This window comes from Peiella sedimenti (genome assembly GCF_030504955.1).
GTDB lineage: Bacteria > Pseudomonadota > Alphaproteobacteria > Caulobacterales > Caulobacteraceae > Brevundimonas > Brevundimonas sedimenti.
Genome location: NZ_JAUKTR010000004.1, coordinates 107,710 through 162,886, shown reverse-complemented (window position 1 = coordinate 162,886; position 55,177 = coordinate 107,710). Strand labels below are relative to the sequence as shown.

The 55,177-nt window shown below is 64.3% G+C and carries 57 protein-coding genes, 1 tRNA gene and 1 pseudogene (2 of these 59 running past the window's edge); 21 read left to right on the top strand and 38 right to left on the bottom strand.

All coding sequences use genetic code 11. The features are described 5' to 3' along the window. On the top strand, positions 1 to 581 hold the 3' portion of the coding sequence (locus Q0812_RS10550) for a ribose-phosphate pyrophosphokinase (protein WP_302110296.1). It extends 355 nt beyond the left edge of the window; the window shows 581 of its 936 coding nt (coding positions 356–936); the start codon falls outside the window, past its left edge; the stop codon is at positions 579 to 581. Between the two features lie 60 nt (positions 582 to 641). Here Q0812_RS10550 and Q0812_RS10545 read toward each other — a convergent pair whose 3' ends face one another. After that, complete coding sequence (locus Q0812_RS10545) at positions 642 to 1,412, bottom strand: helix-turn-helix transcriptional regulator (RefSeq protein WP_302110295.1); 771 nt, start codon at positions 1,410 to 1,412, stop codon at positions 642 to 644. 173 nt (positions 1,413 to 1,585) lie between these two features. Between Q0812_RS10545 and Q0812_RS10540 the strand changes: the two genes are divergently transcribed. Together Q0812_RS10540 and Q0812_RS10535 are read left to right on the top strand one after the other, a co-directional pair. Continuing rightward, positions 1,586 to 4,156 carry an alpha/beta hydrolase family protein gene (locus tag Q0812_RS10540; protein ID WP_302110294.1) on the top strand — a complete coding sequence of 857 codons (2,571 nt, stop codon included), beginning with the start codon at positions 1,586 to 1,588 and terminating at the stop codon, positions 4,154 to 4,156. A gap of 380 nt (positions 4,157 to 4,536) precedes the next feature. Next, positions 4,537 to 5,466, top strand: coding sequence for a hypothetical protein (locus tag Q0812_RS10535; RefSeq protein ID WP_302110293.1), 930 nt, complete (start codon positions 4,537 to 4,539; stop codon positions 5,464 to 5,466). A gap of 56 nt (positions 5,467 to 5,522) precedes the next feature. Here the strand turns inward: Q0812_RS10535 and queF are convergent, their stop codons facing one another. Beyond that, positions 5,523 to 5,984, bottom strand: coding sequence for a preQ(1) synthase (gene queF, locus Q0812_RS10530; RefSeq protein WP_302110292.1), 462 nt, complete (start codon positions 5,982 to 5,984; stop codon positions 5,523 to 5,525). A 76-nt stretch (positions 5,985 to 6,060) separates the two neighbouring features. Between queF and Q0812_RS10525 the strand changes: the two genes are divergently transcribed. Further along, positions 6,061 to 6,987, top strand: a complete 927-nt coding sequence (locus Q0812_RS10525; protein ID WP_302110291.1) for an NAD(P)H-dependent flavin oxidoreductase — start codon at positions 6,061 to 6,063, stop codon at positions 6,985 to 6,987. 100 nt (positions 6,988 to 7,087) lie between these two features. Continuing rightward, on the top strand, positions 7,088 to 7,822 hold the full coding sequence (locus Q0812_RS10520) for a TorF family putative porin (RefSeq protein ID WP_425281564.1): 735 nt from the start codon (positions 7,088 to 7,090) through the stop codon (positions 7,820 to 7,822). Here Q0812_RS10520 and mnmH read toward each other — a convergent pair. Next, complete coding sequence (gene mnmH, locus Q0812_RS10515) at positions 7,813 to 8,868, bottom strand: tRNA 2-selenouridine(34) synthase MnmH (RefSeq protein WP_302110289.1); 1,056 nt, start codon at positions 8,866 to 8,868, stop codon at positions 7,813 to 7,815. The genes Q0812_RS10520 and mnmH overlap by 10 nt on opposite strands. A gap of 36 nt (positions 8,869 to 8,904) precedes the next feature. Between mnmH and selD the strand changes: the two genes are divergently transcribed. After that, a complete protein-coding gene (gene selD, locus Q0812_RS10510) occupies positions 8,905 to 9,942 on the top strand; it encodes a selenide, water dikinase SelD (RefSeq protein WP_302110288.1) in 1,038 nt (345 codons plus the stop codon). Between the two features lie 174 nt (positions 9,943 to 10,116). Here selD and Q0812_RS10505 read toward each other — a convergent pair whose 3' ends face one another. The 4 genes from Q0812_RS10505 to Q0812_RS10490 form a co-directional block, all read right to left on the bottom strand. Next, the gene (locus Q0812_RS10505; protein WP_302110287.1) at positions 10,117 to 11,277 is read right to left on the bottom strand and encodes a cystathionine gamma-synthase; all 1,161 of its coding nucleotides are present in this window, start codon (positions 11,275 to 11,277) and stop codon (positions 10,117 to 10,119) included. A gap of 1 nt (position 11,278) precedes the next feature. Next, complete coding sequence (locus Q0812_RS10500) at positions 11,279 to 12,685, bottom strand: pyridoxal-phosphate dependent enzyme (protein ID WP_302110286.1); 1,407 nt, start codon at positions 12,683 to 12,685, stop codon at positions 11,279 to 11,281. 64 nt (positions 12,686 to 12,749) lie between these two features. Continuing rightward, positions 12,750 to 14,201 (bottom strand): pyruvate kinase, encoded by a 1,452-nt coding sequence (pyk, locus tag Q0812_RS10495; protein WP_302110285.1) that lies wholly within the window; start codon positions 14,199 to 14,201, stop codon positions 12,750 to 12,752. Between the two features lie 82 nt (positions 14,202 to 14,283). After that, positions 14,284 to 14,368, bottom strand: a tRNA-Leu gene (locus tag Q0812_RS10490). A 105-nt stretch (positions 14,369 to 14,473) separates the two neighbouring features. On the opposite strand from Q0812_RS10490, the gene Q0812_RS10485 reads away from it, so the two are divergent. Further along, a complete protein-coding gene (locus Q0812_RS10485; RefSeq protein ID WP_302110284.1) occupies positions 14,474 to 15,799 on the top strand; it encodes a dicarboxylate/amino acid:cation symporter in 1,326 nt (441 codons plus the stop codon). A gap of 24 nt (positions 15,800 to 15,823) precedes the next feature. Here Q0812_RS10485 and Q0812_RS10480 read toward each other — a convergent pair whose 3' ends face one another. After that, entirely contained in the window at positions 15,824 to 17,227 is a 1,404-nt protein-coding gene (locus Q0812_RS10480) for a M20/M25/M40 family metallo-hydrolase (RefSeq protein WP_302110283.1), read from the bottom strand. Positions 17,228 to 17,548: 321 nt separating this feature from the next. On the opposite strand from Q0812_RS10480, the gene Q0812_RS10475 reads away from it, so the two are divergent. Continuing rightward, positions 17,549 to 19,012: a DEAD/DEAH box helicase gene (locus Q0812_RS10475; RefSeq protein WP_302110282.1), complete on the top strand. Its 1,464-nt coding sequence runs from the start codon at positions 17,549 to 17,551 to the stop codon at positions 19,010 to 19,012. Between the two features lie 265 nt (positions 19,013 to 19,277). Here the strand turns inward: Q0812_RS10475 and Q0812_RS10470 are convergent, their stop codons facing one another. Next, positions 19,278 to 20,033 (bottom strand): competence/damage-inducible protein A, encoded by a 756-nt coding sequence (locus tag Q0812_RS10470; RefSeq protein WP_302110281.1) that lies wholly within the window; start codon positions 20,031 to 20,033, stop codon positions 19,278 to 19,280. 23 nt (positions 20,034 to 20,056) lie between these two features. Here Q0812_RS10470 and sfsA point away from each other — a divergent pair, with 23 nt between their 5' ends. From sfsA to Q0812_RS10450, 4 genes are all read left to right on the top strand, one after another. Continuing rightward, the gene (gene sfsA, locus Q0812_RS10465) at positions 20,057 to 20,767 is read left to right on the top strand and encodes a DNA/RNA nuclease SfsA (RefSeq protein WP_302110280.1); all 711 of its coding nucleotides are present in this window, start codon (positions 20,057 to 20,059) and stop codon (positions 20,765 to 20,767) included. Continuing rightward, positions 20,767 to 21,585 carry a type I methionyl aminopeptidase gene (gene map / locus Q0812_RS10460; protein WP_302110279.1) on the top strand — a complete coding sequence of 273 codons (819 nt, stop codon included), beginning with the start codon at positions 20,767 to 20,769 and terminating at the stop codon, positions 21,583 to 21,585. Before sfsA ends, map begins: the two co-directional genes overlap by 1 nt. 86 nt (positions 21,586 to 21,671) lie before the next feature. Then, positions 21,672 to 22,736 carry a winged helix-turn-helix domain-containing protein gene (locus Q0812_RS10455; RefSeq protein WP_302110278.1) on the top strand — a complete coding sequence of 355 codons (1,065 nt, stop codon included), beginning with the start codon at positions 21,672 to 21,674 and terminating at the stop codon, positions 22,734 to 22,736. A 92-nt stretch (positions 22,737 to 22,828) separates the two neighbouring features. Then, positions 22,829 to 23,794, top strand: coding sequence for an IS1595 family transposase (locus tag Q0812_RS10450; RefSeq protein WP_302110277.1), 966 nt, complete (start codon positions 22,829 to 22,831; stop codon positions 23,792 to 23,794). Positions 23,795 to 23,918: 124 nt separating this feature from the next. Here Q0812_RS10450 and Q0812_RS10445 read toward each other — a convergent pair whose 3' ends face one another. Further along, positions 23,919 to 24,656, bottom strand: a complete 738-nt coding sequence (locus Q0812_RS10445; RefSeq protein WP_302110276.1) for a DUF3800 domain-containing protein — start codon at positions 24,654 to 24,656, stop codon at positions 23,919 to 23,921. Positions 24,657 to 24,985: 329 nt separating this feature from the next. After that, on the bottom strand, positions 24,986 to 25,606 hold the full coding sequence (locus tag Q0812_RS10440) for an OB-fold protein (protein ID WP_302110275.1): 621 nt from the start codon (positions 25,604 to 25,606) through the stop codon (positions 24,986 to 24,988). A gap of 141 nt (positions 25,607 to 25,747) precedes the next feature. On the opposite strand from Q0812_RS10440, the pseudogene Q0812_RS10435 reads away from it, so the two are divergent. The 5 genes and pseudogenes from Q0812_RS10435 to Q0812_RS10415 form a co-directional block, all read left to right on the top strand. Continuing rightward, positions 25,748 to 26,227, top strand: a pseudogene (locus tag Q0812_RS10435) (JAB domain-containing protein); the annotation flags it as partial. A gap of 90 nt (positions 26,228 to 26,317) precedes the next feature. Then, positions 26,318 to 27,070 carry a hypothetical protein gene (locus Q0812_RS10430; RefSeq protein WP_302110274.1) on the top strand — a complete coding sequence of 251 codons (753 nt, stop codon included), beginning with the start codon at positions 26,318 to 26,320 and terminating at the stop codon, positions 27,068 to 27,070. Positions 27,071 to 27,088: 18 nt separating this feature from the next. Then, complete coding sequence (locus Q0812_RS10425) at positions 27,089 to 27,304, top strand: hypothetical protein (RefSeq protein ID WP_302110273.1); 216 nt, start codon at positions 27,089 to 27,091, stop codon at positions 27,302 to 27,304. 32 nt (positions 27,305 to 27,336) lie between these two features. Further along, complete coding sequence (locus tag Q0812_RS10420) at positions 27,337 to 27,969, top strand: SOS response-associated peptidase (RefSeq protein WP_302110272.1); 633 nt, start codon at positions 27,337 to 27,339, stop codon at positions 27,967 to 27,969. 15 nt (positions 27,970 to 27,984) lie between these two features. Then, entirely contained in the window at positions 27,985 to 28,740 is a 756-nt protein-coding gene (locus Q0812_RS10415; RefSeq protein ID WP_302110271.1) for a hypothetical protein, read from the top strand. 4 nt (positions 28,741 to 28,744) lie between these two features. Here Q0812_RS10415 and Q0812_RS10410 read toward each other — a convergent pair whose 3' ends face one another. Together Q0812_RS10410 and Q0812_RS10405 are read right to left on the bottom strand one after the other, a co-directional pair. Continuing rightward, positions 28,745 to 29,143: a hypothetical protein gene (locus Q0812_RS10410; protein ID WP_302110270.1), complete on the bottom strand. Its 399-nt coding sequence runs from the start codon at positions 29,141 to 29,143 to the stop codon at positions 28,745 to 28,747. Then, entirely contained in the window at positions 29,143 to 29,589 is a 447-nt protein-coding gene (locus Q0812_RS10405; protein ID WP_302110269.1) for a Ros/MucR family transcriptional regulator, read from the bottom strand. The genes Q0812_RS10410 and Q0812_RS10405 overlap by 1 nt, the downstream gene beginning before the upstream one ends. 41 nt (positions 29,590 to 29,630) lie before the next feature. Between Q0812_RS10405 and Q0812_RS10400 the strand changes: the two genes are divergently transcribed. Next, positions 29,631 to 30,020: a hypothetical protein gene (locus Q0812_RS10400; protein WP_302110268.1), complete on the top strand. Its 390-nt coding sequence runs from the start codon at positions 29,631 to 29,633 to the stop codon at positions 30,018 to 30,020. A 14-nt stretch (positions 30,021 to 30,034) separates the two neighbouring features. Here Q0812_RS10400 and Q0812_RS10395 read toward each other — a convergent pair whose 3' ends face one another. Genes Q0812_RS10395 through Q0812_RS10360 form a run of 8 tightly spaced genes read right to left on the bottom strand, consistent with a single transcriptional unit; the run spans position 30,035 to position 40,606 of the window. After that, positions 30,035 to 30,202: a hypothetical protein gene (locus Q0812_RS10395; protein ID WP_302110267.1), complete on the bottom strand. Its 168-nt coding sequence runs from the start codon at positions 30,200 to 30,202 to the stop codon at positions 30,035 to 30,037. 47 nt (positions 30,203 to 30,249) lie between these two features. Further along, the gene (locus tag Q0812_RS10390; protein ID WP_302110266.1) at positions 30,250 to 30,588 is read right to left on the bottom strand and encodes a hypothetical protein; all 339 of its coding nucleotides are present in this window, start codon (positions 30,586 to 30,588) and stop codon (positions 30,250 to 30,252) included. 14 nt (positions 30,589 to 30,602) lie between these two features. Continuing rightward, positions 30,603 to 31,031, bottom strand: coding sequence for a phage tail assembly chaperone (locus tag Q0812_RS10385; RefSeq protein ID WP_302110265.1), 429 nt, complete (start codon positions 31,029 to 31,031; stop codon positions 30,603 to 30,605). Further along, on the bottom strand, positions 31,028 to 35,950 hold the full coding sequence (locus Q0812_RS10380; protein WP_302110264.1) for a phage tail protein: 4,923 nt from the start codon (positions 35,948 to 35,950) through the stop codon (positions 31,028 to 31,030). The genes Q0812_RS10385 and Q0812_RS10380 overlap by 4 nt, the downstream gene beginning before the upstream one ends. After that, on the bottom strand, positions 35,951 to 36,367 hold the full coding sequence (locus Q0812_RS10375) for a DUF6950 family protein (RefSeq protein WP_302110263.1): 417 nt from the start codon (positions 36,365 to 36,367) through the stop codon (positions 35,951 to 35,953). It lies immediately after the preceding gene. Positions 36,368 to 36,411: 44 nt separating this feature from the next. Continuing rightward, positions 36,412 to 37,155 carry a hypothetical protein gene (locus Q0812_RS10370; protein ID WP_302110262.1) on the bottom strand — a complete coding sequence of 248 codons (744 nt, stop codon included), beginning with the start codon at positions 37,153 to 37,155 and terminating at the stop codon, positions 36,412 to 36,414. After that, positions 37,155 to 37,748 (bottom strand): hypothetical protein, encoded by a 594-nt coding sequence (locus tag Q0812_RS10365; protein WP_302110261.1) that lies wholly within the window; start codon positions 37,746 to 37,748, stop codon positions 37,155 to 37,157. The genes Q0812_RS10370 and Q0812_RS10365 overlap by 1 nt, the downstream gene beginning before the upstream one ends. Before the next feature lie 29 nt (positions 37,749 to 37,777). Continuing rightward, positions 37,778 to 40,606, bottom strand: a complete 2,829-nt coding sequence (locus tag Q0812_RS10360; RefSeq protein ID WP_302110260.1) for a tape measure protein — start codon at positions 40,604 to 40,606, stop codon at positions 37,778 to 37,780. Between the two features lie 48 nt (positions 40,607 to 40,654). Between Q0812_RS10360 and Q0812_RS10355 the strand changes: the two genes are divergently transcribed. Beyond that, positions 40,655 to 40,828, top strand: coding sequence for a hypothetical protein (locus Q0812_RS10355; protein WP_302110259.1), 174 nt, complete (start codon positions 40,655 to 40,657; stop codon positions 40,826 to 40,828). Between the two features lie 161 nt (positions 40,829 to 40,989). On the opposite strand, the gene Q0812_RS10350 is transcribed toward Q0812_RS10355, so the two are convergent. From Q0812_RS10350 to Q0812_RS10330, 5 genes are read right to left on the bottom strand one after another with little or no spacing between them, the layout of a single operon-like run. Further along, positions 40,990 to 41,457, bottom strand: a complete 468-nt coding sequence (locus Q0812_RS10350; RefSeq protein ID WP_302110258.1) for a gene transfer agent family protein — start codon at positions 41,455 to 41,457, stop codon at positions 40,990 to 40,992. After that, positions 41,457 to 41,906 (bottom strand): phage tail tube protein, encoded by a 450-nt coding sequence (locus tag Q0812_RS10345; RefSeq protein WP_302110257.1) that lies wholly within the window; start codon positions 41,904 to 41,906, stop codon positions 41,457 to 41,459. Before Q0812_RS10345 ends, Q0812_RS10350 begins: the two co-directional genes overlap by 1 nt. 58 nt (positions 41,907 to 41,964) lie before the next feature. Further along, positions 41,965 to 42,357 (bottom strand): DUF3168 domain-containing protein, encoded by a 393-nt coding sequence (locus Q0812_RS10340; protein WP_302110256.1) that lies wholly within the window; start codon positions 42,355 to 42,357, stop codon positions 41,965 to 41,967. Continuing rightward, on the bottom strand, positions 42,354 to 42,752 hold the full coding sequence (locus Q0812_RS10335) for an HK97-gp10 family putative phage morphogenesis protein (RefSeq protein ID WP_302110255.1): 399 nt from the start codon (positions 42,750 to 42,752) through the stop codon (positions 42,354 to 42,356). The genes Q0812_RS10340 and Q0812_RS10335 overlap by 4 nt, the downstream gene beginning before the upstream one ends. Next, positions 42,752 to 43,108 carry a head-tail adaptor protein gene (locus Q0812_RS10330; RefSeq protein ID WP_302110254.1) on the bottom strand — a complete coding sequence of 119 codons (357 nt, stop codon included), beginning with the start codon at positions 43,106 to 43,108 and terminating at the stop codon, positions 42,752 to 42,754. The genes Q0812_RS10335 and Q0812_RS10330 overlap by 1 nt, the downstream gene beginning before the upstream one ends. 18 nt (positions 43,109 to 43,126) lie before the next feature. Here Q0812_RS10330 and Q0812_RS10325 point away from each other — a divergent pair, with 18 nt between their 5' ends. Further along, positions 43,127 to 43,888, top strand: a complete 762-nt coding sequence (locus Q0812_RS10325; protein ID WP_302110253.1) for a hypothetical protein — start codon at positions 43,127 to 43,129, stop codon at positions 43,886 to 43,888. Here Q0812_RS10325 and Q0812_RS10320 read toward each other — a convergent pair. The 12 genes from Q0812_RS10320 to Q0812_RS10265 form a co-directional block, all read right to left on the bottom strand. After that, positions 43,851 to 44,429: a head-tail connector protein gene (locus Q0812_RS10320; protein WP_302110252.1), complete on the bottom strand. Its 579-nt coding sequence runs from the start codon at positions 44,427 to 44,429 to the stop codon at positions 43,851 to 43,853. The genes Q0812_RS10325 and Q0812_RS10320 overlap by 38 nt on opposite strands. Before the next feature lie 510 nt (positions 44,430 to 44,939). Continuing rightward, the gene (locus tag Q0812_RS10315) at positions 44,940 to 45,143 is read right to left on the bottom strand and encodes a hypothetical protein (protein WP_302110251.1); all 204 of its coding nucleotides are present in this window, start codon (positions 45,141 to 45,143) and stop codon (positions 44,940 to 44,942) included. Next, positions 45,143 to 46,333 carry a phage major capsid protein gene (locus tag Q0812_RS10310; RefSeq protein ID WP_302110250.1) on the bottom strand — a complete coding sequence of 397 codons (1,191 nt, stop codon included), beginning with the start codon at positions 46,331 to 46,333 and terminating at the stop codon, positions 45,143 to 45,145. Before Q0812_RS10310 ends, Q0812_RS10315 begins: the two co-directional genes overlap by 1 nt. A gap of 61 nt (positions 46,334 to 46,394) precedes the next feature. Further along, a complete protein-coding gene (locus tag Q0812_RS10305) occupies positions 46,395 to 47,030 on the bottom strand; it encodes an HK97 family phage prohead protease (RefSeq protein WP_302110249.1) in 636 nt (211 codons plus the stop codon). Positions 47,031 to 47,034: 4 nt separating this feature from the next. Further along, the gene (locus Q0812_RS10300; protein ID WP_302110248.1) at positions 47,035 to 47,205 is read right to left on the bottom strand and encodes an HNH endonuclease; all 171 of its coding nucleotides are present in this window, start codon (positions 47,203 to 47,205) and stop codon (positions 47,035 to 47,037) included. Positions 47,206 to 47,602: 397 nt separating this feature from the next. Beyond that, a complete protein-coding gene (locus Q0812_RS10295; protein WP_302110247.1) occupies positions 47,603 to 48,892 on the bottom strand; it encodes a phage portal protein in 1,290 nt (429 codons plus the stop codon). Positions 48,893 to 49,605: 713 nt separating this feature from the next. Beyond that, a complete protein-coding gene (locus Q0812_RS10290; RefSeq protein ID WP_302110246.1) occupies positions 49,606 to 51,183 on the bottom strand; it encodes a terminase large subunit in 1,578 nt (525 codons plus the stop codon). A 3-nt stretch (positions 51,184 to 51,186) separates the two neighbouring features. Continuing rightward, positions 51,187 to 51,639 (bottom strand): phage terminase small subunit P27 family, encoded by a 453-nt coding sequence (locus Q0812_RS10285; RefSeq protein ID WP_302110245.1) that lies wholly within the window; start codon positions 51,637 to 51,639, stop codon positions 51,187 to 51,189. Positions 51,640 to 51,768: 129 nt separating this feature from the next. Continuing rightward, the gene (locus Q0812_RS10280; protein ID WP_302110244.1) at positions 51,769 to 52,017 is read right to left on the bottom strand and encodes a hypothetical protein; all 249 of its coding nucleotides are present in this window, start codon (positions 52,015 to 52,017) and stop codon (positions 51,769 to 51,771) included. Further along, positions 52,011 to 53,042, bottom strand: a complete 1,032-nt coding sequence (locus Q0812_RS10275; RefSeq protein WP_302110243.1) for a DNA-methyltransferase — start codon at positions 53,040 to 53,042, stop codon at positions 52,011 to 52,013. Before Q0812_RS10275 ends, Q0812_RS10280 begins: the two co-directional genes overlap by 7 nt. A gap of 921 nt (positions 53,043 to 53,963) precedes the next feature. Next, positions 53,964 to 54,095, bottom strand: coding sequence for a hypothetical protein (locus tag Q0812_RS10270; RefSeq protein WP_302110242.1), 132 nt, complete (start codon positions 54,093 to 54,095; stop codon positions 53,964 to 53,966). 322 nt (positions 54,096 to 54,417) lie between these two features. Then, on the bottom strand, positions 54,418 to 54,582 hold the full coding sequence (locus Q0812_RS10265; RefSeq protein ID WP_302110241.1) for a hypothetical protein: 165 nt from the start codon (positions 54,580 to 54,582) through the stop codon (positions 54,418 to 54,420). Between the two features lie 46 nt (positions 54,583 to 54,628). Between Q0812_RS10265 and Q0812_RS10260 the strand changes: the two genes are divergently transcribed. Next, positions 54,629 to 55,177, top strand: partial view of a hypothetical protein gene (locus Q0812_RS10260; protein WP_302110240.1) — the 5' portion only. It continues 159 nt past the right edge of the window; 549 of the gene's 708 nt are visible here — the first part of the coding sequence; it begins with the start codon at positions 54,629 to 54,631; its stop codon lies beyond the right edge, outside the window.

The window sequence follows — 55,177 nt, the reverse complement described above, 5'->3', positions numbered from 1 at the left end:
ATCGGGTCCTGACCATGGATCTGCACGCCGGCCAGATTCAGGGCTTCTTCGACATCCCCACGGACAATCTGGTCGCCCTGCCCGTGCTCGCGGCCGACGTGCAGCGCCACTACAAGCAGACCGGCGACCTGGTCATCGTCTCACCCGACGTGGGTGGGGTGGTGCGGGCCCGGGCGCTGGCCAAGCGGCTCAACGCCGATCTGGCCATCGTCGACAAGCGCCGCCCTCGCGCCGGGGAAAGCGAGGTCATGAACATCATCGGCGAGGTGGACGGACGCCGCTGCATCCTCTTTGACGACATCGTGGATTCGGCCGGCACCCTCGTGAACGCCGCCAAGGCGCTCAAGGAACGGGGCGCCACCCAGGTGTCGGCCTATGTCAGCCACGGCGTGCTCTCCGGCCCGGCTGTGGATCGCGTCACCAAGTCCGAACTCAAGGAGCTGGTGGTCACCGATTCCATCGGACCCCGGCACGAGGTGGCGGCCTGCGACCGGATCCGCGTCGTTCCCATCGCCCCCCTGATCGGCGAGGCCATTCGGCGCATCGCCAACGAGGAATCGGTCTCCAAACTGTTCGACTGACGGCCGATCCCGTAATCCCTGTCGGCTTTAGCGCCTCCAGCCTAAGGCGTGCGAGGAACGCTATTTTCCGTGGCTTTCCGCACCAAAGCGGTTCAAGCGACGGATCACAGAAGGTGTGGCGCCGGCGTAAGCCTTCAATTCTCGGATCATGTGGCTTTGGTCAGAATAGCCTAGATCAGCCGCCAATTCCGCCAGCGGAACTTCTGATTCCTTCAGCAGTCGAACAGCGCGCAAAGCGCGTGTCGTCGCCCGATAATCGACTGGGCGCCAACCTGTGTAACGCCTGAAGGCGCGCGAGAAATGCTCCCGGCTCATGCGAGCCGACCGGGCCAGGACGGCGATGCTCCGCGACGACTGCCCGTCGGCGATTAGGCGTCGCGCATCCTCGACCCATAATGGAACCGGTCCCATTTCCTCCGCGTGAACGATCCCGTGGATTCCCGCCAATGCCTCACGAACGATAAGACTTGCCTCGGCCTTGCCGCCGCTGGTCATGGCCAGATTGGCGGCCGCGCAGATTCGATCATGGATATTCGGTTCAGCGATGAAATGACTGTCGCCCCGATCCGGTCCTGGACCGAATACGCCCATCATCCATGCGGCCGGCAGACTCAGTATGGCGCAGGTCATACCGCTGGACGCCACGGCGATCTCATGTGAGGCGCCCGGCCTGGACAAGCGAAGCGCGCCAACCGGTAGTGAAAAAATACGCTTGCCTACCGCCTCTTCGAAGGCGCCCGCGGTGATGGCGACAAGGTGCCACCCAGCATGGGCGTGGCCCCGCATGTGCAGCGCACCGTCCACCGAAGCTGTCTCGACGCTGAAATGCACGCTCAGTTCCTCACCAACTCTAGCCTATGCGAGGCGGCAAACAGGACCAGTGACAAATTATTCACTGGTCTGGAGCGCGAAGCCGACGGGTCACATTTCTCCAAGATAACATCTGCGGTTCCTGATTTAGGGCGGGTTGGCTGGGCTCCTGTGCGGCCCTAGGGATCGGAACAATGACAGTACGGATTGCGGCCTTCGCATTGGCGGCTACGATTTTGGGCGTCACAGATAGTCGCGCGCAGGACCACGGCTCGACGACATCAGTGGGGGTGACATCAGTCGATGAAGCGGCGGCATTCCACGCGCAATACTTCTCCCGCCCCAGAACCTATACGCTCACGAACGGGCAAACGCTTATCATTGGGCCGTTCCAGGGTGTTGAAGGCAGTGGAGAATCTCTCGTCGTATTCGATACCGCTTCAGGGCGGATGATTGGGGTAGGCAGCCCTTCGCTGGATACCCTTGCAGGACAATCGGACACCTTTGTTCTCAAGGCGCACGGCGCCCAAATCGAGTGGACACCCCGTGGTCGCCCTCCAGTGACAGGAGCGCAGGATCCGGAGCTTGCATACGAAGACATTCGGTTTGGAGCGAACGGCATTTCCGGTCGACTGACCGCGCTGCCAGGAGATGATCGGCGTCCCGTGGTGGTCTTGTCGCCCGGCAGCGGCCCGGCGAGCATCAATTTTACCTATTTCCCTGCCTTGGCCGCTCATCTGGCGCGCAACGGCTTTCGCGTCCTTACCTATGACAAGCCAGGGGCCGGGCCCGCGGGCGCGCCGTACCGCGACCGCGTGGTCTCCGAACTCGCTGAGGATATCAATGCGGCGGTCGCAGCCCTTCGAATGCGGTCCGATGTCGATGCAGCCAACATAGGCGTTGTGGGCATTAGTCAGGCGGGATGGAGCGCGCCGCTCGCCGCAGTTGATGGCGGAGGCATAGCGTTCATGGCGTTGGTCTCAGCTCCCCCCGTCAGCAGCTGGGAGCAAGAGTTCGATTCACTGACCCATGACCTCGCCGGATTCGACCTCACCGACGCCCAGCGACAAGAGGCCCGGCGCGCGATGCAGTTGATGTTCGAGGCGGCGCGCGCAGGAAGGGTGACGGAGGCGTTGTCCCAAGCGGTGTCCCGCATTCGAGATGAAGCGTGGTTTCCGCGGACCAGCATTAGCGATCAGCCCCAGGACATCGCCGCCTGGTCGAGGGGCTATTTCGATCCGAAGATGACGATCGAGCGGCTGAATCTGCCTGTTTTTTTGGCCTTTGGCGGGTCGGATAGGATCACGCCTTACGCGCCCTATATCCCAGTGTGGCGTGAGCGCCTGGCGGTCGCGGGAGCGAACGATGTCACGATCAAAGTGTACCCTGGATATGGTCACGGCCTTGTGAATCCCGTTGGTCCCGACCGGCTGGTGGCGCCGCAGTTTCTTTCGGCCCTGACAACTTGGCTGCGCGGCAGGGCGGGGATCGAGGCGGTCCACGAGGGCGTCTCGGATGCCGGGGCGTTGAGCCAAGCCGACGCCATGATGAGGGTGCAAGACCTGGTCGGGAACTACATCGTCGGCGGTAAAACCGTGGCCTTGATGTCCGTCCCGCGCGGCCTGCTCATCCAGGATCTGGCCAGCGGTCGTATTGGGTTTCTTCAGCCGGATGCGGAATCCTCAACCCGCTTTCGCCTCGTCTCGCCCGATGGCTGGGCGGTGGCCTCCCCCCAAACCGTAAGCTTCAGGCTCACTGAGGATGGACCTTCACTGATCCTGGCCGAGGGCAATCGTCAGCCTCAGACAGCCGTCAGATCGGCGGCCATAGAGGAGGCCGTCTCTTACATCACCGGCGACGGCCTTGAGCAGCACGGCATCCTCTTCAGGCCGCCGGGGCCGGGACCGCATCCCGTCGTAGTCTTCCAGGGCGGGGCCGGACCCAGCACGCGTGAAAATTTCCGGGCCTGGGCGCACATGTTCGCCGCAAATGGAATCGCTGCATTGGGTGTAGACAAGCGGGGCTATGGCCTCTCGCCAGGCGACGGCCCCTCGGCCACCTTGGCCATAAACGCTGCGGACGCCTCCGCCGCGGTCGATTATCTAGCGAGCAGGGACGACATTCGCAGTGATCGCATCGGCCTGATCGGATCAAGCCGGGGCGGCTGGACTGCAGCCATGGCAGCCGGCGTCAATCCAAAGATAGCATTCCTAGTGATGTCCTCAAGCGGACCGACATCTCCTAGAGTACAGGAACGTTACGCACGGATTCTTCGTGTGGAAAGTGCTGGACATCCCGCCGAGACGGTTGATCTGGCGGACCGCATTTTGAGCGACTATTTCGCTTATCTGGCATCCGGACGGACTGAATCAGCGGCTCGTGTTTCCGAGAATTGGCGTCTATACGGTCAAGAACCTTGGTACGGCCTGCTGCGGCTTCCACCTGCCGACCCTACTACCGGAACCCTGTCGAGCGGACTTCAGGTCTTCTCTGACGATCTCCGTTTTGACGCCCGATCCGCATTTGACATTCTGAATATACCCGTCTTGTTTTTGTTGGGCGAGATGGACGAAGCGTTCCCCAACTCGGAGAATGTCCGCTTAATTGAGGACATGGCCCAAAATCATCAAAACTGGACCATTAGACTTTTCGATGGTGGGAACCACAACCTGATGCTCGAAGCTCCTCCAGGAGACGTCCAGCGAACGGCGCCAGGCTATTATGATGCAATGGTCGATTGGGTAGTTCAGCAGACCAGAGACTGACATAATATGCGTCGAGCGCGGGCCCCCTCGCGAAACGGCCAGAACTTCGGCTTTCCTATCCGACGCATCGCCAACGAGGAATCGGTCTCCAAACTGTTCGACTGAACCCAACGGGCGAAGCCGGTCACACCCGATCGAAGCGCCCCCACGGCGCGGAACTTGCGGCCCCGCTCGCCCGCGCCTGGATGGCGCCGGGCGCAGCCCCTGCGCGGTTTACCGCCGTGGATCGCACCCATTCCGCCGATTTGCCGTCATTTCGCCGCAAACTGATTAGGGCCGACCGCGCCGCTGATGGACTCGACCATCGCGCATGACACGATGGCGTCATGAGCGGTGTGCGTGGCCGGGGCGCCACGAACGAGACAGCAGGAAGACCTTATATGAGACTTTCGACCTCCATGATCCCGCTGGCGCTAGCGGCGCTTGGCGCGGTGGGACCGTCCATGGCCCAGAGCGGCCTTCCGACCTATGCCGAACAAGGGCTTCGGTGGGTGCGCGAGCCTTCCTTGCGCGAGATGCAACGGCTCTATGGCGTGAACGCTCGCTGGGATCTTCCCCGGGTCACGGTTGAAGTGTCCTGCACGCCGACGGCCAACGGCCGCCTGAACTGCTCCGTCCTGAATGCGGACGATCTTGACCGCCGCTGGGTCCGCGCTGGCGAACAGCTGATGGAAAGCGCCACGGTCGCCTCGGTGGACGGCGGATCGCCAGAGGGCCGAACGTTCGGTTTCACCCTGCGTTGGGGCAACACCACGGCGCGGCATCTGCCGGACCGGTTCCATCCCCTGGACCAGAACCTGCGCTGGGTGCGGCGCCCCGAGATGGGTCAGCACTGGGATATGCGCGGCCAACGCCCGGATCAGATCTACACCGCCAACTTCTCCTGCATCGCGCGGGTATCGGGCACGCTGAACTGCCAGATGACCGGGCTGGGCGGGGGAGCGCCGCGCGCCTTCGGTCAGGCGGCCGGTCAGGCCATGGCCCAGGCTCGGGTCGAGCGCGCGGATGGCGGCTCGCCGGAGGGCATGCGCCTGAACTGGACCGTGGCCATCCAGCGCCAGAGCAGCTGCGGCGGCGGCGCCACAAGCGGTTATGGCCGCTTCGCGTCCGGCGACGACCAGAACAGGGGCAACGTCTATACCAACGGGGGGGACGGGGGCAGCTTCGCTGGCCCCACCCAACAAGCCGTGGGCAAGTCCGGTCAGCTGCCCGGCTACATTGTCGGCGGTGACCCCGTCTGCCAGCCGGTGATGCTGACGGTGAATACGGCGCAGGGGGCGGGTCCGTCGACCGAGGCCTCGTCACGCTGATCTGCTGCTGAGGCAGGGAAGAAGGCCCGGAGGTTCGCCTCCGGGCCCGTCTGCATTCAGCCGCGCCCACGATAGGGCGGCACGCCCTGGTCGGGCAGCCACAGGCCCTCTGGCGGCGCGCCCGTCTGCCAGAAGACGTCGATGGGAATGCCGCCGCGCGGATACCAGTAGCCGCCGATGCGCAGCCAGCGCGGGTCCAACAGGTCCGCCAGCCGCTTGCCCACATGGACGGTGCAATCCTCGTGGAAGGCGCCGTGGTTGCGGAAGCTGGTCAGGAACAGCTTCAGACTCTTCGACTCTACCAGCCAGTCGCCGGGCGCGTAATCGATCACCAGGTGGGCGAAGTCGGGCTGGCCCGTCACCGGGCACAGGCTGGTGAACTCGGGCGCGGTAAAGCGCGCCAGATAGAGCGTGTCCGGATGCGGGTTGGGCACGCGCTCCAGCACCGCCTTGTCCGGGCTGTCGAAGCCCCGGACGGCGCCGCCGAGCTGGGTCAGGCCTGAGGTGTCGGTCGTCATGGCCGACGCTCTAGCACGCTAGCCACGTCCGCCAAGCCTCGCTATCGGTTTCCAATCGGAACGGAGAGGACGGACCATGGCCATTCCCCCCAGCCTGCAGACGAACCTGGCCCTGCCGGTGATCGCGGCGCCCATGTTCCTGGTCTCGGGGCCGGACCTGGTGGTGGAGACCTGCAACGCGGGCATGATCGGGACCTTCCCGTCGCTCAACCAGCGCACCACCGAGGGCTATCGGGACTGGCTGCAGGAGATCAAAGGGCGGCAGAGCCCCCAGGCGGCAGCCTTCGGCGTCAACCACATCGTCCATCCGACCAACCCGCGCCTGATCGCCGACCTGACCGTGTCGGTGGAGGAGAAGGTCCCTCTGATCATCACCTCGCTGGGCGCGGTGCGCGACGTGGTGGACGCCGTTCACGGCTATGGCGGGGTGGTCTTCCACGACATCGCCAACATCCGCCATGCTCGCAAGGCGGCCGAGGCGGGCGTCGACGGCCTGATCCTGGTGGCCAACGGCGCGGGCGGCCACGCGGGCGTGATCAATCCCTTCGCCCTGGTGGGCGAGGTCAGACGCTTCTTCGAGGGGACGATCATCCTGTCCGGCTGCCTGTCCACGGGCTCTGACGTGGCCGCAGCGCTGATGATGGGCGCCGACTTCGCCTATATGGGCACGCGCTTCATCGCCACGCGCGAAAGCTTGGCCGACCCGGCCTACAAGCAGATGGTCGTGGATGCGGGCGCGTCTGACATCACCTACACGCCCGCCGTCTCGGGCATTCCCGCCAACTTCATGACGCCGTCCCTGATCGCCAACGGCATCGATCCCAAGACCCTGCCGGAGCACAAGCTGGACATGGGCGAGGAGGCCAAGGCCTGGAAGACCGTCTGGTCCGCCGGCCAGGGCGCGGGCAACGTCCAAGATATCCCGGGCGTGGCGGATCTTTGCGCGCGGCTGAAGGCCGAGTTCGCGGAAGCGCGGCAGAAGTTTCAGGAACGCGTCGCCTAACTGTCACCTTATCGGTCGTGAAATGTCATGAGGCTGTAGCGGTGGTTTCACGGACTCCGGGTTTAAGCGCCGCCGTCACTACACTGCTTGAACCCACAGGATGACGACCTTGGCCAGACCGATCGCCCTCGCCGCCGCAGCGGCCTTGCTCTTTACCGCCCTCCCCGCCGTTGCGCAGGAATCGCCGGCTGTCGGCGAGGTTCCGGGGGCTTTCGGTGGCGGCTCCTGGTCGTTCCAGGCCGGCGCCTTCTCCGACTACCGCTCCAAGGGCGCGTCCAAGACGGGCGGCGATCCCTACGCCTATGGCGCGGTCGAGTGGGCTTCAGCTTCTGATGTCTTCTACGCCGGCGCCGAGGTGTCGAACATCGAGAGCTCCACGGGCGCGGACACGGAGATCGAGTTGGCCGTGGGCTATCGCCCGGAGGCCTTCGGCTACAACTGGGACTTCAACGCCGCCCACAAGTCCTATCTGGGCGCGCGCCCGGGCCAGGAGGATCAGGCCTGGGAGTTCACCTCGGACGTGTCGCGCTCCATCGGCCCGGCGTCCGGCCGCCTGCGCTTCCAGTACTCGCCCGACAGCGCCGGCTCCACGCGCAGCTGGACCTGGGTCGAGGCCCGCGCCGGGTGGAAGTTCACGCCCGACTTCCGCACCACCGCCGCCATCGGCCGCCGCGAGCAGGTGAACGGCGTCGACTATACGGCCTGGAACATCGGCGCGACCTATCGGGTCAATGACAACCTGGATTTCGACGTGCGCTGGTACGACACCAGCGAGGACGGCCGTTCGCCCACCTATGACAGCCAGCTGGTGGCGGGCTTCAACGTCTACTTCTGATCGGCGAGGAGGGCGGCGATTTCGTCCGCCGCCCGCTCGCGCTCGGCCTCGCCGAGATCAGCCAAGGGGATAACCGACAGGGGCGCGGCGGGTCCGCGCCCCTGTTTCGCATAGGCCGGGTCGTAGTGGCGCTCGATCAGGTCGGCGGCCAGCGCCGTCCAATCGCCGGCGTCGGCCATCTCGCCCCAGGTCTTGCGGAGGGCGCGGCCGCCCTGGACCGGCAGGCGGGCCAGCACCGCGTTGAGCGCGGCGCGGTCACGGGTCCACTCGCCATACGCTTCGGCGGAATAGGCGGCGCGGGCCGCAAGCGGGACCGACAGCTCGATGCGCGGCGCGCCTGTCATGGCGGCCCACAGGGCGGGCGGGATCATGCGCTCGCCCACCTTGCTGGACTCGGCCTCCAGGACGAGTGGACGGGCGGGATCGACGGCGGCGAGGGCCATATGCAACCGGCTTTCGAAGAGCTTCTGGCTGGGCTGGGCCGCGCCGGGCAGGCCGCCGAAGAGGGAGCCGCGATGCTCGGCCAGCCCCTCCAGGTCCAGGGTCTGCACGCCGCGCACCGCCAGCCTGTTCAGAATGTCGGTCTTGGCCGAGCCCGTGCCGCCGTCCAGCAGGATGACCCGCCAGCGCGGCTCACCCTCATAGAGCGCCTCGACGATGCCGCGCCGCCAGGTTCGATAGCCGCCTTGGAGCAGGGTCACCGGCCAGCCCACCTGATCCAGCACCGTGGCCATGGCGTGGGACCGCTGACCGCCGCGCCAGCAATAGACCAGCGGCCGAAAGCCGCCGGGCCGGTCGGCCAGTGCGGTCTCCAGGTGCCTGGCGATGTTGCGCGCCACCAGGGCGGCGCCGATCCGGCGGGCCAGGAACTTGGACTGCTGGACGTAGATGGTCCCCACCTCGGCCCGCTCCGCGTCGGACAGGACCGGCAGGTTCATCGCGCCCGGCACATGATCCTCGGCGAACTCTGACGGGCTGCGCACGTCGATCACGGCGTCGAAGCCGTCGAGGTCTGCGGGCGCGAGGCGGTCCACGGTGCGGATCATCGCCCTTTGCTATAGAGCGCCGGAGTGGAGGCCAACATGCGCGACGACGAACCCAGACTGACCAGCCTGGCCCACGGGGGCGGGTGCGGCTGCAAGATCGCGCCGGGCCTGCTGACCGACATCCTGAAGGGCATGCCCCAGGCGGCGGCCTTCCCGGATTTGCTGGTGGGGCGCGAGACCTCTGACGACGCGGCGGTGTGGCGGCTGAACGAGACCCAGGCGCTGGTGGCGACCACGGACTTCTTCATGCCAGTGGTGGACGATCCGCGCGACTTCGGGCGCATCGCCGCGACCAATGCGCTCTCGGACATCTATGCGATGGGCGGGCGGCCCATCTTCGCCCTGGCTATCGTCGGCATGCCCATAGGCAAGCTGAGCCCGGAGACCATCGGCGCCATCCTGGCGGGCGGGGCGGAGGTCTGCGCGACCGCCGGCGTTCCGGTGGCCGGGGGGCATTCGATCGACAGCTTCGAGCCGATCTACGGCCTCGTGGCGCTGGGACTGGCGCATCCGGATCGGGTGCTGACCAACCGGGGCGCGAAGCCGGGCGACGTGCTGATCCTGACCAAGGCGCTGGGTGTGGGGGTGTTGTCGGCGGCCTTCAAGCGGGGTCAGCTAGAGGAGGCGGGGTATCAGGCGCTGATCGGCTCCACCACGCGGCTGAACACGGTGGGCGCCGATCTGGTCGAGCAGGCGGGCGTCCACGCCATGACCGATGTGACCGGCTTTGGCCTGCTGGGCCACGCGCTGGAGATGGCGCGCGGGTCGGGTGTCCGGATGGAGATCGATGCGCAGGCCGCGCCGGTCCTGCCGGGCGTCGAAGCCATGATCGCGGCCGGGATCCGCACCGGCGCCTCTGACCGCAACTGGGCCAGCTATGGCGCGGAGGTTTCGGGCTGTGACGATCCGGCCTTGCGCACCCTGCTGACCGATCCCCAGACCAGCGGCGGGCTGCTGGTCTCCCTGGCGGCCGACCGGGCCGAGGCGGCGCTGGCGATGATCCGCAGCTCAGGCTTCGACCACGCGGCGGTGGTGGGCCGGGTGTTGGAGGGTCGAGGGGTCAGGGTGCTCTAGGCTGCCTACCTCAACGCTCGCTCATCCCCGCGACCCGAAGGGCGGCGCGCAGCGGCCAAAGCGGGGATCCAGTTCTGTCCAGAGGACTCCACACGCCACGGGATTCTGCCAAAGGCTGCGCCAAGCTGGAAAGGTCTGGGCCCCCGCTTTCGCGGGGGTGAGCGGACGAAATATCTAGGCCAGCGCCTGATCCAGGTCCGCGATCAGGTCGTCCAGATCCTCCACCCCCACGGACAGGCGGATCAGGTTGTCGGTGACGCCGCCCTTCTCGCGGACCTCTTTCGGCACCGAGGCGTGGGTCATGATGGCCGGGTGGTTGACCAGGCTTTCGACGCCGCCCAGCGACTCCGCCAGGGTGAAGACCTGCACCCGCTCCAGAACTTGTCTCGTCCGCGCGAGGTCGCCGTCGATGCGCACCGAGATCATACCGCCGAAGGCCCGCATCTGCCGCTTGGCCAGCTCGTGCTGCGGATGGCTTTCCAGGCCCGGATGGAAGACCTCGGCCACGCCCTTGCGGCCCTCCAGCCAGCGCGCGATGGCCAGGGCGTTTTCGCAGTGGGCCTTCATGCGCACGCCCAGCGTCTTGAGCCCCCGGTTGGCCAGGAAGGCGTCGAACGGGCTCATGATCCCGCCGATGGAGTTCTGCAGAAACTTCAGCTGGGCGGCCAGATCCGCGTTCCCCGTCACCAGCGCGCCGCCGATGATGTCGGAATGGCCGTTCAGATATTTCGTCACCGAGTGCATGACGATGTCGGCGCCCAGGTCCAGAGGCGTCTGGCACCAGGGCGTGGCGAAGGTGTTGTCGGCCACGAACAGCAGGCCGTGCTCTTTGGCGATTGTGGACAAGGCTCGCAGGTCCGCCAGCTTCATCAGCGGATTGGTTGGGGTCTCAACCCAAAGCATCCTCGTCTTGGGCGTGATCGCCGCGCGCACCGCGTCCAGGTCGGTCAGGTCCACATAGGCGAAATCAAGTCCCATAGACCGGCGCCGCACGCGCTCGAACAGTCGATAAGTCCCGCCATACAGATCGTCGCCCGTGATGATGTGGCTGCCGGCATCCAGCAGCTCCAGCGCCGTGGCCGTCGCCGCCATGCCCGAGCCGAACCCGAAGCCGTGGGTGCCGCCCTCCAGATCGGCCAGGCACGCCTCGAAGGCCTCGCGCGTCGGGTTCTTGCCGCGCGCGTATTCATAGCCTTTGTTCACGCCCGGGCTTTCCTGGGCGTAGGTGGAGGTGGCGTAGATCGGAACCATCACCGCGCCCGTGGTCGGATCGGGGCGCTGGCCGGCGTGGATAGCGCGGGTCGAGAAACCCTGGCGGTTCTTCAGGTCGGCCATGTCAGCGGTTCAGGCTCAGGTGGTTGATCAGGTCGGTCCGCGTGATCAGGCCGACGAACTTTTCGCCGTCCAGCACGATGGCCACGCGGTCGCGGTCAAACAGGGGGATCAGGGCGTCCAGCGCCTCGTTCACCTGAACCGTGTCCAGGTCGCGGGTCATCACCTCGCCCACCGTACGCTTGAAGCGGGCGTCGCGGGGGATGTCGTCGGTGTCCAGGGTGTGGACGATGTCGCTCTCGTCCAGGATGCCCACCAGACGGCCCTCGCGCATGACGGGCAGCTGGCTGACATCGGCCGAGCGCATGCGCTTGAAGGCGGTGTCCAGCGTGTCGTCCGGGCCGATGACGATGACGTCGCCGTTCTCGTACTTGCGGGTGATCAGGTCGGACAGGTCGCCGTGGATTTCGCGGGCCTTCAGGCCCTGATCCGCCAGCCAGGCGTCGTTATAGACCTTGGACAGGTACTTGGCGCCCGTGTCGCAGACCAGGGTGACGCAGGTCTTGGCTTCGGTCTGCTCGCGGCACCAGCGCAGGGCCGCCGCGATCAGGGTGCCCGAGGACGACCCCGCCAGGATGCCTTCCTTCAGCAGCAGCTCGCGCACCGTGGCGATGGCCTCGGCGTCAGGGATCGAATAGGCCTTGTCGATCAGGTCCATGTGCGCCGTGTCGGGCACGAAGTTCTGGCCGATCCCCTCGACCGTGTAGCTGCCCTCGGGGCCCGGCACGCCCTCGTTGACGATGCCGGCCAGGGTCGAACCCACGGGATCCGCCAGGATGATCTCGGCCTTGGAGCCTTGCGCCTTCAGGAACTGGGCGACGCCGGTGATGGTGCCGCCTGAGCCGATGCCGGCCACGAAGGCGTCCACATGGCCGCCTGTCTGGGCCCAGATCTCGGGCGCCGTGGTGTGGTAGTGGGCGGCCGAGTTGGCGTCGTTGGCGAACTGATTGACGTAGTAGCCCCCCGGAATTCCCTGAGCCAGACGCTCCGCCATGTCGGTGTAGTACTCGGGGTGGCCGTGCGGCACGTCCGACCGGGTCAGGCGCACATCGGCGCCCATGGCGCGCAGGTGCTGGATCTTCTCCTTGGACATCTTGTCCGGGATCACCAGCAGGACCTTGTAGCCCTTGGCCTGACCGACCAGCGTCAAGGCCAGGCCGGTGTTGCCCGCCGTCGCCTCGACGATGGTGCCGCCGGGCTTCAGCCACCCTTCCTTCTCGGCGGCCTCGATCATCGACAGAGCGATGCGGTCCTTGATGGAGCCGCCCGGGTTCTGGCTCTCCAGCTTGAGAAACAGCCGGCAGGGCCCGGTGTCGAACCGCGTCACCTCCACCATCGGCGTGTTGCCGATCAGGTCGAGCAGGCTCGTCGCCGGACGCGTCAACGGAGGCTTGGCGGGCAGGTCGGCCATGGCGGATGATCTCTCATGCGGGGCGAAAAAGGCGGGCGGAAAGTGGTCCGCTCCCCTGCCGAGGTCAACCCGCCTTGGCGGCTCTGCGCGGCCGGCCGCCCAATGGCGCATGGGCCAGCCGCAAAAGGTTCGCGGCCCCCGGCGCGCCGAAGGGCGTCCCCGCCAGAATCAGGATGCGCTGTCCAGGCTTGGCGAAGCCGGCCTCGACCGCCTGCTCCACGGCCAGGTCGGTGACGTCTTCCAGCGTCTCGGGCTGGGCGGCCAGGCGGGGCTCCAGCCCCCAGACCAGCGACAGGCGCCGGGCGGTTTCCGGCTTGGGCGTCAGGGCGATGACGGGCTGAAGCGGCCGCTCGCGCGCCATGCGGCGCGCCGTCCCGCCCAGGGTCGTGAACACGGCGATGCAGGCGGTGGAGCTGGCGTCGGCGGCCTTGCGCGCGGCGGCCACCAGGGCGTCGGCGTCGGCGTCGTCCATGCCTGCGTGCTCGGCGTCCATCAGGCTGGGCCAGACAGGATCGGCCTCGACCCGCTCCATGATCCGGTTCATCACCGAGACCGCCTCTAGCGGATACTGGCCCGAGGCGGTCTCGGCCGACAGCATCACGGCGTCCGCGCCCTCATAGACGGCGTTGGCGACATCCGACGCCTCGGCGCGGGTCGGCGTCGGCTGGGTGGTCATGCTCTCAAGCATCTGGGTGGCGACGATGGCCGGCACGCCCCGGTTCCGCGCCGCACGCAGGATCTGCTTCTGGGCCACCGGAACTTCTTCGGGCGCGCACTCCACGCCCAGATCGCCACGCGCCACCATGACCCCGTCGCAGTAGTTGAGGATCGCCTCCAGGTCCTGGAGCGCCGAGGGCTTCTCGATCTTGGCCAGGCACGCGGCGCGGCCGGCCACCAGCTTCCTCAGCTCGGCCATGTCCTCCGCCCGTTGCACGAAGGACAGCGCCACCCAGTCGACGCCGATGCGCAGGGCGAACTGAAGGTCGCGGTGATCCTTCTCGGTCAGCGCCGACAGGGGAATGACGGCGTCCGGCACGGCCACGCCCTTGCGGTCGGATAGCGCCTTGCCCGCAACCACCTCGACCAGGGCGTTGTCCTTGGCGGCTTCGACGACCTTCAGGCGGACGCGGCCGTCGTCGATCAGCAGCGCCATCCCCGGCCGGAGCGCCGCGAAAATCTCCGGATGCGGCATCGACACGCGATCCGGCCCGCCGGGCGTCGGGTCGAGGTCAAAGACCATGCGATGGCCGGGCGTCACCTCGATCTTGCCGTCGGCGAAGGTCCCCAGGCGCAACTTGGGGCCCTGCAGGTCCGCCAGAACGCCCAGCGGCCGTTGCAGAGCAAGCTCGGCGCCGCGTACGGCCTTCAGCGCGGCGGCGTGATCCTCGTGGCTGCCATGACTGAAGTTCAGGCGAAAGACATCGGCCCCCGCCTTGGCCAGGGCCTTGACCATGCCCGGCTCGCGGCTGGCCGGTCCGAGCGTGGCGACGATGCGCGCGCGACGGGCGCGGTTCATGGGCGGCCTGTGCGGCTAGGGGTGATCACACGGGGGAGACTGGACGATTCCTGAGGCTGGCGTAAGGCGGACCTTGGCCGCCTGGTGCGGACGGTGGGACTCGAACCCACACTCCCAGGGGGAAGCGGATTTTAAGTCCGCTGCGTCTACCATTCCGCCACGTCCGCGCCGTCGCCAGCGTTAGCCGCATCCGGCGGGCGCGTGAAGCCGCCCCTCGCCACGGGCGGCATCCGTGCTACCCATGGGTCTCGTTGAGTCCGGGAGGGGAGCCCATGGCCGGCATTCTGAAGGCGCCGCTGCACATCAAGATGATGATCGGTTTCGCGGTCGGCTTGCTGGCCGGCCTGGCCGTCAACCTCGGCGTCGGCGCCGACGCCGCCTGGGTCGAGTGGTTGACCAGCAACGTCACCGGCCCAATCGGTCAGCTGTTCCTCAAGCTGCTGTTCATGCTGGTCATTCCGCTGCTGTTCTCGGCCCTGGCCGTGGGCGTGGCCGAGATGAAGGACCTGCCCAGCCTGGGCCGCGTCGGCTGGAAGACCCTCGCCTACACCGTGATCGTATCGACCATCGCGGTCATCATCGGCCTCGTTCTGGTCAATGTGTTCCAGCCGGGCCGGGGCGTGGACCCTGCCGTGGCGCAGAGCCTCCTGGCCCAGGGCCGCGAGGGCGCCGGCGAGATCATCGCCCGGGCCCCGCCCTCGGTCGGGGGCCCCTCCTTCTTCCTCGACATCGTACCGTCCAACGTCATCACCGCGGCGGCCGAGAACGCCATCCTGCCGGTGATGTTCTTCTCGCTCATCTTCGGCATCGGTCTGGTCCTGACCCGTCACGAGAGCGCGGGGCGGCTGAAGGAGGCGTTGGAGGGTCTGTTCCACGTCTCCATGACTCTGATCGACCTGGTCATCAGGGCCGCGCCCATCGCCATCGCCTGCCTGATGTTCAACCTGGCGGCCCTGTTCGGCTGGGACCTGCTGACGCGGCTGGCGGCCTTCGTCGGCGTCGTGCTGCTGGCCCTGGGCCTGCACATGTTCGTGGTCTATTCCGCCTCGGTGAAGGTGCTGGGCGGCATGAGCCCCATCGCCTTCTTCCGCGCCGTGCGAGCGCCCATGCTGGTCGCCTTCTCGACCGCCTCGTCCAACGCCACCCTGCCCACGGCCCTTCTGGCCGCCGAGAGCAACCTCCAGCTGCCGCGCCGCGTCTCGCGCTTCGTCCTGACGATCGGCGCCACCGCCAACCAGAACGGCACGGCCCTGTTCGAGGGCGTCACAGTCCTGTTCCTGGCTCAGTTCTTCGGCATTGAGCTCAACCTGATGCAGCAGATCACCGTGATGCTGGTCTGTATCCTGGGCGGCATCGGCACGGCGGGCGTGCCGGCCGGGTCGCTGCCGGTGGTGGCGCTGATCCTCGGCATGGTGGGGGTCCCGGTCGAGGGGATCGGGCTGATCCTCGGTGTCGACCGTCTGCTCGACATGTGCCGCACCACGGTCAACGTGACGGGCGACCTGGCCGCCGCCGTCGTGGTGGGCCGGGGCGAACCCATGGGCCCGGAGGACGCCGAACCCATGGAGCCGCTGATCGATCCTCCCCTGAGGGCCTGAGCCTGAGGACCTGAGCCTGAAGGCCTAACTGGCCGGCCGCAGCGACACCTCGCTGTCGGCCATCAGCCACAGCACCGCAGCCCAGGCGGCGACGTTCTGGTCCAGATCCTCGGGCTCGATCCGGTCGATGACGTCGTCCACCGTGTGGTGCGTGTCGAAATAGTCCGAGCCGTCCTGGTTCAGGCGGAAGGTCGGCACCCCAGCCGTAGCCATGGGAATGATGTCCGGCCCGCCGCCCTGGTTGGGCGCCGGCGAGACGTTCACGCCGATGGGCGTCAGCACCCGGCGCGCGGCGGCCAGGAAGGTCTGATCCGAGAATCCCGCCGGCAGGGCCAGGCTGTAGATCGGCCGCGCTCCGAAGTCGCTCTCGCTGGCCGCCACGTGCCGGTCGAAAGTCTCGCGGTGCCGCGTGACGTAGTCCCGCCCACCGGCCAGGCCCGTGCCGCCCGGCTGGCTGACCTCCTCGGCGCCGAACCAGACGACGCGGATGGTGCGACGCGGCCGCTCAGGCAGATCGGCGATTAGGCGCGCCGCGCGCGTAACGATGGCGATGCCCGCCGCATCGTCGATGGCGCCGGTCCCCAGGTCCCAGCTGTCCATGTGTGCGCCGATGACGATCACCTCCTCCGGCGCCTCGCGTCCCCGCACCTCGGCGATGACGTTCTGCGACCGCCCCTCCAGCACGCGGCCGGCGCCGGAATGCAGACGCAGCCTCAGCGGCCGGTTCGACAGGGCCGCGATGCGGGCCAGTTGCTCAGCGTCAGGCGGCGACAGGGCGAAGGACGGGATCGGCTCGTCCAGCCACCGTGTGGCGCCCGTATGCGCGAACCGGTGATCGTGCGTGCCCAGCGATCGCAGCAGGAAGCCGACGGCGCCACGCCGCGCCGCCTCTTCCGGGCCCTGCCCGCGAATGGTTGAGGTGACGCCATAGCCGGAGCCGTCCTGCATGCGCACCGTCTCCTGCAGCACCACCGCGATCTTGCCCCGCAGCGCGCCCTCCGGCGCGTCCAGCATCTGCTGATAGGTCTCGAAGATGACCGCCTCGGCCTCGACACCGCCCTCGGCGGTCGCGCCGGAACCGCCCAACGCAACCACGGACAGCGGCTGCGCGTGGTCGCCGACGATCTCAGCCCGGTCGATCCCGCGCGTCCAGACCGCTAGCGGGAAGGTCTCCTGACGTACGTTCTGGAAGCCCTCGCGCCGCAGATAGGCCTCGCCCCAGGCGGCGGCCCTCTGCTCGGCCTCGGTGCCGGCCAGGCGCGGCCCGAAACGGGTGGTGATCTCCTCCACCACTGCGTAGGCGCCCGAGCCTTGCATCGCCCGGTCGCGCAGCTGTTCCGCCGTGCGGATGGCCTCGGCGTCCTGGGCGGCCGCCGCGCCGGCGGAAAGCACGGCGGCGATCACGGCGAGAGAAGCGAAACGGCGCATGGCGGACTCCTTGGTGGCGGGTGACCCTCGCGGTGTCGGCCGGCCATTTCAAGCCCCGCCTTGACCTTGACGCAATCAGCCCCCACCTTTGCCGCATCGCACAAGGCGATGTCCGGCGCGCTCCAGCGCGTGTGGCCTCCAGACCAACGGGGGCTTGTCTGTCGAAGCGGCCGGGTCACCACAGATTATTTCGCTGCCCATGACACGCGGGGCGGCGCCACCCGCTCCCCATGACGCCCAGACGGGCGGGGAGCCGACGGCGCTGAACCCTTGCCGGTGAATCCGGCCGCGCGCCGTCGTTCATGCGAAAGACGCTTTGACGTGACTGACTTCCAATCCATGGGCCTCAACCCGGCCCTGCTTCAGGCCCTCAAGTCCTCGGGCTATGAGAAGCCCACCCCTATCCAGGCCCAGGCCATTCCGCACCTGCTGAAGGGCAAGGACCTGCTGGGCATCGCCCAGACGGGCACCGGCAAGACGGCGGCCTTCGCCCTGCCGATCCTGCACAGGCTGGCCGAAAACCGCGTTGCGCCGATGCCGCGCACCACGCGCTGCCTGGTGCTGTCGCCGACGCGCGAGCTGGCCACCCAGATCGCCGAGAGCTTCAAGACCTACGGCGCCCATCTGGGCTTCCGCGTCGCCACCGTCTTCGGCGGGGTGAAGTACGGACCCCAGGAGCGCGCCCTGCAGCAGGGTCTCGACGTCCTGGTGGCCGCGCCCGGCCGTCTGCTGGACCACATGCAGCAGAAGACCATCGACCTGTCGGCCACCGAGATCTTCGTGCTCGACGAGGCCGACCAGATGCTGGACCTGGGCTTCATCAAGCCCATCCGCCAGGTGGTCGCCAAGCTGCCCTTCAAGCGGCAGAACCTGTTCTTCTCGGCCACCATGCCGGGCGAGATCGGCAAGCTGGCCGGGGAGCTGCTGAAGGACCCCGCAAAGGTCCAGGTGACCCCCCAGGCCACCACGGTCGAGCGCATCAAGCAGTCCGTGGTCTGGGTCGAACAGGGCCGCAAGCGCGCCCTGCTGACCGAGCTGTTCTCGGACCCCAAGTTCACCCGCGTCCTGGTCTTCACCAAGACCAAGCACGGCGCCGACAAGGTGGCCGCCTACCTCGAGACCGGCGGGGTCGAGGCCGGGGCCATCCACGGCAACAAGAGCCAGCCGCAGCGCGAGCGCACGCTCGCCGCCTTCAAGGCCGGCAAGCTGAAGGTGCTGGTGGCCACTGACATCGCCGCGCGCGGCATCGACATCGACGGCGTCACCCATGTGGTGAACTACGAGCTGCCCTTCGTGCCCGAGGCCTACGTCCACCGCATCGGCCGCACGGCCCGCGCGGGCGCGGACGGCACGGCCATCAGCTTCGTCGCCGGCGACGAGATGAAGCTGCTCAAGGACATCGAGAAGGTCACGCGCCAGAAGATCCCGGCCATCGACCGCCGCAACGACAGGCAACTGGGCGCGCTCGACGCCTCAATCCTGGCCGCCGGCGTGGCCAAGAAACCGACGATGCCCGAGTCCGACGAGCGGCCCCGCAGTGAAGGTCCGCGCAACCGCCGCCGAGGCCACCGCCCGCCCGAGGGCGGCCAGCCGCACCGTCCCCGCAAGGGCGAGGGCCGCGAACGCGCTCATCGCGAAGCGCAGCCCAAGCCCAATTACGATCCCATGGCTGTCGAGCGCTCCGGGACGCCTGAGCCCAAGCCGGTCGATCAGCTTAAGCGCCGGCCGCGCCGCCGCCGCCCGTCGAACGGCGGCAAGGGTTGGGGCCAGAGGGCCGCCAACTAGTCCTCCCGCCGCCCAATCCCCTCTTGCGTCGGGGCTTAAAGCTCTTCATTTCCCGAGGCATGAGGGCCAGGCGGCGGGCCCTTATCCCCGCCGTGGCCGGCGGACCTAGGCTGGTCGGATGGATCTGGATTCGTCCTCGCCCCCCGCCACCTGCCGGCCGCTCCGCTTGCCGGCCGCGAACTGGCGCGATTTGGCGCGGTTTGGCACGGTTTGGCCCCCCTTTTTTGGGCTGGCGCCCTGCCAGAGCCGGGCGCGGGATCGAGGCTCAGCCCTCAAGAACCGCCTCGATCCCCAGAGCCTTCAGTCCCGCCAGCAAATTGGTGGCGGCCTCCTGCAAGGCCGCTTCATCCCGGCCTCGGACCACCAGATTGGTCCCAACCTCGCCCACGCTTCCGTGACCGAAGGGATAGCTGCCGAAGCTGAGGTCGCGCCTGGCCTGCGCCGCCGCGGTCAGCAGGTCGGCGATGGCCCCCTCCCCCACGCCGGCCACCCGCACCGTGCGGCTGTGCACCACCGCGCCGCTTCTCAGGCGTGGGGCCACGTCCTCGAGCATCGCCGTCATGATCTTGGGCACCCCCGCCATCACGAAGACATTTCCGATCTGAAAGCCCGGCGCGTCCGTGACCGGGTTGGCGATCAGCACGCCGCCCTCGGGGATGCGCGCCATGCGCCGCCGGGCGGCGTTGAACGCCTCGCCATAGCGGCGCTCCAGAATGGCCAAGGCCTCCGGATGCTCGGGCAGGGCGACGCCAAAGGCCTCAGCCACACACTCGGCGGTGATGTCGTCATGGGTCGGTCCGATGCCGCCCGTCGTAAAGACGTAGTCGTGGCCGCCGCGCAGGGCGTTCAGCGCCGCGATGATCTGTTCGCGCCGGTCGCCGACCGTCCGCGCCTCCATAAGGTCGATGCCCATCGCCGCCAGGAAGCGGGCGATCGTGTTCAGGTTGGTGTCTTGGGTGCGGCCGGACAGCACCTCGTCCCCGATGATGAGAACGGCGGCCGTGGGGGATGCGTCGGTCATGGCGGGACATTAGAGAGGGCGCCATGCGCTTCAAGTCGCCCCTGATCCCCGCCGTGCTGGAGCGGCGCTACAAGCGCTTTTTCGCAGACGTGCGGCTGGAGGACGGGCGGCCGATGACCGTCCATGTGCCGAACACGGGCGCCATGCTGGGCCTGACCGAGCCGGGGCTGAGGGTATGGCTGTCCCAGGCCGACAACCCGAACCGCAAGCTGTCCCACACGCTGGAGCTGGTGGAGGCCCGGACCGGCATGGCCGGGGTCAACACCCATCTGCCCAACAGGCTGGTGGAGGAGGCGATCATCGGCGGCGTCATTCCCGAGCTGGCCGGCTATCCGACCCTGCGCCGCGAGGTCCGCTACGACGACGGCAGCCGGATCGATCTGCTGCTCGAAGCCGAGGGCCGCCTGCCCGCCTATGTCGAAGTGAAGAACGTCCACCTGGCGCGAACGTCAGGCCTCGCGGAGTTTCCAGACTGCCGCACCGAGCGAGGGCTGAAGCACCTGGGCGCACTGGAGCGGGTGGTGGAGGCCGGCGGCCGCGCCGTCATGGTCTTCGCTATCCAGCAGGCGGGCATCAACGCCTTCGACACGGCCGACGACCTGGACGCGGCCTACGGTCCGGCGCTGAGGCGGGCGGCCGAGCGCGGTGTTGAGGTTCTGTGCTATGCTGCCCAACTATCGCCCGAAGAGATTGTGCTAAAGCGCCGCGTGCCCTGGCGCGCCCTGGAGACCTGATGGAAACGATCGACGCCCTGTCCGACCCCTATGTGCGCACCCGCGCCATCAAGCTGCACCGGCCCGAGGACTTCGAGGGCATGCGCGCGGCCGGACGGCTGGCCGCCGAGTGCCTGGACATGCTGACTGAGCATGTGACGCCGGGCGTCTCCACCGGCTATCTGGACGACCTGGCCCGCGAGTTCATTCTGGACAACGGCGGCCAGCCCGCCTGCCTTGGCTACAAGGGCTACACCAGGACCACCTGCATCTCGCCCAACCATGTCGTCTGCCACGGCATCCCCGGCGACAAGGCGCTGAAGGACGGCGACATCGCCAACATCGACGTGACCGTGATCGTCGACGGCTGGCATGGCGACACCAGCCGCATGTACCCGGTCGGCCAGATCAACGCCCGCGCCCGCCGATTGGTGGAGACCACCTATGACGCGCTCGAGGCGGGTCTGAAGATGGTCAAGCCGGGAAACACCTTCGGCGACATCGGCTGGGCCATCCAGCAGGTGGCCGAGAAGAACCGCATGAGCATCGTTCAGGACTTCTGCGGTCACGGCGTGGGCCGCGTCTTCCACGACAATCCGAACGTGCTGCACTTCGGCCGTCGGGGTCAGGGCGCCGAGCTGAAGCCCGGTATGTTCTTCACCGTCGAACCCATGCTGAACCTGGGCAAATCGCACGTGAAGGTTCTGTCCGACGGCTGGACGGCGGTGACCCGCGACAAATCCCTCTCGGCCCAGTGTGAACACTCCGTCGGCGTCACCGAGGGCGGCGTGGAGATCTTCACCGCCAGCCCTGCGGGAATGTTCCGCCCGAAGTTCTAACGGCGCCACAGCGAGGGTCTTTGATCCCGGCCGAGGCGAAGCTAGCCTGTGCCGACCCGTAGGCCGCCTGAAGGATTCGTCGCCTCGTGAACGGCCCCTACCGCTTTGGCGACTTTGTGCTTGATCCCGCCCAGCGGCGGCTGAGCCGTGACGGCCGGACGGTGGATCTGAACGCGCGCTATCTCGACGCTTTGATCCTGATGGTGCGCGAGGCGGGGCGGCTGGTCGCCAAGGACCGCTTCATGGATGAGGTGTGGCGAGGCGTTCCAGTCACGGACGAGGCGCTGACCCAGTGCATCCGCACCCTCCGCCGTCTGCTGGGGGATGAGGCGGCCCAGCCTCGCTTCATCGAGACCGTCCCCAAGCACGGCTATCGCTTTATCGCGCTTGTCAAAGCGGCGGAAACCCCACCGTCCGCCCAGGCCGCCGCGGCCCCTCCACAAGGCTGGATCGAGGCGCTCTGGCTGGGCGCCGCCGCCATGGCCGGAGGCGGGGTCGCCGGTTTCCTTGGCGGTATGCTTTACGCCGTGCTTGGCGTGACCCAACCGCCTGAGCCTGGGATGGGGGCGGGCTCCATCCTGATGGTGCTGGTCTGCGTCACCATGGTGGTGGGCCTGATAGGCGGCGCGGGCGTCGGATTCGGCGTGGCGGCGGCGCGGCTGATCTCGGGGCGGCTCGGTCCCTGGAGCGTCCTGGGCGGGGCCGCCGGCGGCCTGATCGTGGGCGCCTTCGTCAAGCTCGTGGCCAGCGACGGCTTCGTCCTTCTGCTGGGGCGGGCGCCCGGCGAGGTGACGGGCGGACCGGAGGGGTTTGTGCTCGGCGCGGGCGTGGGCCTGGGTGCGTGGCTGGGCGCGAGGCTGGCGGGGCCAGGGTCGCTGCTGCGCGCCAGCGCCGTCGGCGGGCTGGGCGGCGCGCTGGCGGGCCTTGTGATCACGCTGATGGGCGGCCAGCTGATGGCCGCCAGCCTTGAGGCTCTGGCCCAGATGTTCCCGGATTCGCGCCTCGATCTGACGCCGCTCGGCGCCCTCTTCGGTGAAGCCGGTTTCGGCCCTGTCAGCCATGTCGGCGTGGCCATGCTGGAGGGCCTGCTGTTCGCCGGCTGCGTGGTGGCGGCCATGATCCTGACCGGGCGACAGTTGAGGCAGGTCTAGACGTTCTCTTTTCGTTCTGGCAAGGTCGGGGCGTATATGTAGTTGACAAACCCACGGGGCCAGCTATCCTAGGCGCATAAGGAGATTGCGCCGTGTCTGTTCTGTCCAAGCCCTACTTTCACGATGAAGCCGAAGCCTTCCGCTTTGTGGAGGGCATCATCTGGGGCGGCTCGCCTGTGTGCCCGCATTGCGGCTGCTCTGGCCGGACGTATGAGCTTAAGGGCGTTCGCTCCAAGCCTTCCAAGAAGAACCCGGAAGGCGTGGTCCGCCACGGCCTGAAGAAGTGCGGCGACTGCCGTCAGCAGTTCACCGTGCGCGTCGGCACCATCTTTGAGGAAAGCCACCTGCCGCTTCATAAGTGGCTGCAGGCGGTCTACCTCATGTGCGCCAGCAAGAAGGGCGTCTCCGCTAAGCAGCTGGAGCGCACTCTGGAGGTCACCTACAAGACCGCGTGGTTCCTGGCCCATCGCATCCGCGAGGCCATGCGCTCTGGCGAGCTTGACCCGTTCGGCACGAACGGCGGCGGCGTCGAGGTCGATGAAACCTACATCGGCATCGACCCTGACAACGCCCCGTGGGGCCGCCAGAAGGTCCGCACCCCGCAAAAGATGAAGGTGCTGACCCTCGTTGACCGCAACACGGGCCGCGCCCGCTCTACCGTGCTGGACGATGCGACCATCGCTCAGATCAAGCCGGTTCTAGAGGCCAACCTTGCCCGTGAGGCCGTGCTGCTGACGGACGATCACGTTCTCTATCGCCGTATCGGCCAGAAGTTCGCCGCCCATGGCGTCGTGAACCATAGCCGGAAGGAATACGTGCACCCCGAGAACCCGTTCATCCACACCAACACCATCGAAGGCTATTTCAGCATCTTCAAGCGCGGCATGAAGGGCATCTATCAGCACTGCGCCAAGAAGCACCTGCACCGCTACATGGCGGAGTTTGACTTCCGCTACAGCAACCGCTCCGCGACCGGCTGTGAGGATGTTGAGCGGATGCAGCGTGCGGTGGCGGGTGTGGTCGGCAAGCGCCTGACTTACCGGCCAACTCACATCTGAGCGGCGGCGATCCTATAAATCGAACGGCTAGCCACTTGCGGTTTTGATAGAATGGGTTTATGGATGATTTGTCCGGGCGGCGCGGCGATAGCGCCTTGGGGGCGAAAGCCCCCACCCGGCGGCACTACTTGGGCCAGTGCACAACGCCATAGCCATCGATCCCCTTGATAGGGTGCGCCCGGATGTTGCTGCGGAGCATTTCAAGCCAGTACGGCTCGTCTTTCGTGTAAGACCGACACAGCGCCCCGGCGCAAAGATCGGCGAGCTGCACGCCTACGCTGTGCTGACTGTCCGTGAGCATCACGCGTTCAACTAGGTGTTTGAAGTCTGACGTGAACGTAGATAATCGCTCGGTCACTTCGGCGTGGTAATCACGAAGTATGCGATCTTCATCCCTGCCCCGATGATCGCATATCACCATTCCGCGCTGCTCCGCGCCGTTTATGCGGGATATATCCTGAAGGAAATACTCGAATCGCTCCAGTGTTTGTTTGTATGTGAAATGGTATAGGTCCGCCTTGTTTTTCACGTATGGCAACTCCCAAGCCCTGGCGGTATCTGATTTAGTTGCCACAATCCGGCAAGATCGCCGCTTTGTTATAAGGGAGAGAAGCGCCAAGCGTAACGCATTCCGTTTGGCAATAGGAAGGTGCAGCAGCGGATTTCGCGCGTCGTTATTGTCAGGACCAAAGTAGCGCCACTTGATTTCGCCTTCGACGCGATAGCCCGGGAGGGCCTTGATGCGTTCGAACTCGGCGGCAATTTCCTTCCACTGCGCATCAGGTATGATTAGGCCCGCGATCAGGAAGTAGGGGAACTTGTGAGCCTTCCCCGCAGCGGGGACGTGAGAAGACTCGTCCATAAAGCAAAGGTGCATTCGCGCATGAACGGGCATCCGACAGAAAAGAGTCAACCTAACAAGTTCCGCGACCTCGCGCGCCAGCTAGAGTGCGACGAGGATGAAACGCGCTTTGAGGAAGCGGTGAAGAAGGTGGCTAAGCCGCCGGAGCCCGTTAAACCGTCTAAGCCGCGTTGAGCGACCGCGAACCAAACCACGGCTTCCCATGGCCTCCAGCGCCCTGGAGGCGGCCAAGAGCCTTTGCCGAGTGGTGCATGGGCCTGATCGGCTTTCTAGCCATCGGCCTGCTGATCTTGATGCTTACGCCGTTCAGCGGGGCACTGCTGGCGTTGCTAGCCCGCTGATTTGCTGGCGGCAGCCCGGCGCCGTGGCTTTGGCTTTGGCTTTTCGGGAGGCGGGCCAACATGTTCGATTTCACAGTCCCCCATGGTCCCGCCGCCTTTCAGCCGCTCCACCTTCCCGACAATGGTTATAGAGTCGCCCTTGTTGAGTGCAGCGAGCTGCTGGTTAGCTTGCTTACCGAAGCAGGCAAGCACAGATCCGTATGAGCGGGAGTTTAGTCTTATGTCTACCCCGCACAAATCGCCATAGATTCTCTTTACGTCATAGACGGTGCCGCTGACCCGCATCCACTTTCCGGCGTAGGTCTTGTTAAGCGCCTCGACCTGTAGGCTGGTCCTCCCCTCGACCTTCTTTGACAGAACATCCCACGTGATATCGGGGTCTAGGAACTCTCGGGGCGGTGTCGGAGCCATCGCGTTGATCGCTGCGCGAGGTGCGGTGCGGAGCATATACATAAGTCCCGCCGCACCACCCAGCAGGGCAATCCATCCGACGCTGAGCAGATAGGGGGTATACGCCGTCGCCGTAGTGCTAAGCGCCGTCACGACCGCACCGCCCCCAAGCGTGATTGCGGCCAGCAGCCCAGAGTTGATGATCTCTCGACGCCCCATATCGCTGTCATATCAGCGGGCCGTCGATTCTGGAATGGGTTTGTCAAAGGCATATACGCCAAGGTCGGATCGGGTTTGGAGGACGGCGGCATGAGCGGACAGTCCCAGTTGGCCGAGGCGCGGGTGCTGGCCTTTCCAGACATGTTCGCCCCCGAGCCTGCCCCGCCTCCACAGCCCAAGGCGAAATCGGCCCAGGCCAGACCGCATCACGCCGGGCACCGCGAACGCTTGCGGGACAGGGCCAGGAACGGCGGCGTTGAGGCTCTGCCCGACTATGAACTGCTCGAGCTGTTCCTGTTCCGCTCCATTCCCCAGCGCGACGTGAAGCCCTTGGCCAAGGCGCTGCTCGAGCGGTTCGGATCCCTCGCGGCGGCGCTGGCGGCCTCCCATGACGAGCTGCTGACCGTTTCGGCCGTCGACGCCAGGGGCAAGGCGCTCAGGGTCGGCCCCGAAACCGCGCTCGACCTGCGCCTGCTGCACGAGGTCACGCGTCGCGCGACGGCCGAGCCGGTGAAGAAGCGGACCGTCATCTCTTCGTGGAGCGCCCTGCTCGCCTATGTCCGCGTCAGCCTCCAGCACGAACCGCGCGAGCAGTTCCGGGTCCTGTTCCTCGACCGCAAGCGTGCGCCAAGCGGAATATTCACCCCGACTTGCCAGCGGTGGAAAACTGCTTAAGCGTTCGCTCCCGCGCAACCAGCGGTTCCGGCCCCCATGGATATCTTTTCCTTCATTTCGGAAGACGAACTCGACCGGCTCCCCGATGATCCGCAAGAGGCGTTTATCGAGATGTCGCGGATCGCCTATCGCAGCCTTGGTGACCGCCTAGGGAATCTAGACCTTTCCAACGACAGCAACGATTGGGAGTATATCAACGAGGCTCGGCTGGCCTTTATGAACGTGATGGCTGCCGCTGCATCGCGGTATGAGATCGATGGCATGTCAGCTTACGCGCTGCCGTCGGTGCGGGACTTTCAGACCGCCGACTATCGGCAGTTCAAGTCAGACCTAGATCATTGCGTAACCCAATTGACGATCTCGCGTTCGCTACGCCGTCGGTCGCGCATTGTTCGGGTTTCGGGGAAGGTAAGAGATCGGCTCACCCAGCATGTAGATGCGCTTCGCGGTGAGGTCGAAAAGAGCAACCTACCTGAAGCTCAGGCGAAGGCTCTCCTAAGACGGCTCGACGATTTCGAACGCGAGTTGGACAAGCGCAGAATCCCAATCTTCGAGCTAGCGTGGCTGGCGGTGGAGATTGCGTGCGCACCCGGCGATCTTTGGAGCAGTCAGCAGCTTGTGTCTGGTCTGATGCAGAACGTCTATGAGGCAGTGGCTGAAGCCCGAAGCGAGGAAGAGCGGGCGAAGGCGCTATTGGGCCAGGAGCCCCAGAAAGCCATCGCGCCGCCCAACCGCAAGGCTTCACCGACGAAGCCGACCTTCGACATGGACGACGACATCCCATTCTGATGCGGAGCTAGACCAGCGATGTCCCTGCGATTTACCGGTGCATCGGGCAGCAGCCCTGCATTCGAACTCCTGTTAGAAGCCTACGATGGCGAGAAGCGGGTAATGGTCATCACCACTAGAGAGGCTATTGATGACCACGGCTTGGCCGCCGTTCAGCATCGCGCATCCGAAAAGTATGCGGCGAAGCAGCTTGAGGGTGACGGCAGGGTCCGGGTGTTCACTACGGACCTTTGACGTTCAATCCGTCCCGCTGCCACTATCTCCCCATGTGCGGACGCTATGACACCACGGGCCGCTTCACCTGGGCCGAAATCCATCGCGCCCTCTCGACCTATGGCGAGGTCGCCACGGCTCCCCTGAACTTGGAGCCAAACGATGATGTGAGGCCGACGACCCGGCAGGCCACGGCCCGCCTCGACGGCGGTGCCTTTCACGTCGAGCCGATGCGGTGGGGGTTCATTCCGTTCTGGGCGAACGGCAAGACCCTCGATGCGGCCTGCCGGGGCCGCGATGGTCGCACGATGAGCACCTTCAACGCGCGCACCGATGTGAGCCCGATGTTCAAGGCCGCGCTCAAGTCTCAACGGTGTGTGGTGCCAGCGTCGGCTTGGTTCGAATGGACCGGCGAGAAGGGCGCGAAGACGAAGCATCGCTTCCAGCGCGCTGATGGCGACCTGATCTGGTTCGCGGGCCTCTGGTCGAGGGTCAACCTGAGCGACGTGGGTGAGACCGCCACCTTCACAATCTTCACCGGTCCGTCAGATGGCTTCCTCGCCGACTATCACGACCGGCAGCCGGTCATTTTGGAGCCGGATGAAATCACGGCGTGGCTCGACTGCGCTAACGATCCTCAGCCGTTCTTTGAAGCGCGGCGGCCTGAGCGGTTTGTTCGCGCATAGGATTTGGGGGAGCCGATGTCGGTCACCAAGGCGATCTTTGATTTCATGTTCGGTCCCGCGCCCAACGTTGAGAAGCCGCGAATGCCGCCGGAAGAGTCATCGAGCCGGGCTGAAGAAGATCGAGAGTTCGACCCTCAGGTGATCGATATGGTCGAGCAAGCTCGCGATGCCGTTCGCCGTGATTTCGATCAGTCGAAAGAGGCGTTCGAACGTGAGCATGACATCGAAGGCAAGAAAGCCCGCCTGGAGCGCGCCCGCGCATTTCTGGCAAAGGCTAAGGCCGACCGTATTCTCAACGATCTCCTACGCGAGACCCGCTACTGGCCCAGTCATTTTGGGCTGGGGGCGCTAGATCATCTGCCCCGACATGGGATCGATATTCGAGGGGTCGAGCCGCCGACACCAGAGGGGCACGACGGCAAGCGGCAGAGCTACACCGTGAGCATTTCGGGCTCCCGACCCTACAAAATCGAGGTTCTCGACAAAGGCTATAGCTGGTCGCCGGTCGGCGATGACAACCACAAGTTCGGAACCTTGACCATCAGCGACGATCAAAAGCCGCTATTTGCTGCGTCTATCAGCGAGACCCCATCCGATTGGTCGAACTGGCAGGTCAACCTGTTCGGCATCGATATCTTGAGTGAAGTTGCGTGGCTTCCCGACATCGCGCGTTTTGCGGAGACCCTTGTGCAGGTGAACCAAGAACGCAACCGCGCACGGAACGCCGAGCTTATAATCGCCAAGGCGGCAAAGGTGATCGACCCAACCTAGGGCGCTACCACCCCACCGCCTTGGCGAGGAATGGCGAGAGGTCAGGGCTGTCTCTGATGATGATGGGACGAATAGCAGCGACCTCATCAGCAAGGCCGCGATGGATTGTGATTTCGACGTGGAAGTCGGGGCCATATAGCTCGACCGATTTCCCGTCGCCGCTGCCACCCGCCCATACGCTTCGCTGCATCAGGTGCGCGAAGTAGCCTTCGCCAGGGTTCGGTGTGAACCATTCTACCCCGTTCGAGGTCGTGCCTCGTTCCGAGCTAGCGGCCCGGACATCGTCTGACGGAACAATACCGCCATCCTGATCGAAATAGACCGCTAGCTGGTCCGCAGTGCCGTAGGGCTCAAAATGGCGCACCGCCAGAGCGACGATCCTAGAGTTGTCAGTGGTGGGCATCAGCCAGCCTTCCTTCTGCCCTTGGCCGGACCCTTCGGCTTCCTACCGCCCCGCCCCAGCCCCAGGCTCTTCGCGAGGTCGGAACGCGCCTTTGAATAGTCGGGTGCGGTCATCGGATAATCCGATGGCAGGCCCCACTTGGCCCGATATTCAGCAGGGGTCATGCCCCGGCTGGTGAGGTGCCGCTTCAGGGCGGCGTATGGCTTCCCATCCTCGAAGCTGATGAGACGGCTGCCTTGGATGCTCCTACGGATTTGCGCAGCCGTTGGCTTCGCGACCGGTTCTTCCTGGGGCTCATCGGCCTTGCCCGTGGCGATGCCATCGAGCGTCCCATGGATGGAAGCGATGAGCCCGGCGATCTCCCCCGCCGAGACCTTGTTATGGCTGACATAGGCTTCCGCGATAGCCGCCGTCAGTTCAATCAGGTTGGAATTGGTCTCAGTCATTGGGAGCCCCAGCTAGTGACTTGGCGAGCATAAATACGAATATGCTCACGTCTACACATGCCGCCGTCGAACTCCACTACGAACTTTACGGCGACTATCCCAGACAGGCCACGACTGAAGAGTTGGTCGCCGCCTCTGAGGCGCGCAACGAGACGGTCTATCAGGTCAACGTTCCGCCTGAGGTGCTGAAACAGGTCCGGGCATGGCTCACTGATCGAGCCGCTATGCTGGTCACGTCGAGCGAGCCGCTCTCACCGTTCGAGGAAGCCTTCGCTGTAGCGTTCTACCGGTCTGAGGATGCAGAGGCGTTCGGCGAATGGTTCGAAGCCAAGCGGCTCGCACATCTGAGCGGCGGCCATGGGTTCACGCCAGCACCGCCGATGAACCGGCAGCAGAGACGGGCCGCCGCCCGGAAGGCGCAGCCGCTGTGAAACCCGCGCTGGTGTCATTCCTCGCCGGGTTGTTTTCTGATCGGCAATTCCTCGAAGGGCGGCTCATAGCCCCGCTCTCGATAGGTGGCCTCCGGCAGCACCATCTCCGCCTTGTCATAGGCGACAGTGACGGTAGCTGGCCCGCCTTCAGTAGGTAGGTGGCGATAAATTCCTCTAGCCATGCGCGCATTATATCGCGGAGACCGGCCACATTAAACGGACGAGGTAGTCATCCGCCCCGCTGAATAAGCGCCCACACCGCCATGCCTATCGCGGACAGCACGCCCATCACGCCTGACCAAAAGGTCTTACGGATGGGGTCGAATTCGTCGCGGCTGACCTTTGACTCCAATTCCTTTTTCAGCGCGGCCACGGTCAGGTCGGCGTTCGCTTTCGAGTGACGAAGCTCCGCCCTCAGGTCCTCATCGACGGCGGTAATGCGCGTTTCGATGGATGCGAGTTTGTCGTTGAGGGTGGTCTGGATGAGGTCGAGCTTGGTCGAAAGAACGGCTAGCTGAACCTTGATATCGGTTTGATCGGAAGCGGTGGGCACGGTCGCGCGGGGCATCCCGTATTTATCGATTATCCTTCGCCGGGCGGTGCCTCGAAGGCCAACTCGGGGATGATGGGCCAGACCACATCAGCGGGCGTGTAGAAGTCGATGGTGACGCGGTGAAGCTCGCCGATCATGGCGGCGAAGGCGGCCTGGCATTCCTGGGTGAGCGGCGACCCCGGCGAGACCGCCCACAGGGCCTCGTTGATGCGCCGGTTCCGCTCGACCTTCACCGCCGACCAATCCGCCTCCGCATCGGCATCAGCCTCAGCGGCGGCGATTTCGGCCCGTTCGGCATCCCTAAGACAGGTCGAGCAAACGTAGTCGTGCTCGAACCGGTCATCCTCGTGGGTGGCGGCGAACATGAAGGGCGGCCCCCGGCGCAGACATAGGGGGCAGGCATATTCAGCCTCAGGCGTGAGGCTGTCAGCCAGGAGGTGGTCTTCGAGGTTCATCATGTGCGCGGCCTCACCGTGACTGTGGTGGTTTGGCCGCTTGGCGTTGCCGTTCGAGTGCCGGAGCCGCTGCCGGGTGAGGTCCAGGCCACCGAGTTGAAATCCGTCAGGCTCGCGCTGCTGCCGCCGCTTCGGCTGGCGTAGCTGACCCCGAACGCCTGGATGTTCGACGGCAGGGTCATCGTCTCAGAGACGGTGAAATTCTCGGTCGCTGAGACCGTCGAGCCCATGTTGCCGGTGCCGAAGGTCAGGCCGTCGATTTGTGCGGTGATGGTGCCGACTTGGGACCAAACGCCCCCCACCTTCACCCAAACGGAAAAGGTGACAGAGCCGCTGTATTCGATGGTCTGCCCCATGCCCTGGTCGGGAAGATTCCAGCTTTGCTGGCCTGACACTGTGAGGGTGTAGATGCCGCCCGTGGCATCGGGGTTGGCCCCCTTGTCGATTTGCCGCGTCGGCCCTGAGCCCGGCGTGGTGTCGGTGGTGAGATTGTAGCTCGACGGCGAGCCGGGCGTGTTGATCTTCAGGCGGGCCGTGAAGCCGGTGCTGGTCAGGCTATCCGCATAGAGGTTGTAGGTTTCGCCCGAAGACAGGGCGGCCAAGCCCAGGGTCGAGAATGACAGGGCGGGGATTTGGCCCAGGTCGGTGCCAAAACTGACAACGGTGCCATCGGTGACCACGAAATCCTTGGAGGCCAAGGCGACCGGCCAGGAGCCCGAACCCACGCTGATGCTGGTTCCGGCATTGAGACGGCCCGCGAAGGTCGCGTTGCCACCGCTCACGGTGAGCGCGGGGAGCCACTCATCGCCGACCTGATTGTAAAGCTGGATGGCTCGCGCACCGATGGCGACGTTTGATGTGGGGGCCGCACCGGGGGTGGTTTCGGCCTGGGCCGTAATGAAGGCGGCTGAGCCGGGAACGGAGGTGCCGATGGACCAGCGCGCCATGGTGCGCCCGGTCAGGTCGGAGATCGCCGTTTCGGAGGTTGAGACCCGAGCAACGGTCGTCGTGAGTGTCGAGGCTTCGTTATAGGTGGTGGGCTGACTGCCGACCTCCAGCTTCACGTTCCATAGGCCGAACTGGCAATAGGTCGGATTACCGGTCCCGGCGTAGTAGAAGATGACCCGGACATAGGCGGTCGCGGGATCGGTCGGGTAGACTGTGAGTGACCCGCGCCTTCCGGATCGCCCATGATCTTCGGGCTGCCCTGCCTGAACCCCCGCGACCGCATCACTGTAAGTCTCGCCCGCCGCGTTCTTGAAGCGCGAGAGGACCGCAGATTTGTCAGCAGGAATCGGTTGCAGCGAGACATTGAAGTAGCCGGTGAAGCCGCCAAAAATTTCGGCATTCCAGCTTAACGCGTATGGCGTGTAAGCCACCGCAGGCACGTCGTAATAGAAGTAGCCGTCCCCGGTGACCCCGGTCAGCGTGGTGAAGAACCACAGCGGGGCGACAGAGCTATAGGTCGAGGTTCCCCAGTAGTAGCCGGGCTTGTAGGTCCAAAGGTGTAGGCCGTTCTGACCGGATGGGTTGGCGATCAGATTGCCCTGCGCCTGTAGGCTGGCCTCAAGGGTCGTGGTCCGGTTGGCCAGGGCGACTACGTTCGAGGCCCAGGCCGTAGCGTTGGACGCGATGTAGCTGAGGGCGTTGGTCGAGTTGGTGTCGGCGCGCTGAGCCGCGATCTCAGCAGATGTGGCCGCCCGAACCGCACAACGGTGCCAGTCGATGGAGTTGGCCGCCGTGGTGCTGCCCAGGGCGCTCCAATGGCTCATCGCATAGATGACCAGTTGGAAGGCGCTTGAGGCGGTGACCTGGAATAGGCGACGGAATCGATATGTGCGGCCCGTGGTGCCCGCGCCTGGAGCCGCATCAGAGATGTCGGGCGTGGTCGAGAATGGGAAGCTGAAGCTCTGAGCGACGGCGCTACCGGCAGCATTCCAGGCTTCGACGTAGACACCCGCCCCGGTCAGCGCGCCGCTAACAAGCGTCACGTCGGCTTCGGCGATATACCAGCCGGGTTGGATCGCGAGGGACGACCCCGCGTCGGTGGAACTCTGTTGGATTCCGACATCGAAGCCCGCCGCGCCAATGAGGCGGATGGCGTATGGGCTGATCTGACCCGCGACCCGCGAATGGTAGGTCGCGGGCATGGACCACGCGCCCCACTTCGCCGGATATCCGGATGCTGGGTAATCCGCGAAGACCGGGTTCTTGTTGATCGAGGCAGCACCGACAGATGCAGCCACCGTCGCGCTCGTGCTGGCTGCGGCGGAGTTGGCTGAGGCGTATCCGGCCTGGGTAGTAGCGATGGCCGCATTGGCGGCGGCCCAGCCGCTATGACTGGCGGAGAGGTTCGCGCTGGCGCTGGCAGCGGCAGCGTTCGAACTTGCAAACCCAGCCTGATTGGCGGCGATCATCGCATTCGCCGACGACTGGTCTCTGTAGGTCGCTGAGAGGTTCGACGAGTTCAGCGCGCCTGCCGCGTTGGCGGCGGCATAACCAGCCTGATTGGCCGCAATGACGGCGTTCGACTGAGCCTGATTTCGATAGGTGGCGGAGAGGTTCGCGTTCGAGACGGCGGTCGCCGAGTTGGCCGCCGCGTAGGCAGCCTGAGTGGTCGCGATCCCTGCCTGATTGGCTGCTGTTACGGCGTTCGACTGGGCCTGATCGCGGTATGTCGCGCTTAGAAGGGCAGCGTTGGCGGCGAGGGCGGCGTTGGCATTCGAGTGAACGGCGGAAGCTGACGCGGCATTCGCGAAGCCATAGGCGGAGGTGGCGTTGGCCGAAGACCAACCGGCAGCCAGTAAGGCCGCATTCGCCGCCGACAGGGCTTGATTGGCCGCAACATTCAGGCCGGACTCAATGTCGGTGATTTCACCCTGGATGGCGGCGATATCGTCGTTCGCCGCGTCCAGAAGGTTCGAGACGATCTCCGCCCCGTGAAGGATATGATTGGCCGTCAGCAGGCCATTGGCGGTCGTTGTGAGGCCGACCGGCACGTTGACGATGGTATTGCCGGTCCAGTCGATGCCCCCCGGCATGACCCCACCGGAGATCGAGGCTCCGGTCGTGGCCGACCCCACCACGAGGCGCGGCGTGACCAGCCCCTCGCGGGTTCGATACCGGATGCCCAGGTCGTAGGCGGTTTGCGGGTTGAGGCCGGTGACCTCGAACCGGGTCGTGGTCGGCGGCCCCTCAGAGAAGGCAGACCAGACGGACGCGGAATTCTCTCGAAACTCACAGATGACGGACGTGGCGAACGGATTGTCGCTGACCGCGTTCGCTGATGCCTCGACGATCAGGGCTGGCTGCGATTGGCCGTCCAGGGTCGAGAGATCGGTCGCGGTGATCGACCATACCGCCGCGTTCGGCGCTTCAAGGGCGGTCGGGTCGTATCGGTTGAGGGTCGGTGAAGACGGCGCATCCTGGGTGCGGCCCAGGGCGAAGTCGTGCTTGCCGTCCGTCTCTGAGCGGAGGGCCAGCTTCACCGTCATTGAAGCGGGGTCGAAGTCGCGGCTCTCGACCACGCACTTGAGGTCGGTCGCCCCTAGCTCCGGCAGATTGACGGTGATGCAATCTCCGGCCCTGACCGTCAGCAGTTTCGGCTTGGCGGTGAGGCTGAAGCTGAGGAACTCGCGCCCATTGACGAGTTCGTAGGCGGCGAGTTGAGCGGCCTGGGTCGCCGACTGAACGAACGGCAGATGGATTTCAGCGGTGCGTTCCTCGCCGCCGTCTTCGGCGACGTAATCGGCCTCAGTGACCGCGTTGCCCGCGATGATCTCCCAAGCCGCGTTCGGCTCGCGGTATTGGGGAACGATGCGGTTCTTGCGGTCGCGCCATTGCGGCGAGTTGGCGACTTCAACGTCGCCAACAATGTCGTCGGGCCGGAGGGTGAAGACGGAGGTCTTGGGCGCATTGATGCGGCAGGAAAGCTGAGCGCCCCGCGCAATGGCGGCCCCGCCGCCCGCCTGAAGGATCGTGTTTAAGACGGCGAACTTGTCATCGGTCGTGGTGACGACACCGCCGACCTTCCATTCGTTCGCATCCGCGATGTTGGCCGCCGCGACGTAGGCATCCCAGTCGATTTCAGCGGCCTGGGCACCGATGCCCCAGACCTTCTTGCCGTTCTCGAAGCGGCCCAGAATCCAGGCTAGGGCCGCGATGTAGGGGTTTTCGGTGAAGGCCCAGGTGGTGGGGTCGTCGAGCCGATGAGGCCCCTCGCCGCCTGGGTAGGTGTCATCGAGCCTAGGGTCGTAACACTTGACCCCCTTGAGCACCCAAAGATGCTTCGGCACCCCTTGAGGAAATGCATCCTGATCGTGCTCACAAACGACCAGGGCGTGGGCCAAGCCGGAGAGCTTGAAGCTCCCGTCGATGCCCGGAAGGTAGCCGCCAAGCTGACTGGCATATGTGGCGAGCGAGGTCGCCTCAGGCGTGTCGCCCCGCCGCCAAACCGTCTTGAGCTTATTCCGGTAGAGCTTCGACCCAGCCGTCGAGGGCGTGATCGATGCGGCGGTGCCCACCCCGGTTGCTGGGTTGCCGCTGAAGTTCACGGTGTAGTCGGAGGCGCGGTAGGTCTCGATGCCTTCGATGGGGCCGCCCGCTGACAGCACCATGACTTGGCCGAGGTATTTGTTCTTCGAGCCCCAGGAGTCCTGATAGACCATGGTGCCGCCGGTCGCGGTTCGACCGAACGCCACCGGCACCCCAGCACCGGGATCGAGCTTGGTGTCGAGTTGCTGACCGGTGCTCTCTGGGAGCGGCAGCTTGCGCAACAGGAAGAGACCGGCGACCGATAGGACCGCGAGGCCAATCTTGGCCACGGTGGCTATCGACATCGCCGCGAGCGTCTTGATGGCGACGACCGCAGCGACCTTCACCGCCGTGAAGGCCGCAGCCGCAAACGCTGCAACGGGGGGCACTTAGATGGCCCTCCAAGCCGCCGTCGCGGCCTTCAGAGAACCCCACGTGCATTGACCTTCAGGCGAGAAGGCCAGAACCCGCCCATCGCCGATGGCCACGCCAAGTGCGACCCAACGGTCATCATCGGCGGGCATGGCGACGATATCGGCTGGCAGGGCGCGAGCCGGAGCGATGCGTTCGAGGCCCAGTGCCTCAATCGCTTCGATTAGATTGGCGCGGCCTTGCTTTTTGAGGGCGCGAACCGCCCCTAGCTCAGTCGAGTAGCTCCCGAACGGGATAAGCGGGTCGTCACGCCCAAGTTCTTTCAGCGCGTAACCGGCAAGCCGGGCGCAGTCGTATTCTCCCCACGAAAAGGTCTTGTCTAGGAAGGCATTTATTGTTGCTTGAGCCGCCGCAACTCGTCTTGTGAGCACCATGCTCGTATTTATCGAGCGGTCTCATTCGCCTTGCGGAAGTGGGCTTAGAACTGTTCCGGGCCGATGCCGGTGCGACCGGTCAGCGTGGTCCAGGACGTGTCGGTCCATGCGGGTCTTCCGGGGCCGCCACCCGTGGTCGAACCGCCTGTGGTGCCGGTCGTGGTTCGGGAGACGCTTCGTCCGCTGATGACGGTTGGGCGCGCCGCATCCATGCCCCAGGGGACGTTCAGCGTGGCCTCAATGACCCGGCTTAGGCCGGTTTCACCGGGCCATATGGATTGATGCCAGAGGTCGTTCAGGCGGCATGCCTCTTCGGTCGGAAAGAGCCGGTCGAAAACAGTCGATACGTCGAGTTCAACCGCCCTGACCCCAACCCCGGTCGTGACCTTCACGGTATCGAGCCGACCGAACCAGATGAGTTCCGGCACCCCGATGGCTTGGCCGGTGATCTCATTGATGAGGCCGAACCACAGCTTCACGAGGCTCCCTTGGTTTTGAACCGCTGCAAGGGTGCCCAGCCCTTCCGTGCCGGGCGGCAGCAGGGTGACCGTCAGGCGCGGGGCCTCTGTCGCCACGGCCTCTGTGATCGTCGAGAGGTTGGCCAGTGTGCCGAACGTCTCGTTGCGGCCCGTGAAGGTGACCGTCTCACCATCGACGTTGAAGCTGACAAAGCCAGAGCCGTCGATGAGATTGATGTCGCCGCCGTCGATGAGTTCGACGCGAAGGGCGTGAAAGACGCGAAGATGGCTCGCGTCCATTCCAGCCATCAGGGTCGTGTCGAGGGCCACTACGCGGCCTCCGTCACGGCGAAGCTGAGGCCGACGTTCTCAACCAGCCCGATGGTCCAAGCCTGCCGATTGCCCTGTAGGAAGCCTTCGAGCTTGGGGGCCGCGAACTCCAACGTGGCGTTGTCAGACGGGCTGACCTTGAGCATCGGATAGATGCTCAGTTCGACCTCTCCGGAGCCGTTGGCGGTGGCCGCGTCGGTGACTTGATGGAGGTAGCGTTGGCCGCCCTGAACGAGGCTGAAGTATTGGCCCGCCTGGATGACGTAGCCGGGTGTGAAGCCGTCGGCCTGTAAGGTGCGCCCGCTCTGACCGGCTCCCTTCAGGAGGGGTGTTCCGGGGTTGCCGATTTCGAGGCCCGGCTGAGGGATAGCGACTAGGACGCGCTCAGCGAGACCCTGGATGAGCTTGGCGATGAACCCCGCCGCTTGCGCGTAACGCATCGGGCGGCAGGTGACTTCGATGGTCCAGCGGTCGCCTAGTCGAGACGTGCGCTGCGATGGCCCGCCAAAGGTGGCGAGCAAGTCGATTGCGTTCGATTGGATCGAGATATTGGTTTGTGACCCAAGCGGTAGGGTCGGCAGCACTACAGTCATCGACTGTATTTATTTGCCGACCCCCTGCGCTAGCGGAGTAGCGACCGGTTCGCTCTTCCGCCTTGGTCCTTAGCCACCATAGCGCGGGCGTGTTGCACAGCTTGGATGTTCGCCTCGACGATCCAGGACTTCACCGTCGAGGTGAGAACCGCGTCATTGGCGACGACCGTGGTGTGGACGTGAATGTCACCGCCGCGCCCTTGGATGGGCTGCCCCGAAAGGGCTGAGCGAATGGTCGAATAAGGCGTGATGTTCGCGCCTGAAGGCAGGTTGAGAAGCTCAGGCCCCTTCTCCCCCACCATGGTGAGGCCGCCGCGCCAATTGCCGGTGCCGCTGGCGTTGTTGCCGATGCGGGGGGCCGAACCAGAGGCGTTGCTGATCGAGATGCCGCCACCTCTGCCGCCGACCGGCTTCAAGCCCAGCATCGCCGCACCTAGGCCCTTGTAGCCGAACGCCATGCCGATGCCTTCCCAGATGAGGAATTGCATCCCGATACGGAGCATCTGAGCGAGCATTTCGCGGGCAAGATCGGCGAGGGCCTCACCCATCGACTTCGAGCCGTCGATGACTTCGAGCATCCCGTCGATGAGGCCGTTGATGCCGTTATCGGCGAGGTTCTGAAGCGACCGGTTGAGCGCGTCCGCATCCATGCGGTTCGAGCGCGCCCATTCGCCCCAGGAACCTCGGTCGCGGGCTTCCTGCTGACTGAGGTTGAAGCCTTGTTCGCGGCTCGCCTCGGTGCGGTTGAAGGCGGCTCGCCGATCAGCGAGGCGGCGGCTGATCTCTTCCTCTGACAGGCGGAGATCGCGAAGGCTGAGTTCATAACGGCGAAGGTCGGCCTCGTGCTGAAGGCGGGTCAGCCTTTGCTCTTCGGCGAACGCTTGGGCCTCGATACGAAGTCGTGCCTCGCGGTCGCGCGTGTGATCGGCCTCGATGTGGAGTTGCTCAAGCCGTTCCTGGGCTAGGGCAGTCTCATGGTCGGCAACTGAATCTTGGAGCGCATAAGCCTCAGCGCGGACCTCATTGGCCCGGTCTTCGGCGGCTGCCGCGTCCAGGACGGCGCGCGTTTGTTCGTTGAGAGCGTTGAGGCGATCTCGCGTAGCCGCATCGAAATCGTCATTGCTGGCGATCTCGCGGGCTTGAGCCTCGTAGTCTGACTGGATGCGCGCCCGCGTGGCATCTGACCGCTCGACCGCCGTTCGGGCTTGAGCCCAGATGGCTTCGTCATAGGCGCGCTCAGCTTGCTCGATGGCCTGTGTGCGAGCTTCAGCCCGGCGTTCAGCGTCATCGGCCCCGCCTCGTCTGCCACCGCCTGTATTGGTGTTGGTTGCCGGAGGCCGATTGCGGCGTGGGTCCCATTCCCAGGTCGAGGTGTTCGGGTTTTCGGCGCGAACTCGCTCATTGAACGCCTGCCTATAGGCTTCGCGATATCCAGCGGTGGCGCGCTGTGCGGCGGCGATACGGGAGTCTTGGGCCGTCGCCGCTTCAACGGTCTGCCGATAGCCACGTGGCACGCCCTGACGGCCATCACCCGAGACGGTCGGCCCCATGCGCTGACGAACAATGCGCTCTCTGACGGCTGCCTCATCACGCTGGGCGCGCATGAAGTTGTGGCGGGTCTGGGTCTCGCGAAGCTGGGCCTCAGCTATGGCCTGGGCGCGGGCCGCCGCCGCCGCCCTGAAATGGGCATCGGCTAGCAGGTGCGTTTCACCCGACAGGGCCGCCGCCGCCGTAGCCCCTTCCATCTGTTCCGGGGTCAGGTCGCCGGTTTCGCGCCTCGCGCGGGCGGCGGCTTCGGCCTGCTGATCGAACCCTTCAGCGAGTTCGATACCGGCCTCGCGGAACGACCGGGCTTCGGCTTCGGCCCGGATCATGCGGTCTGCGAGGAAGCCGACCCCGATGGTGGTCAGGGTGATGGCCGCCCCCAGAGGCCCCCCGAAGAGAGCCGTCACACCGCGCATGGCCCCCGCGTAAAGGCCGCCCACGCGGGTGCCCATCGCCATCGAGGCGTTCATGCCTTGTTGGAAAAATGCGAGACGCTGAGCGTCTGTGGCCGCCGCCCGCATGGCCGCGCCCAAACCGAAGGTCGCGGTGCCCATGTTGGCGAAGCCTTGGGCCATCCGCCCGATCTTCATGGCGGCCCAGACGGTCGCCAGGATGATGAGCGCGTCGGCTACCAAGTCGATGTTTTCGGCGAGGAGCACGAGGGCTCCGGCTAGCCGGTCGGTGGCCCCGAACTCTTCGTTCTGTTGCCCTAGGAATTGGCCGAGGGCGTTCCTGACCTTCTGGATCGCTTGGGCGACCGTGGTCGATGCGTTCTGAGCCCGCGCTTCGAGTTGGCCGGAACCAGCGAGGAAGGCGTTGAAGAACTCCCTCGAAGAGACCGTGCCCTTGCGGACCTCAGCGCCCAGCTTCGAGACGGACCCGCCGAAGCGGTCGGAGCCAGCCGCCACCGCCTCAAGGATGGGCCGCGCACCTTCGTTGACGGAGTTGTATTCCTCCGCCCGGACGGTGCCCCCCGCGAGCGCCTGGGAAAGCTGTAGGAGCGCGCCTGACGCTTGTTCGGTAGACGCCCCCTGAATCAGGAGCGCGTTCGTCACCCCAGACGTGAACTGGAGAAGTTCAGCTTGACCCGCGCCCAACTCGACGGCGGCGGCTGAGGCCCGCCCGTAAAGCTGACCCAGCGGCTCTAGCGCGGTGCCGGTGCGCTGAGCCTGATCGAATAGGGACTGCTGAACCGTCGCGAGGTCTTCGCCTTGGAGGCCAGCCACCCGAAGGGCGTTGGTAAAGCGGGTGTAGGAGTCGGTGAGACCGACGATCTGGTTCGCGCCGAAAGCCGCGATGAAGGCTCCGGCCATGGCGCGCGCCTGGGTCTGAATCCCAGAGACGGCGCGGCCCATCGAAGCTTGGATCGCCTTATCGACCTTGGCCTGTTCCCAGGCGCGGGCGGTGTCGCGGGCGGCGGTTCGATGTGCGCGCGTTACGCGGTCAGTCGATTGGGAAGTGACGCGCTGCATGCGGCGCATCGCTTCCTCGAACTTTATGATGTCGGCTTCGAAACGGGTAGTAAGGGTGTCTAATCTGGCCACCGACTATTTAGCCGGAGGCCGAATAGGGCCGGTTCAGCCCCCGTATTGTTCGATTGCCGCCATTAGATCGGCTTCCGTCGGCGGTGCGGTTTTCTCATCCACCCCCTGAGCCTTGGCCCAACCGCTGCTGAGGCAACGGAACTCCCAAAGGCTCATTTCTTTGATTTGCTGGGGCGTATAGTTCGCGGCTCCGGCGAACTGGAAATAGGAACTCCAACGGACGAGTTCTCTTCTGTCGGCTCCGGCACTGTCGCCGGAGCCTGAGGCTCCCCCTCGATGGGGTCATCCTCAACCCCGGCTAGCGCCGCATAGAGGGCCATCAGGGCGACCGTCTGATATTGGATGAGATAGCCCTCGCGGACGTTTCGCGTCACGAGGTCGAAGGCTTCCTTCTGACCCAGGCCCCCGCCGATCAGCGCGAGCCGGATGGTCTCAGTGATGTCGCCGATGCGCCAATCACCGGATTGCAGTCGGCCTAGAATGGCGGAGGGGCCGCTATCGAGCTTCTCCTGCAACTGGATGAGTTCGCCAATGCGAAGGCGGAGATCGAAATAGCCCTCGCCGACGAAGCAATGAACCTTCGCCGAACGAGGGCTGATTTCGGGCTGATGATCGAACATCAGGCGGTGGCGGCGTAGGTCAGCGCCCCGGCTTGTTCGAGCGTGATCTGGCATTCAGCCGACTTCACGCGCTCAGCGTCGATCTGGAATCCGGTCAGAACGAACGGACCCGTGATGGTGAAGCCGCCCGATGCGCCCGCGCCGGTCTTGGTGACCTTTACATTCTTGACTTCGCCGCTCAGCGACCAAGCCACCCACTCGTTGAGAGCCGGGCCATGGATGAGCCCGGAACCGTCTACCTTCAGATCAGTGGAGCGAACGCGGCGAACGGTCTGAGCCGGAGCCGACTGATCGGAAATATCGACGAGTTCGTCGCTCTCGACGTTGGTAGAAAAGTTTATGCTGCGCTTGGTGTTGATAAGGGCGGGATGAGCGAAAACTTCGGTCTCCGCACCGTCGCCAATCTGGATTAGGAAGGTTTCACCAAGAACGTTCTGAATAGTTGCCATATATAATACTCCGAATGGGGCTTCGGAGTATTTATCTTTGCGGCCTCGGCAGCCGGTCTCAGGCGAGGGGTTGCACGAGGTATTCGAACGTGAGCACGGCGTGCTCTGTCAGGCCGTCCGGGTCGGTGAAATAGCGGCTGCCGGTGAAGCGAGCCTCCGCCATGGCGAAGCTGTCTAGACTGAGGGCCTGATCGAGCGCGGCGCGGACGGCGGACGTGATCGTCTTCAGTTCGGGTTTGCCTACGGCGCGGCTGTAGACGTGAACCGTCACATCACACTCGGTGAAGTCGGCCCCCAGGTCATAGGCTTCGCTGAAGCTGTCATTGCCAATCTGCACGAATGGGAACGTCACCGGGGTAGGCACCCGGTCATAGACGCGCCCAGCGCAGACCCCCGCCCCCTTGAGGGCGACGACCACGGCCTTCTGAAGGGCGTAGGCGGGCTCGCTCACTTCGGGCCGTCCTTGAGGGCCTTGCGGACCTCTCTGGCGATGCGCGAGCGGTGCCGCTTTCGCACCACTTTCACGGCGGGATAGAAAACCGGCTGGGCCGGAACGTGCGAGCCGTCCGGGGCCATGTGGCCGAACTCAAGAGGGGCCGCGTATGGGGCTTCCTCCGACCCCATGACGACATCTATCGACAGGTCTGAGCGGCCCGGCTCAGCGCGAACCGTGTCGCGGATATGCGGCGCATCGGGATGAGTGGCGACGTTGCGCTGGATGAGGCTGACCGCCTCGTCGGTGCTCTTTTCGAGGGCCTGGCGCGCCGCCGTTCTTACGTGATCCGGCAAGGCGTCGATGCGCCGCTGAAACTCCGCCAAGCCCTTCCATGTGCTGCCGGAGGCCATCAGTCGGCCCCTCCGGCTTCAGCCAGGATGGTGATGAACCGGCCTCGTTCGTCGAGGCATCCCGCCCACTTGATGTTGAACGACCGCCCTGACCGTTCATCGACGAGACGGTCAGCCGGGCCGATGGCATTGGTGGCGGAAGTCGCTCGAACCGTGATGTCGAACGCGGATAGGCCAGCTAGGCGGCCCGCCTGAACTCCCTCACCGCCCTTGGTGGGAGCGATGCGAGCCGGAATGCCGGTCGCCTGGGGAGCCCACGCCGCGACCTCATTGCCCATATCGTCAGGCGCGGCTGAGCGGCGTTCAATGCGAACGCGCTCTCTCAGGGCTCCGGCTGACGGTGGGAGATAGGCCATCGCCAGTATTTATCTGGCTTGGCCATTTCCCTACTTCGAGCAATGGCTAAGGTGCGCGACGAAGAAGGCCATCGCTGTCGGAGAAGCGCGGTGCTCAATGATGTTACCCGGATCAAGTTCGAGTGGGAGCCAGGGCGGCCCCAGTTGCTCGCCTTGCAGGAAGTGGTGCGCCTCACCGAGTCGATGGAGAGCCTCTATATTCTGGCCTGTGACGATCAGTTCGGGAAAGGTGAGCACCACGCACTGATGTATTTGGTGACCAGCCCAAAGCGTGGCTCCATTGAACTCACCTTTGCTGTCGATGTTGCCGTGCATCTCACCAATAGAATGGGGTCGCTTGGGATCGACTGGGAGATGGCGGGCGGAGCCGCTGGCATCGGCGCGTTTGTGTGGCAGGTCGTGTTTGGCAAACCATTCTGGGAATTACTGCCCCTGAAGGGCGGCAGGCGGCCCCGCCCTGATGATCTGCCCATCGATGTTTTGTTCAGTTTCGACAAAATTACACCGAAGACCGAACAAGCTGCTATTCGCTTGCTCAAAACGGCAAGGGATATGGGGGCACAGCGGATTTCCATCACTGTGCGAGACCAGCCATCTCTCGAATTACCATTAGATCGCATCCCTCCAAGCCCCGGTTTCAGATCAGTGCGCGCAAAACCCACATTTGGTGCGTCGATACGGACTGAAGGTGACCCGCGACTCTCAAAGGCTAAGCGGAATAGCCTGAGGAAGAGACGGCGCTCTAGCCCACCGGCAGCGCCCGATACCGGCTCAGGATAGCCTCAACCCCCATCGGCACCTCGGACAGGGCCACGGCGGCGGTCGCCTCACGGTTCTCATAGAGGTGGCCGACCAGCATCAACGCGGCATGTTTAAGGTCGGCTGGCACGTCTGAGGCATCACCGTATCCGGTCGTGAAGGTCACCTTGACCGACCCAGGCGCTAGCCGCGCCGCTGGCCAGGAAGCTTGATAGGCAGGCCAGACCTTCCCTGGCTGAACGTCAGCGTCGAAGGCGTAGGCAGCGAGGGTGCGGCTCTCACCGGCCTCATCGGTATAGGTGATCGCCTCGACCGCCTGAACCGGGCTAAGCGGCAGCGTGATCGGCCCGGCTGGAAAGCCATCCAGGGAGAGCCGCCACGTTTGAGTTAGCGGCGCGAGCCCGCATCCATTCGGCCCTTCAATGAAGGCGGTGGCCGTCGAGATCAGGCCATCGATCAGCGCGTCATCCTCATCATGGGTCACGCGTAGCTGAGCCTTGGCCTCAGCGGTCGTCAGGAGCGGCTCAGCCGGGGCTTCGACGCGGGTTAGTCTGTTCCACATGCCGGTATTTATCCGGTAGGGTTCAGGCCATGGACCGGGGGGAAGCCAAACTGAAGGTCGGCGCGATTTGCGCGCTCTTCGGCCTGGGCGTTCTATCGACGTGCGCAAGGGACGCGCCTAGCACCAGCCAGGACTTTGGGTTCACTGCCCAAGAAAGGCAGGCTGCAAACTTCGGCTTCACGCCTGAAAGGGAGAGCCCTCGCCTTCCGCCCATTGCTGAGACGCAAGCGGACCGACCCCGCCTTCAGCCCTTGCCTGAAAGCCGCCGCCTTCAGATTGAACGCGCGCGAAGCCTCCCCGCGCTCTGCGCTGAGAACGGCTCCTGCTATGGCGATATCAGCGAGGCCACCGGCAGGCCGAAGACCGTCGCGGTCGCGGGCTATTACCGCAGCGATGGCACCTATGTGCGCGGCCACTATCGCAGCCGCCCTTCCTCTTAGCGAGCAAGCAAAAGGCCCCGGCGTGAACCGGGGCCTCTCAGGTCAAGCGGCGACATCACTTCTCTGGGTTTTATTGCTTGACCTTCTTTGGTGCGCGGCGAGCGGTGGCCGTCTCGAAGGCTGCCTCAGACGTAGCCGTCTCGAAGGCGGTATCCGTCACAGGCACCGCTAGACCGGCCTCGCACAGGCGAACGGCCTCATCGCCTTCGATGACGGTGCCGATCTCGCGGACGAGATCAGCACCCACCATGCAAACGATCAGCCGGGCCTTCATTAGGAGGCCGCCTGGGTCAGAGCCTTGACCGCGCGGGCATCCATCAGTTCGCCGTCGTAGCGGGCGAAGCCGATGAAGCCGACTTGGCCGTAGTCGGCGTAGCGTTCGGTGAGACGCACGATCTCGAACGGCAGCACCTGCCGCACGTAGTAGCGGCTGAAGTCGCCGAAGAGCACCGACTTAGTGCCCGCGCCAATCGCGGCCATATCGGAGTTCACATAGAACTTGTGGCCGAGGATGGTGGCGGCTTCACCGGCAACGAGGCCGGGCTGCCAGATGTAGCGGCCTTCAGAGTCCTTCAGCTTACGAAGGGCGTTGAGGGTCGAATCCGCGAACATGAAGGAGGCGCGGCCACGATAGGCCGGGTCAACCGAATGGATGAGATCGATCAGTTCGTCAGCCGCGATGGCGGAAGTCGAAGCGGCGGTCTTGCCGTTGGCGGCAGCGGTGACAATCCCGTTCGGGTCGCCGGAGCCGTCGCCGGTCGTCATCACCTCGTTGATAATGCGCCCCATGCGTTCCGCCATTGCGGCGGTGACGATGGCCGACACGTCGAAGGATGCGTCTTGCAGCAATTCCTTCGAAACCAGGACGGCACCGGTCGTGTATTTGTAAGCATCGAGCGCCTTGGTGCCGAAGGCGACGGAGGCCGACGAGACCTGGGTATTCTCACCAATCTTCGACCCCTTGTTCGAGGTGTCGTCGAGGGTCGGGAAGTTGATGGGAGCGCCGGTAGCGGTGCGAACGTAAGAAACCACGCCATCGTTGTTGAGCGGACCGTAAGCCTTCATGCCCACGATGAGTTCGTTGGCCAGGATGGTCGGAACGAGGTAGCCGCCTTCAGAGGCGGTGCCGACGGATTGGGCGCGAAGCTCCTGGGTGTCGCCGGACTTCAGATAGGTGCGGAAGGCATCGGCTTGACGCTCTTCCAGGCTCTTTGACCCGCGAGCCTCGACGGAGCGATCTTCGACAGGGCGGCGGACATCCGCCGCTTCCCAGGCCGCTTCGCGGGCTTCGAGGTCTTCAATGCGCTTGGCGCGAGCCTCTAGGGCATCCGCCTCAGCGATCATCTTGTCGAAAGTGGCCTCGACCTCAGCGGCGTTCGAGTTGTCTTCCTTGATCTCGTTGAGCTTCGCACGGGCCTCGTGCGCGATCTTCTGCGCCTTTGCGCGAAGTTCAGTTACATTCATTCCAATAACTCCAATCAGACCGGGAGTGGTCGTCTCGGAGTTATTTATCTTTGCGGGTCCGTTACTCGCCGCGATTGATCTTGTATTCAGCGAACCGCTTGAGTAGACGCGTGCGTAGTTCTTGGAACTCTTTTGTCTGATCGGCGCGAACCTTCGGCTCCGGCTTCGATTCCGCTGATCGCCACTCATCAAGCGACCTCAGGGCCGCCGATGTGTCGGGATAGGCGGGGCTGATGACCGGGCTGACCTCAAAAAGGTCAACGTCAACTAGGGTGCGAAGCGGGAGCCCGTCTTCACCTTCGGTCCATTCGTCATGCCGAACGGAGAAGCCGAAGCTCATGCGGAGTTCGCCGTCGCGGGCCGCGTCCAGTTGGGCCGGGGTCATCCGGGCCACGTCGAGGGAGAACCTCAGGCCCTTTTCATCGGCCTCCAGGCTTAGCTTTCCGCCGCCCGTCGAACCCAACGGCTGCGAGCTATCGTGCGCCCAGAGCGCGAAGATGTTCGACTCGCCTTCGGCGGCAGCCTTGAGGGAGCGGGTAAAGGCGGTTGGCGCGACCCGTTCGATGAAACCGCCCAGGTTCACGGATGGGCTATCGAAGACGCTGGCGTAACCGGTCAGGGTTCGGGCTTCGCCCTCCCCCTGGGTCTCGCGGACCTCAACGTCGGTGAGTTCGAACGAACGGATTTCTTTGGTCATGCCCCTATTTATCTGAGGGCTCATTGAACCAGCGCAGCCACGGCCAGTATCGCGCGCCTTTGGCTAAGTTGAGGTCGGCACGCATGGCGATGAGGTTGTCTTGGTGGTGTAATCCTCCGCGCGACAACGGAACGATATGGTCAACGTGCCAAGGATGGCCGGTCAGTTCGGTCATCCTTTGAGCTTGTCGGTATATCGCCGTGATGGCCGCCAAGTCCGCGTTCGGCGGCGTGGCCCTCCGCCGCGCTTTTCGGCCCGACCGTCCGGTTGCCTTGGCCTCCAACGTGCAACACGCGCGGCAGAGGTATTGCCGCGCCGCTCGCCGCCCTTCGGTGAGGTATTCCCCAAGAATGAGTTGAATGCCGCATTGCCGACAGGGGCGATCCACCGCCTTGCGCCGAACCTTTTGGCGATACGCGCGACGAGCGTCCGCGCTGTCATAGCGAGCCCGCTTCTCCGCTTCGCACGGTCGGCAGAGGTAAACCCCTACTCGCGCCGCACTAAGATTCCAGTTTGCTTCGAGCGTCAGAGCGTCCGCACAAGCCCTACAAGAGCGGCCTGTCGTCTTTTCCTCAAACGTCTTCGTCTTTCTCTTTCCCGATAGCGGGTATCCCTTCGGCATCACTCTCCTGTTTCATTGCGCCAACTGTATTTAGTTTTACAGTCGCGCCCTGGATAAGCAGATCGTCGCCGCCCTCCTTGGCCGGGCGGTTCTCGATGGCTCTGGCTTCGTTCGGGGTGAGCACCGCCGCGTTCACGGCCTGGGCATAGGCGGTCATGCGGGTGGCGAGGTCGCCGCGAAGCATGCCGTCTAGGTTGAATTCGACGAAGTTGGTGCGGTTCTTGTCGCTGAAAAGCTTGGCGTTTAGCTCTTGCTCGATCAGTTCGAGCCACGGCGTGAGCGTGTGTTTGACGAAGGCGAGGTCTTGTTGCTCCGTATTGGAGTAGGTGCCCGTCGAGAGGTCTTGCAGGAAGGCCGGGGGAATGTTGAAGACCCGAGCAACCTCGGTGATCTGGAACTTCCGAAGCTCCAACATCTGAGCCTTCATGGGCTCGAACCCGATCGGCTTCAGGTCGTAGCCTGTCGGCGTGATGAGCACGTTCCGCTTTTCGTCGCGGGTTGCCTTCAAGGCCGCTGCGATATCGCCAGAGGCGCGCGCCGCCGCCTGAGGCGACATCGTGGGGCCGTTCAGCGCGAGTGGCGGGATGCCGCCATTCTCGAACATGATGCTGGCGTAGCGTTCGGCGGCGATGGCTAGGCCGATGGCGTTGCGGTTTCGGTCGAGTGGATTGACGTGACTGATGCCATCCGCGCCCGGCATCCAAACGAGATCGATGATCTCACCGGCACCGTATTCGACCGTGCGCCCGTCGTGTCGGCGATAGCGGTAGACGCGGCGGCCATCGCGCACCTCGATAGCCATGCGCGAGCTATCGAGGGGCCATAGGTTGGTGACCCGCCCGTGGCCGCCGCGCTCGATGAAGGTGAAGGCACGGCCCGTCAGCAGCAGCCGGGTGACGAGCCACTTCCTCCACGCGAAGCTGGTGAGGTAGTCGCTGTTGACCTGATCGTGGACGATGCGGTCTAGCGGGTCGGCTTCCGCCCGCTGACGGCCTTCAGGTGAACGCTTGTAGAGATGAAGGGGCAGGCTCGCGATGGAGCCAGCGATGACATTGACGGCGGTCCATACGGCGGGAACGCCCAGGGCCGCGTCTTCCGTCACCAGTTCACCGGAGAAGGCCGCGCCGCCGCCAAAGAGCGACCGCCACGCCGACGCATCGGTCAGCGAGATTGACGGATTTTCGAGAGAGCGGTCTTCTCTGGGCTGGGGGCTGCCGAAAATGCTGCCAAGGAAACTCATGGCAGTATTTAGCTGAGCGGGTCAGGCGGGCCGCCGAATAGATCAGCCAACGGGGGGCACGGTCATGGGAGAAGTGCGGCAAGCGCGCTGGAAACGCTACCGTGAGCCGGTAGTGTTTGTGGCTGAGATTTCCGCCCTTATGAGCGGCGTGGCCTTCTTTTTCTCCGCCGTGGCGAACAGCATCATATTCATGTATTGGGGGGTCCCATACCTACAGGTAGCAAGTCCATCAGATGTCCTGATGGGCGGAATTCAACTACTTTGCTTATTGTCATTTTTCTCCGCGTCGATTGCCGTAGGGAGATGGATGTCAGGTCGATTGAAGTCCGACTGGCCAGTTGCCACACTAATGTTACTCACTTTAATCATCCCATTAGTCATAATTAGGTTCCGCCTGTTCCATCACACGCATTATACGCTTGTATTGTTTGGGCTTGGCGCGATAGCCATGTTCGGTGCTGGATTTGCCTTTCTCAAAAAATCGGAGACTACTCGCACTCCAAAGCTAAGATTATTTGCCGCATGCCTCACTGGCTTTATGTTGCTGGGCCTATCATTCACCCTGGTGATGGACAGGGGATACGTGGGGGACCAAGGGCAAATGATTGTAGGTGATGAGTCTTGTGATGTTTTGTGGATTGGGAGTCAGAATGTGCTGGTGGAGTGCGATAGTGGCCGCGCTATCGTTCGAAGTGAGGAGTTTCGGATTATTTTCACGCCACCTGAATCGAGAACTCAGGGTCTTCCCACGGACTCACCGCAACAGCCGTCTGCCGGTCCCGTGCCTTCAGCCCCAGCGCCATAGCCAAGGCCACTGCACCGTCGATGCGGAAGCGGCTCTTCGCCTTGTCGAGTTTCCGGTTCCCTGCCGCGTCTGAAACCGCGAGCGCATTCATCACACAGAACGTCAGCAGCGGATGGCCGTCATGTTGGAGGTCACCCTCAAGGACGGCATGCTCGAACGCGTCGATGGCCGGAGCCATATCTCCGAAGCCCTGCCCCCAGCGGACGAGACGGAGCCCCGCGCCTTCGCCCTCCTGGGCCTCTAGGCCGATAGCGTCGAGACAACGGAGGAACTCGTCTATTCGCCACCGGTCATAGGCGAGGCCGCGCACGTCATACCGGCCAACGAGATCGGCGACACGCAACGCCACGGCCTGGGGATCAATAGAGCGGCCCTCAGGTGCAAAGAGAAGGTTGTTGGCCGCGAAGAGATCATACCGAACGCGGTCGCGCGTGGTGTGTTCGTCGAGATAGTCGCCCGGCTTCCAAAACCACGCCTTGACCCGGCTGCCGTCGAGGGCGGACACCGCCACCAGGGCTGTTAGGTCGGTGCGAACCGACATATCGAGGCCCAGGTAGATTGGCTCGCCGGGCTCGAACTCGAACGATGCTTCGCACGCCTTCCAATCCGCCGCTGTGATGAGGCTAGCGTGCTGGCTGACCCGCTGGTTCAGGTAGAGAAGGCGGAAGTTCTGCTCTGCCGTCGGGAGCGCCTTGGCTTCCTTGGCGAGAGTCCTGATTTCGTGAATGTCGCGAAAGTCACCCAATGCCGGATTGGCCGCGCGCCAAGCCTCTTCATCGAGAAGGTCGCAACCCTCCGGAGCCGCATAGAGATGGCAGACAGTCGTTGGGTCTTTGCCCGAAAGCCCGAAGTCGATGAGTTCGGACATGACGCTAGACGGGTCATTCGACTGAGTGGAGATGGCTAGAAAGAGGGGCTCGGCCCTCGCGCCTTGGGAGGTCCGAAGAGTGTCGTAGAGTTCGCGGTTTTTGGATTGAGCTAGCTCATCGTAGACAACGAGCGATGCGTTCAGGCCGTGCTTAGTGCCCGCGTCCGCCGACAAGGCGCGAAACTTCGAGCCCGCCGCCTTCACGTCCGACCGCTTTACGAAGACGGTCTTCGTGGACGGCACGACAGTTAGGTATTCGCGAAGCCCCGGCGATAGGTCGATGAACTTCCGAACAACGTCGAAAACGAAACCTGCTTGCTCGCGGTCATTGGCGGCGGAATAGATTTGGCCCCGGTATTCGGCCTCCGGACCGATCAAATGGGCAAGGATGATGGCGGCGGCGATCTCCGTCTTGCCGTTCTTGCGAGCCACACTGAAAACGGCGCGGCGGGTTCTCCGTTTGCCGGGGCGCTCAGGGTCGATTGGCTCGTAAATGTCGCGGATGAACTTCCGCTGCCATTCGCGAAGCTTGAAAGGCACGCCCGGTGCGAGGCTGAGCTTCTCAATGAAGTCGATGACCCGCTGGGCGCGCCCGGCATTCCGGGCCACCTCCGCCACGGGTCACTGGATGAGACCGCCGAACTCGTCAGGGGTCTCATCGGGGGCTTGGAGTTGAAGGCTCGACCGGGCGGCGGGGTCGAGGCCAAGGCGCGCGCCGATCGCAGTGATAAGGCGGGCCTGATCGGATTTGATTTTCACCCACGGGCTGACCGTGAGTTGGCCAGTCGATCCTGTCGTCACCGCGCCCTGAGCGGCCACTTCAGCCGTGGCGCGGCGATGCAAGGCGACGGCCTCACAATAGGCGGCGAGCAAGCCTTCGTCGGCGACCGTGTAAACGCCTTCCGGCATCGAGCCGATCAGTCGCTTCCAGGCCGCTAGGGCATCCCGGCTTAGGGTTTTGGGTGCGACCGCGCCACCGGTCGGCTTGGGTTCGCGGCGGTTGATGGGTCGCTTACCGGGGTTTCCGGCCAGTTCTTTCAGGCGTGTCGGCGTGGGGGGTCTTCCTCCTGGCATGCCTGTATTTATGCTTGAGACAAAGGAGGCGCGGGTTTGACCCGCGCCTCCTACCGTCCAGAGAGAAACAACAAACTCTCGTAAGCAACACCGGAGCGATATGGGAGATAGTCGCCCCGGCAGTTCTATTTATACATCAGCCGCATCTTCCGCGTCATTATTCTCGAACTTACCGTCGAGCCACCCCGAACTTATGAGGCAGCCATAGAACTCGCCGTGGGCTGTTTCATCGGCAAGGGTCACCTTCAGCGTTTCGTCGAGGTGGCACCGCGCCTGAGGGGCGGCCTCTGCGACCCAGGCCAGGAACGGTTCAAGCTCCGGCTCATCGAGACGGAAGGTCCAAATGAAAGGTGCGCGGCCTGGGATCGTAGTCAGCATCCGGCCTCCGCTTGAAGCCGTTGACAGGCGATCTCGAAATATTCGGGATCACGCTCGATGCCGATGAAGCTCAATCCCTCTTTGAGGGCGGCGATGCCGGTGCTGCCCGAGCCCATAAACGGGTCAAGGACGGTGCCTCCAGGGGGCGTGACCAACCGGCAGAGATAGGCCATCAACGCGGTCGGCTTCACGGTGGGGTGAAGGTTCCCGTCGCCACGGTCCTTTCGGCTCGCCTTAGCGCAATAGAAGAAGCGGGCGGCTGATCCTGAGTCGCCAATGCGGAAACCGCGCCCCCCTGGGGATAGCGGCACGGGGCCACGAGATGGCGAGTTGGCCTTATCTAGGTTGAGCGTTTGAGCCCCAGCAGAGTGCATGCCTACCCGCGCCGATTGGGTCTCTAATTCCGCCATCACCTCATCCGACCCGTCATGGATGACGTTCGCGGGCCAGCGACCGCCATGGATAGGTTGGCCGCGACGTGCGTTCAGGAACCCGCCGACGCTGCATGTCTCAGACTTGCGGGCCGACCGCGCCTTCCGTGTCCCTCCGGCCTTCCCAACCCGGCAGCCGTCGATATTGAGCGCACCTACCCCGTGCTCTCGCATGTTGGCAGCGACGGTCGCCTTGAACGGCTTTCGCGCGAGGCAGATTGGTTCGTGGGCTGGTTTGAGGGCGGTGCCCCACCCCTGCCACTCGCCGTCCAGGTTCCGGCTCTTGGGGAAGCCTGAGCCATAGAGCCACATGATCTGATCTCTGATGTCGAAGCCCGCGTCTTCAATCTCGACCACGCCCCGGTGATACGTCCGGCTGGCGAAGAAGCTCACGAGGTGGCCGCCCGGCTTGAGCGCACTGAAGGCATGCCGCCAAAGGTCGGCTTGAGGGACTTCATAGTCCCACGCCTGCCCCATGAAGCTCAGGCCGTAGGGCGGGTCAGTGACGACTGCGTCGATGCCGCTCAGGCCGGGTAGAATGTCTTTGCTATCGGCGAGATAAAGGGTCGCCCTCCCTATGGTTTCACATCGCACCTATTATTTAGGCAAGGTGCGAAGTCATCGTCTTTCTAGTGCGATGAACGGCTCCACAGCGGGCGACGGTCAAACTCTTCTGAGTGACTTTCTCACATTGAGAGATAGACTTTCACGCGAGAGTCGGCCAAAAAGCGAACGGGCGGCCCGGAGACCGCCCGCCCGCCTTCCTCAACAAGAGGGTGGGTCGCCAAATGCAGGGGCTCCACCCCCTGCCTGGCTCCCCACTCTGACGCATCTGCATCAGAGTTCTCCTTTCATCTAACGGGCGTGACAGCGCCCGGAGATTGACCACGGAGGCCCTCGGCTCGCGCCGGGGGCCTTTTGCCAGACGATGACTCGCCAGGCACCTCCAGAGCTAGACTGACCCAATGGGGCAGGCAAGACCTTTTTTTCAAGATATCCAGTAGAAAATGTATGCAAACTGCATCCGGTCGTGCGCTACGCACGATTGATAGTGCCCGTCGCATAGATGCGAGTGGTGGTCGGCACCACCTTTCACTACACCGGAGGTTCGCAGGTTGCGAACTTGAGTAGGATTTTTCCTACGCAGAATGCGAAGCGGATTTCGATGACCGCGTTTTGAGCGTCGGTTTCTCCCGACTGCGATCTGAAAGCTTCATATTTCGATGCTCATATCTGAGCGCGTAATCCAAGCAGTGAATTCGTCGGCTTCGGAAATGACTTCGCGGAATGCGTTCGCGAACGGCGTTCGCGTCGAGTTCGGAAATGACTTCGCGAACGCGGTTCGCGCACGGCGTGCGCGAGCGCCGCCCCCATCCATAAATAAAGATCCGATGGCCGAAGGGCCGATCACCAAAATGGGGCTGAGATATGCGGGATTTTGCGTCGTATCCCGCGCCGGTCAGCAGGCCGCGAGGCGGTGGTCTTCGACCCACCCCCTCTATGCATTCCTATTTATCATCCAGCTTGCAGCAGCATGACGACCACGGTCGCTACGCCAATGGGGACACCGATAGCCGCTGCATACATTGCATAACGTTGGAGCTTGATCGTTAGCTGCCGCTCCTTCAGCGCCAGCCATTCTTGCACGCAAGGCTTCTCCCTCGCGCTCCAATGCCCAGCCAGGAGTGAGGCGCGAACCTTCTCTGGCCCGATAAGGGCTAAGTGATCTCGAATGCGATCCTGCCGCATTGTCTTACGTCCAAGGGGTTCGGGCAAGCCTGCCCATTAAGCTTCGAGCAAATTCCAACACCAGGGCGGCTCGTCGCCCCAAACGCCCACCATACGTAACCATAACGTTCGATGTGCCTGACGGTTTACAACGCGCGCATGGTTCGGAGGCTTGCTGGGGTTCATCACCCAAACATTACACCCGCTCGCAGAGAGGGTGGGTTCAATGGATTAAACGAGTCTAATTCGTGCACTTGAGTGCAACGGTGACGCTCAATCCCAGCAGGGTAAGGGCGATCAGGGCTCGATGAGCCCACACCTGGGCTTCGCCGCTGAGCCTGAACGCGACGAAATAGGTGCATAGCCAGAGCGCGGCCACGATCAGAACGGCAGCTTGCAATGCCATCTCGACACCCCTTGATGCCGCAGCTTAGCCGTTAGAGGCTGGTGGTATGTCCGAACCCCTTTACCGCACAATATTGGCACGACTCACTGCGATCCGCATGAGCCAGTGGCTCGAACTCGTGGGCATCGTGGGTGCGTTTTCATTCATCGGTAGCTCCTTGGTTGGGAGCTTCGTCTTCGCCCGCTGGGGCCTATCGTTCACAGCCGTAGCCAGTCCGGACGATATAATCACTAGCGGCATCACCTATTTCTCATCTTATCTTATCGCGCTTTCACTAGCGACGATCCTAGCGCTCGCTCAGCACGTCGGTAGCGACATCGCTATAAAGATCACGCGCTGGAAATGGGCGTTCGTGATTTGGCAGACACTACTTCTTGTTGCTGTGGTGTATATTCTCTCAAGGGCAAATGCCGCAGGTCCGATTTTATACACTTTTGCAGTATGTGTCCCATTCCTCGGAATCATGATGGACTATACATTTTTCGGCTCTCATCAGCGCGCACCAAAGATAGCCCGGCCCATGATGTTGACTGCGCTGATCGGCGCGGGCTTGGCGACTCTGGCCGCACCCGCCGTGATCTACGTTGCTGATGGC

Bases quoted from the DNA above. Each gene is read 5' to 3' on its own strand.
- Q0812_RS10480 (WP_302110283.1), bottom strand. From the start codon at position 17,227: ATGCGCCGTTTCGCTTCTCTCGCCGTGATCGCCGCCGTGCTTTCCGCC.
- Q0812_RS10440 (WP_302110275.1), bottom strand. From the start codon at position 25,606: ATGGGGCGTCGAGAGATCATCAACTCTGGGCTGCTGGCCGCAATCACG.
- Q0812_RS10470 (WP_302110281.1), bottom strand. From the start codon at position 20,033: ATGACCGACGCATCCCCCACGGCCGCCGTTCTCATCATCGGGGACGAG.
- sfsA (WP_302110280.1), top strand. From the start codon at position 20,057: ATGCGCTTCAAGTCGCCCCTGATCCCCGCCGTGCTGGAGCGGCGCTAC.
- map (WP_302110279.1), top strand. From the start codon at position 20,767: ATGGAAACGATCGACGCCCTGTCCGACCCCTATGTGCGCACCCGCGCC.
- pyk (WP_302110285.1), bottom strand. From the start codon at position 14,201: ATGAACCGCGCCCGTCGCGCGCGCATCGTCGCCACGCTCGGACCGGCC.
- Q0812_RS10345 (WP_302110257.1), bottom strand. From the start codon at position 41,906: ATGGCAACTATTCAGAACGTTCTTGGTGAAACCTTCCTAATCCAGATT.
- Q0812_RS10390 (WP_302110266.1), bottom strand. From the start codon at position 30,588: ATGCCCCGCGCGACCGTGCCCACCGCTTCCGATCAAACCGATATCAAG.
- Q0812_RS10415 (WP_302110271.1), top strand. From the start codon at position 27,985: ATGTCGGTCACCAAGGCGATCTTTGATTTCATGTTCGGTCCCGCGCCC.
- selD (WP_302110288.1), top strand. From the start codon at position 8,905: ATGCGCGACGACGAACCCAGACTGACCAGCCTGGCCCACGGGGGCGGG.
- Q0812_RS10365 (WP_302110261.1), bottom strand. From the start codon at position 37,748: ATGACTGTAGTGCTGCCGACCCTACCGCTTGGGTCACAAACCAATATC.
- Q0812_RS10310 (WP_302110250.1), bottom strand. From the start codon at position 46,333: ATGAATGTAACTGAACTTCGCGCAAAGGCGCAGAAGATCGCGCACGAG.
- Q0812_RS10315 (WP_302110251.1), bottom strand. From the start codon at position 45,143: ATGAAGGCCCGGCTGATCGTTTGCATGGTGGGTGCTGATCTCGTCCGC.
- Q0812_RS10395 (WP_302110267.1), bottom strand. From the start codon at position 30,202: ATGGCTAGAGGAATTTATCGCCACCTACCTACTGAAGGCGGGCCAGCT.
- Q0812_RS10485 (WP_302110284.1), top strand. From the start codon at position 14,474: ATGGCCGGCATTCTGAAGGCGCCGCTGCACATCAAGATGATGATCGGT.
- Q0812_RS10520 (WP_425281564.1), top strand. From the start codon at position 7,088: ATGACGACCTTGGCCAGACCGATCGCCCTCGCCGCCGCAGCGGCCTTG.
- Q0812_RS10405 (WP_302110269.1), bottom strand. From the start codon at position 29,589: ATGACTGAGACCAATTCCAACCTGATTGAACTGACGGCGGCTATCGCG.
- Q0812_RS10265 (WP_302110241.1), bottom strand. From the start codon at position 54,582: ATGGCATTGCAAGCTGCCGTTCTGATCGTGGCCGCGCTCTGGCTATGC.
- Q0812_RS10525 (WP_302110291.1), top strand. From the start codon at position 6,061: ATGGCCATTCCCCCCAGCCTGCAGACGAACCTGGCCCTGCCGGTGATC.
- Q0812_RS10420 (WP_302110272.1), top strand. From the start codon at position 27,337: ATGTGCGGACGCTATGACACCACGGGCCGCTTCACCTGGGCCGAAATC.
- Q0812_RS10445 (WP_302110276.1), bottom strand. From the start codon at position 24,656: ATGGACGAGTCTTCTCACGTCCCCGCTGCGGGGAAGGCTCACAAGTTC.
- Q0812_RS10360 (WP_302110260.1), bottom strand. From the start codon at position 40,606: ATGGCCGGAGCCTTCATCGCGGCTTTCGGCGCGAACCAGATCGTCGGT.
- Q0812_RS10285 (WP_302110245.1), bottom strand. From the start codon at position 51,639: ATGCCAGGAGGAAGACCCCCCACGCCGACACGCCTGAAAGAACTGGCC.
- Q0812_RS10505 (WP_302110287.1), bottom strand. From the start codon at position 11,277: ATGGCCGACCTGAAGAACCGCCAGGGTTTCTCGACCCGCGCTATCCAC.
- Q0812_RS10280 (WP_302110244.1), bottom strand. From the start codon at position 52,017: ATGCTGACTACGATCCCAGGCCGCGCACCTTTCATTTGGACCTTCCGT.
- Q0812_RS10535 (WP_302110293.1), top strand. From the start codon at position 4,537: ATGAGACTTTCGACCTCCATGATCCCGCTGGCGCTAGCGGCGCTTGGC.
- queF (WP_302110292.1), bottom strand. From the start codon at position 5,984: ATGACGACCGACACCTCAGGCCTGACCCAGCTCGGCGGCGCCGTCCGG.
- Q0812_RS10430 (WP_302110274.1), top strand. From the start codon at position 26,318: ATGGATATCTTTTCCTTCATTTCGGAAGACGAACTCGACCGGCTCCCC.
- Q0812_RS10320 (WP_302110252.1), bottom strand. From the start codon at position 44,429: ATGTGGAACAGACTAACCCGCGTCGAAGCCCCGGCTGAGCCGCTCCTG.
- Q0812_RS10540 (WP_302110294.1), top strand. From the start codon at position 1,586: ATGACAGTACGGATTGCGGCCTTCGCATTGGCGGCTACGATTTTGGGC.
- Q0812_RS10385 (WP_302110265.1), bottom strand. From the start codon at position 31,031: ATGATGAACCTCGAAGACCACCTCCTGGCTGACAGCCTCACGCCTGAG.
- Q0812_RS10295 (WP_302110247.1), bottom strand. From the start codon at position 48,892: ATGAGTTTCCTTGGCAGCATTTTCGGCAGCCCCCAGCCCAGAGAAGAC.
- Q0812_RS10400 (WP_302110268.1), top strand. From the start codon at position 29,631: ATGCTCACGTCTACACATGCCGCCGTCGAACTCCACTACGAACTTTAC.
- Q0812_RS10300 (WP_302110248.1), bottom strand. From the start codon at position 47,205: ATGACCGAACTGACCGGCCATCCTTGGCACGTTGACCATATCGTTCCG.
- Q0812_RS10410 (WP_302110270.1), bottom strand. From the start codon at position 29,143: ATGCCCACCACTGACAACTCTAGGATCGTCGCTCTGGCGGTGCGCCAT.
- Q0812_RS10375 (WP_302110263.1), bottom strand. From the start codon at position 36,367: ATGGTGCTCACAAGACGAGTTGCGGCGGCTCAAGCAACAATAAATGCC.
- Q0812_RS10350 (WP_302110258.1), bottom strand. From the start codon at position 41,457: ATGTTCGATCATCAGCCCGAAATCAGCCCTCGTTCGGCGAAGGTTCAT.
- Q0812_RS10330 (WP_302110254.1), bottom strand. From the start codon at position 43,108: ATGGCCTATCTCCCACCGTCAGCCGGAGCCCTGAGAGAGCGCGTTCGC.
- mnmH (WP_302110289.1), bottom strand. From the start codon at position 8,868: ATGATCCGCACCGTGGACCGCCTCGCGCCCGCAGACCTCGACGGCTTC.
- Q0812_RS10425 (WP_302110273.1), top strand. From the start codon at position 27,089: ATGTCCCTGCGATTTACCGGTGCATCGGGCAGCAGCCCTGCATTCGAA.
- Q0812_RS10500 (WP_302110286.1), bottom strand. From the start codon at position 12,685: ATGGCCGACCTGCCCGCCAAGCCTCCGTTGACGCGTCCGGCGACGAGC.
- Q0812_RS10305 (WP_302110249.1), bottom strand. From the start codon at position 47,030: ATGACCAAAGAAATCCGTTCGTTCGAACTCACCGACGTTGAGGTCCGC.
- Q0812_RS10335 (WP_302110255.1), bottom strand. From the start codon at position 42,752: ATGGCCTCCGGCAGCACATGGAAGGGCTTGGCGGAGTTTCAGCGGCGC.